At 63.0% G+C, this 55,902-nt stretch carries 56 protein-coding genes, 2 tRNA genes and 1 pseudogene (1 of these 59 only partly in view); 24 read left to right on the top strand and 35 right to left on the bottom strand.

Going from position 1 to position 55,902, the window contains the following annotated elements:
• Positions 1-194, bottom strand: partial view of a hypothetical protein gene (locus tag ABW22_RS17165; protein ID WP_157648532.1) — the beginning only. Its footprint begins 463 nt before the window's first position; only the first 194 of its 657 coding nucleotides appear in the window; it begins with the start codon at positions 192-194; its stop codon lies off the left edge, out of view.
• Positions 195-290: 96 nt separating this feature from the next.
• On the opposite strand from ABW22_RS17165, the pseudogene ABW22_RS17160 reads away from it, so the two are divergent.
• Positions 291-1,525, top strand: a pseudogene (locus ABW22_RS17160) (IS3 family transposase); the annotation flags it as partial.
• Between the two features lie 211 nt (positions 1,526-1,736).
• On the opposite strand, the gene ABW22_RS03255 reads toward ABW22_RS17160, so the two are convergent.
• Genes ABW22_RS03255 through ABW22_RS03240 form a run of 4 tightly spaced genes read right to left on the bottom strand, consistent with a single transcriptional unit; the run spans position 1,737 to position 5,182 of the window.
• Positions 1,737-2,939, bottom strand: a complete 1,203-nt coding sequence (locus tag ABW22_RS03255) for a tryptophan--tRNA ligase (protein WP_059751914.1) — start codon at positions 2,937-2,939, stop codon at positions 1,737-1,739.
• A 36-nt stretch (positions 2,940-2,975) separates the two neighbouring features.
• Positions 2,976-3,683 carry a site-2 protease family protein gene (locus ABW22_RS03250; protein WP_059751913.1) on the bottom strand — a complete coding sequence of 236 codons (708 nt, stop codon included), beginning with the start codon at positions 3,681-3,683 and terminating at the stop codon, positions 2,976-2,978.
• 5 nt (positions 3,684-3,688) lie between these two features.
• Complete coding sequence (locus ABW22_RS03245; protein WP_059751911.1) at positions 3,689-4,312, bottom strand: L-threonylcarbamoyladenylate synthase; 624 nt, start codon at positions 4,310-4,312, stop codon at positions 3,689-3,691.
• A gap of 6 nt (positions 4,313-4,318) precedes the next feature.
• Positions 4,319-5,182, bottom strand: a complete 864-nt coding sequence (locus tag ABW22_RS03240) for a 3',5'-nucleoside bisphosphate phosphatase (protein WP_059751910.1) — start codon at positions 5,180-5,182, stop codon at positions 4,319-4,321.
• A 119-nt stretch (positions 5,183-5,301) separates the two neighbouring features.
• Between ABW22_RS03240 and ABW22_RS03235 the strand changes: the two genes are divergently transcribed.
• Genes ABW22_RS03235 through hfq form a run of 5 tightly spaced genes read left to right on the top strand, consistent with a single transcriptional unit; the run spans position 5,302 to position 7,648 of the window.
• Entirely contained in the window at positions 5,302-5,949 is a 648-nt protein-coding gene (locus ABW22_RS03235) for a septation protein A (RefSeq protein WP_059751908.1), read from the top strand.
• Positions 5,949-6,251: a YciI family protein gene (locus tag ABW22_RS03230; protein WP_059751906.1), complete on the top strand. Its 303-nt coding sequence runs from the start codon at positions 5,949-5,951 to the stop codon at positions 6,249-6,251. Before ABW22_RS03235 ends, ABW22_RS03230 begins: the two co-directional genes overlap by 1 nt.
• Positions 6,248-6,511: a BolA family protein gene (locus ABW22_RS03225; protein WP_059751905.1), complete on the top strand. Its 264-nt coding sequence runs from the start codon at positions 6,248-6,250 to the stop codon at positions 6,509-6,511. The genes ABW22_RS03230 and ABW22_RS03225 overlap by 4 nt, the downstream gene beginning before the upstream one ends.
• Before the next feature lie 11 nt (positions 6,512-6,522).
• Positions 6,523-7,338, top strand: a complete 816-nt coding sequence (locus tag ABW22_RS03220; RefSeq protein WP_059751903.1) for a peptidylprolyl isomerase — start codon at positions 6,523-6,525, stop codon at positions 7,336-7,338.
• A gap of 58 nt (positions 7,339-7,396) precedes the next feature.
• The gene (gene hfq / locus ABW22_RS03215; RefSeq protein ID WP_059751901.1) at positions 7,397-7,648 is read left to right on the top strand and encodes an RNA chaperone Hfq; all 252 of its coding nucleotides are present in this window, start codon (positions 7,397-7,399) and stop codon (positions 7,646-7,648) included.
• Positions 7,649-7,654: 6 nt separating this feature from the next.
• Here the strand turns inward: hfq and ABW22_RS03210 are convergent, their stop codons facing one another.
• The 6 genes from ABW22_RS03210 to ABW22_RS03185 form a co-directional block, all read right to left on the bottom strand.
• Positions 7,655-9,259 (bottom strand): ArnT family glycosyltransferase, encoded by a 1,605-nt coding sequence (locus ABW22_RS03210; RefSeq protein ID WP_059751900.1) that lies wholly within the window; start codon positions 9,257-9,259, stop codon positions 7,655-7,657.
• A complete protein-coding gene (locus ABW22_RS03205; RefSeq protein ID WP_059751899.1) occupies positions 9,237-9,956 on the bottom strand; it encodes a TVP38/TMEM64 family protein in 720 nt (239 codons plus the stop codon). Before ABW22_RS03205 ends, ABW22_RS03210 begins: the two co-directional genes overlap by 23 nt.
• A 15-nt stretch (positions 9,957-9,971) precedes the next feature.
• A complete protein-coding gene (locus ABW22_RS03200; RefSeq protein ID WP_059751897.1) occupies positions 9,972-10,721 on the bottom strand; it encodes a glycosyltransferase family 2 protein in 750 nt (249 codons plus the stop codon).
• Between the two features lie 27 nt (positions 10,722-10,748).
• A tRNA-Ser gene (locus ABW22_RS03195) sits at positions 10,749-10,839 on the bottom strand.
• Positions 10,840-10,949: 110 nt separating this feature from the next.
• Positions 10,950-11,585, bottom strand: a complete 636-nt coding sequence (locus tag ABW22_RS03190) for a hypothetical protein (protein ID WP_157648531.1) — start codon at positions 11,583-11,585, stop codon at positions 10,950-10,952.
• Positions 11,585-12,250 carry a tetratricopeptide repeat protein gene (locus ABW22_RS03185; protein WP_059751894.1) on the bottom strand — a complete coding sequence of 222 codons (666 nt, stop codon included), beginning with the start codon at positions 12,248-12,250 and terminating at the stop codon, positions 11,585-11,587. Before ABW22_RS03185 ends, ABW22_RS03190 begins: the two co-directional genes overlap by 1 nt.
• Positions 12,251-12,546: 296 nt before the next feature.
• On the opposite strand from ABW22_RS03185, the gene grpE reads away from it, so the two are divergent.
• The 7 genes from grpE (at position 12,547) to ABW22_RS03150 (ending at position 21,426) form a co-directional block, all read left to right on the top strand.
• Entirely contained in the window at positions 12,547-13,071 is a 525-nt protein-coding gene (grpE, locus tag ABW22_RS03180; RefSeq protein WP_059751892.1) for a nucleotide exchange factor GrpE, read from the top strand.
• Between the two features lie 89 nt (positions 13,072-13,160).
• A complete protein-coding gene (gene dnaK / locus ABW22_RS03175; RefSeq protein WP_059751890.1) occupies positions 13,161-15,077 on the top strand; it encodes a molecular chaperone DnaK in 1,917 nt (638 codons plus the stop codon).
• Positions 15,078-15,201: 124 nt separating this feature from the next.
• Entirely contained in the window at positions 15,202-16,317 is a 1,116-nt protein-coding gene (gene dnaJ / locus ABW22_RS03170) for a molecular chaperone DnaJ (RefSeq protein WP_059751889.1), read from the top strand.
• Positions 16,318-16,802: 485 nt separating this feature from the next.
• Entirely contained in the window at positions 16,803-17,060 is a 258-nt protein-coding gene (locus ABW22_RS03165; RefSeq protein WP_193393274.1) for a heme-binding protein, read from the top strand.
• A 53-nt stretch (positions 17,061-17,113) separates the two neighbouring features.
• Positions 17,114-17,920: a tRNA cyclic N6-threonylcarbamoyladenosine(37) synthase TcdA gene (gene tcdA / locus ABW22_RS03160; RefSeq protein WP_059751887.1), complete on the top strand. Its 807-nt coding sequence runs from the start codon at positions 17,114-17,116 to the stop codon at positions 17,918-17,920.
• Between the two features lie 276 nt (positions 17,921-18,196).
• Positions 18,197-18,991, top strand: coding sequence for a phosphate/phosphite/phosphonate ABC transporter substrate-binding protein (locus ABW22_RS03155; RefSeq protein WP_237763213.1), 795 nt, complete (start codon positions 18,197-18,199; stop codon positions 18,989-18,991).
• On the top strand, positions 18,988-21,426 hold the full coding sequence (locus ABW22_RS03150) for an EAL domain-containing protein (protein WP_059751883.1): 2,439 nt from the start codon (positions 18,988-18,990) through the stop codon (positions 21,424-21,426). The genes ABW22_RS03155 and ABW22_RS03150 overlap by 4 nt, the downstream gene beginning before the upstream one ends.
• A 32-nt stretch (positions 21,427-21,458) precedes the next feature.
• On the opposite strand, the gene ABW22_RS03145 is transcribed toward ABW22_RS03150, so the two are convergent.
• From ABW22_RS03145 to ABW22_RS03075, 15 genes are all read right to left on the bottom strand, one after another.
• The gene (locus ABW22_RS03145; protein WP_059751882.1) at positions 21,459-22,229 is read right to left on the bottom strand and encodes a TatD family hydrolase; all 771 of its coding nucleotides are present in this window, start codon (positions 22,227-22,229) and stop codon (positions 21,459-21,461) included.
• Between the two features lie 60 nt (positions 22,230-22,289).
• Positions 22,290-22,661, bottom strand: a complete 372-nt coding sequence (locus tag ABW22_RS03140) for a PilZ domain-containing protein (protein ID WP_059751879.1) — start codon at positions 22,659-22,661, stop codon at positions 22,290-22,292.
• Positions 22,662-22,672: 11 nt separating this feature from the next.
• On the bottom strand, positions 22,673-23,659 hold the full coding sequence (holB, locus tag ABW22_RS03135; RefSeq protein ID WP_059751878.1) for a DNA polymerase III subunit delta': 987 nt from the start codon (positions 23,657-23,659) through the stop codon (positions 22,673-22,675).
• A complete protein-coding gene (gene tmk / locus ABW22_RS03130) occupies positions 23,656-24,267 on the bottom strand; it encodes a dTMP kinase (RefSeq protein ID WP_059751876.1) in 612 nt (203 codons plus the stop codon). The genes holB and tmk overlap by 4 nt, the downstream gene beginning before the upstream one ends.
• Positions 24,264-25,253, bottom strand: coding sequence for an endolytic transglycosylase MltG (gene mltG, locus ABW22_RS03125; protein ID WP_059751875.1), 990 nt, complete (start codon positions 25,251-25,253; stop codon positions 24,264-24,266). Before mltG ends, tmk begins: the two co-directional genes overlap by 4 nt.
• The gene (pabC, locus tag ABW22_RS03120) at positions 25,237-26,046 is read right to left on the bottom strand and encodes an aminodeoxychorismate lyase (protein ID WP_059751873.1); all 810 of its coding nucleotides are present in this window, start codon (positions 26,044-26,046) and stop codon (positions 25,237-25,239) included. Before pabC ends, mltG begins: the two co-directional genes overlap by 17 nt.
• Positions 26,043-27,395 carry an aminodeoxychorismate synthase component I gene (locus ABW22_RS03115; RefSeq protein ID WP_237763211.1) on the bottom strand — a complete coding sequence of 451 codons (1,353 nt, stop codon included), beginning with the start codon at positions 27,393-27,395 and terminating at the stop codon, positions 26,043-26,045. Before ABW22_RS03115 ends, pabC begins: the two co-directional genes overlap by 4 nt.
• Before the next feature lie 8 nt (positions 27,396-27,403).
• Positions 27,404-28,636, bottom strand: coding sequence for a beta-ketoacyl-ACP synthase II (fabF, locus tag ABW22_RS03110; RefSeq protein ID WP_059751871.1), 1,233 nt, complete (start codon positions 28,634-28,636; stop codon positions 27,404-27,406).
• Between the two features lie 28 nt (positions 28,637-28,664).
• Entirely contained in the window at positions 28,665-28,898 is a 234-nt protein-coding gene (acpP, locus tag ABW22_RS03105; RefSeq protein WP_018509429.1) for an acyl carrier protein, read from the bottom strand.
• An 86-nt stretch (positions 28,899-28,984) separates the two neighbouring features.
• Entirely contained in the window at positions 28,985-29,755 is a 771-nt protein-coding gene (gene fabG, locus ABW22_RS03100; RefSeq protein ID WP_059751870.1) for a 3-oxoacyl-ACP reductase FabG, read from the bottom strand.
• An 11-nt stretch (positions 29,756-29,766) separates the two neighbouring features.
• Entirely contained in the window at positions 29,767-30,690 is a 924-nt protein-coding gene (fabD, locus tag ABW22_RS03095; RefSeq protein ID WP_059751868.1) for an ACP S-malonyltransferase, read from the bottom strand.
• A gap of 186 nt (positions 30,691-30,876) precedes the next feature.
• Positions 30,877-31,836, bottom strand: a complete 960-nt coding sequence (locus ABW22_RS03090; RefSeq protein ID WP_059751866.1) for a beta-ketoacyl-ACP synthase III — start codon at positions 31,834-31,836, stop codon at positions 30,877-30,879.
• Positions 31,833-32,852, bottom strand: coding sequence for a phosphate acyltransferase PlsX (gene plsX / locus ABW22_RS03085; RefSeq protein ID WP_059751865.1), 1,020 nt, complete (start codon positions 32,850-32,852; stop codon positions 31,833-31,835). Before plsX ends, ABW22_RS03090 begins: the two co-directional genes overlap by 4 nt.
• A gap of 50 nt (positions 32,853-32,902) precedes the next feature.
• The gene (gene rpmF / locus ABW22_RS03080) at positions 32,903-33,082 is read right to left on the bottom strand and encodes a 50S ribosomal protein L32 (RefSeq protein WP_059751863.1); all 180 of its coding nucleotides are present in this window, start codon (positions 33,080-33,082) and stop codon (positions 32,903-32,905) included.
• A 46-nt stretch (positions 33,083-33,128) separates the two neighbouring features.
• Positions 33,129-33,560 (bottom strand): YceD family protein, encoded by a 432-nt coding sequence (locus ABW22_RS03075; RefSeq protein WP_059751941.1) that lies wholly within the window; start codon positions 33,558-33,560, stop codon positions 33,129-33,131.
• A 117-nt stretch (positions 33,561-33,677) separates the two neighbouring features.
• Between ABW22_RS03075 and ABW22_RS03070 the strand changes: the two genes are divergently transcribed.
• The 4 genes from ABW22_RS03070 to ABW22_RS03055 all read left to right on the top strand — a co-directional run bounded on the left by ABW22_RS03070 (position 33,678) and on the right by ABW22_RS03055 (position 38,403).
• A complete protein-coding gene (locus ABW22_RS03070) occupies positions 33,678-35,096 on the top strand; it encodes an acetyl-CoA carboxylase biotin carboxylase subunit (RefSeq protein WP_059751861.1) in 1,419 nt (472 codons plus the stop codon).
• A 2-nt stretch (positions 35,097-35,098) separates the two neighbouring features.
• Entirely contained in the window at positions 35,099-36,946 is a 1,848-nt protein-coding gene (oadA, locus tag ABW22_RS03065; protein ID WP_059751860.1) for a sodium-extruding oxaloacetate decarboxylase subunit alpha, read from the top strand.
• Between the two features lie 158 nt (positions 36,947-37,104).
• Positions 37,105-37,695 (top strand): Maf family nucleotide pyrophosphatase, encoded by a 591-nt coding sequence (locus tag ABW22_RS03060; RefSeq protein WP_059751859.1) that lies wholly within the window; start codon positions 37,105-37,107, stop codon positions 37,693-37,695.
• A 6-nt stretch (positions 37,696-37,701) separates the two neighbouring features.
• Entirely contained in the window at positions 37,702-38,403 is a 702-nt protein-coding gene (locus ABW22_RS03055; protein WP_059751857.1) for an SAM-dependent methyltransferase, read from the top strand.
• Positions 38,404-38,434: 31 nt separating this feature from the next.
• On the opposite strand, the gene dbpA is transcribed toward ABW22_RS03055, so the two are convergent.
• From dbpA to ABW22_RS03020, 7 genes are all read right to left on the bottom strand, one after another.
• Entirely contained in the window at positions 38,435-39,916 is a 1,482-nt protein-coding gene (gene dbpA / locus ABW22_RS03050; protein ID WP_059751855.1) for an ATP-dependent RNA helicase DbpA, read from the bottom strand.
• Positions 39,917-40,079: 163 nt separating this feature from the next.
• Positions 40,080-40,928 (bottom strand): PA4780 family RIO1-like protein kinase, encoded by an 849-nt coding sequence (locus ABW22_RS03045; protein ID WP_059751854.1) that lies wholly within the window; start codon positions 40,926-40,928, stop codon positions 40,080-40,082.
• A gap of 102 nt (positions 40,929-41,030) precedes the next feature.
• Positions 41,031-41,252: a transcriptional antiterminator, Rof gene (locus ABW22_RS03040; protein ID WP_059751852.1), complete on the bottom strand. Its 222-nt coding sequence runs from the start codon at positions 41,250-41,252 to the stop codon at positions 41,031-41,033.
• Positions 41,249-42,202: a S49 family peptidase gene (locus tag ABW22_RS03035; RefSeq protein ID WP_059751851.1), complete on the bottom strand. Its 954-nt coding sequence runs from the start codon at positions 42,200-42,202 to the stop codon at positions 41,249-41,251. The genes ABW22_RS03040 and ABW22_RS03035 overlap by 4 nt, the downstream gene beginning before the upstream one ends.
• 13 nt (positions 42,203-42,215) lie before the next feature.
• Positions 42,216-42,566, bottom strand: a complete 351-nt coding sequence (locus ABW22_RS03030; RefSeq protein ID WP_059751849.1) for a Rieske (2Fe-2S) protein — start codon at positions 42,564-42,566, stop codon at positions 42,216-42,218.
• Positions 42,545-43,210, bottom strand: a complete 666-nt coding sequence (locus ABW22_RS03025; protein ID WP_059751847.1) for an HAD-IA family hydrolase — start codon at positions 43,208-43,210, stop codon at positions 42,545-42,547. The genes ABW22_RS03030 and ABW22_RS03025 overlap by 22 nt, the downstream gene beginning before the upstream one ends.
• On the bottom strand, positions 43,207-44,166 hold the full coding sequence (locus ABW22_RS03020) for an RluA family pseudouridine synthase (RefSeq protein WP_059751845.1): 960 nt from the start codon (positions 44,164-44,166) through the stop codon (positions 43,207-43,209). Before ABW22_RS03020 ends, ABW22_RS03025 begins: the two co-directional genes overlap by 4 nt.
• 424 nt (positions 44,167-44,590) lie before the next feature.
• Between ABW22_RS03020 and ABW22_RS03015 the strand changes: the two genes are divergently transcribed.
• Positions 44,591-47,164 carry an Rne/Rng family ribonuclease gene (locus ABW22_RS03015; protein ID WP_059751843.1) on the top strand — a complete coding sequence of 858 codons (2,574 nt, stop codon included), beginning with the start codon at positions 44,591-44,593 and terminating at the stop codon, positions 47,162-47,164.
• Between the two features lie 68 nt (positions 47,165-47,232).
• On the opposite strand, the gene ABW22_RS03010 is transcribed toward ABW22_RS03015, so the two are convergent.
• Positions 47,233-47,727 (bottom strand): low molecular weight protein-tyrosine-phosphatase, encoded by a 495-nt coding sequence (locus ABW22_RS03010; RefSeq protein ID WP_059751842.1) that lies wholly within the window; start codon positions 47,725-47,727, stop codon positions 47,233-47,235.
• Positions 47,724-49,754 (bottom strand): excinuclease ABC subunit UvrB, encoded by a 2,031-nt coding sequence (gene uvrB, locus ABW22_RS03005; protein ID WP_059751840.1) that lies wholly within the window; start codon positions 49,752-49,754, stop codon positions 47,724-47,726. Before uvrB ends, ABW22_RS03010 begins: the two co-directional genes overlap by 4 nt.
• A 536-nt stretch (positions 49,755-50,290) precedes the next feature.
• Between uvrB and ABW22_RS03000 the strand changes: the two genes are divergently transcribed.
• From ABW22_RS03000 to ABW22_RS02975, 6 genes are all read left to right on the top strand, one after another.
• Entirely contained in the window at positions 50,291-51,484 is a 1,194-nt protein-coding gene (locus tag ABW22_RS03000) for a pyridoxal phosphate-dependent aminotransferase (RefSeq protein WP_059751839.1), read from the top strand.
• 43 nt (positions 51,485-51,527) lie between these two features.
• On the top strand, positions 51,528-52,808 hold the full coding sequence (locus ABW22_RS02995; protein ID WP_059751837.1) for a YhjD/YihY/BrkB family envelope integrity protein: 1,281 nt from the start codon (positions 51,528-51,530) through the stop codon (positions 52,806-52,808).
• Positions 52,809-52,841: 33 nt separating this feature from the next.
• Positions 52,842-54,077 carry a DNA polymerase thumb domain-containing protein gene (locus tag ABW22_RS02990; RefSeq protein ID WP_059751834.1) on the top strand — a complete coding sequence of 412 codons (1,236 nt, stop codon included), beginning with the start codon at positions 52,842-52,844 and terminating at the stop codon, positions 54,075-54,077.
• A 55-nt stretch (positions 54,078-54,132) separates the two neighbouring features.
• A tRNA-Asn gene (locus ABW22_RS02985) sits at positions 54,133-54,208 on the top strand.
• A 161-nt stretch (positions 54,209-54,369) separates the two neighbouring features.
• On the top strand, positions 54,370-55,554 hold the full coding sequence (locus ABW22_RS02980; protein WP_059751833.1) for a site-specific integrase: 1,185 nt from the start codon (positions 54,370-54,372) through the stop codon (positions 55,552-55,554).
• The gene (locus tag ABW22_RS02975; protein ID WP_059751831.1) at positions 55,551-55,898 is read left to right on the top strand and encodes a hypothetical protein; all 348 of its coding nucleotides are present in this window, start codon (positions 55,551-55,553) and stop codon (positions 55,896-55,898) included. The genes ABW22_RS02980 and ABW22_RS02975 overlap by 4 nt, the downstream gene beginning before the upstream one ends.
• The last annotated feature ends 4 nt before the right edge of the window (positions 55,899-55,902 follow it).

Genomic DNA, 55,902 nt, shown 5'->3' with positions numbered 1-55,902 from the left:
TTCTCAGCCGGTTCGTACTTGGGCGGATTATCGGTTAGTCCCTGCATAGCAGCCCAGGTTGCTTCAGCCATTTCTTTCAAGGCATCCTGCACGTCGCCATCCACAGGGATCAAACAAAACGTTCGTCCGTTCCCATCGTCACGGCCAAGGCCAAACTCAACGAGTTGTACTTGGTTGAAATCAAAATCCAGCATCAGGCATCCCCTTCGAAATAGACTGTGTCGCTAAAGTGGACCCCGATTTCCAGACAGTAAATCAAGATGGTAGCCTGCCTTAAAAAGGAGCAGGTTGTGAGTGGAACGAAGCGCAAGCATTTCAGTGGTGAGTTCAAGGCCCGTGTTGCTCTCGAAGCGATCCGTGGCATCAAGACCGTGAATGAGATTGGTCAGGAGTTTGGAGTGCATCCAACGCAAGTGGGTTTGTGGAAGCAAGCACTGCAAGCCCAGGCATCCAGCCTGTTTGATGCCAAGCGTGGCCCGAAACCGGTTGACCCATCGGCCAGCCCCGAGCGGCTGTATTCCGAGATCGGGCGATTGAAGATGGAACTGGACTGGCTCAAAAAAAAGTCCGGGATCAGCCAGTAGACGTGCGCAGGCTTTGGGTGGGTACTGCCGAACACATGCCGTTGACCCGGCAATGCGAGTTGACCGGCGTTGCGCGTTCCAGCGTGTACGCACCCCGGTTGGCCGCCACACCGGATGCTACGGACATGACCTTGCTGGAACTGATCGACGCTGAATACACCCGCCGCCCGTTTTACGGCAGCCGCAAGCTCCTGCATTACCTGCGTGGCTTGGGGCACAGCATCCTCGCGGCGCGGGTGCAGCGACTGATGCGGGTATTGGGTCTTGCGGGCATGGCGCCCGGCCCCAACACCAGCCGCCCGCACCCGCAGCACAAGCTGTATCCGTACCTGCTGCGCGGCGTGAACATTGATCGCCCCAATCAGGTGTGGAGTACCGACATCACCTACATCCGCCTGGCGCGTGGGTTTGTGTACCTGGTGGCGGTGCCCTAAAGGATACCGGGCTATGCCCATAATCGACTGGTACTCGCGCAAAGTGCTGTCATGGCGTTTGTCGAACACGCTCGATAGCGGCTTTTGTGTGGACTGTCTGGAGCAGGCATTGCAAACGTATGGCGCGCCCGAGATGTTCAACACCGATCAAGGCTGTCAGTTTATGGGCGTAGCCCGGTATCCTTTAGGGCACCAGTGCAGCGTTTCCCTAAAGGATACCGGGCTACGCCCATAACCGGCGTGCTCAAAACGCACGGCATCACAATCAGCATGGACGGGCGTGGGCGGGCATTGGACAATATCTTTGTGGAACGGCTGTGGCGCAGCGTCAAACACGAAGACGTGTATTTGAAGGGCTACGCCACACTGCCGGAGTTGCTGCTGGGACTGACGGAATACTTTGTGTTTTACAACACGGAACGAATGCACCAGTCGCTGGACTACCGCACGCCGGATGAGGTCTATCGGACAGCGAGCGGAGGCGGGGCAAGCATTGTGGATAAATTCACTGCGCGAAAAGAAAATCACCAGGAAAAAACAGAATCAAAAACCGGGGCAGCGCCGTGCAGCTGCGTGTCAAAGGCTACCCTCTTAAACTCGATGCATTAGTGTCTTGACTGAGGGGTCCACTTTAGTTGCGCTTCCATTTTTTATGGTGGGCCATGGCGCTCCCTTATATTCATCCTGATCAACGAATCCACACCCTCAATACCCCCACTCACCCGAACGTCAGCCCCATCGCCTCCCGCACATCGCGCATGGTATCCCGCGCCAGTTCCTGCGCCCTCTCGCAGCCGTCGGCGAGGATGTTGCGCACCTGGTCGGGATTGTCCTCGTAATACGCCGCGCGCGCGCGGATCGGCGCGAGCTCGGCGAGCACGGCGTCGATCACCGGCTGCTTGCATTCGAGGCAGCCGATGCCGGCGCTGGTGCAGCCGGCGGTAGCCCACTGGCGGGTCGTGTCGTCCGAATACACCAGGTGGAATTGCCACACCGGGCAGTTGGCCGGGTTGCCGGGGTCGGTGCGGCGAACGCGCGCGGGATCGGTCGGCATGGTGCGGATTTTCTTGGTGATGACTTCCGGGTCTTCGCGCAGGGCAATCGTGTTGTTGTACGACTTCGACATCTTCTGTCCGTCCAGCCCGGGCATTTTCGATGCTTCGGTCAGCAGTGCTTCGGGCTCGACGAGGATCATCTTGCCGGAACCCTCGAGATAGCCGAACAGCCTTTCGCGATCGTTCATCGACAGGTTCTGCGCGTCGTTCAGCAGTGCCTTGGCGGATTCCAGCGCCTCGTCATCACCCTTTTCCTGGTAGGCGGTGCGGCACTCCTCGTAGAGGCGCGCCTTTTTCGAGCCGAGCTTTTTGACGGCAGCGCGCGCCTTGTCCTCGAAGCCGGGTTCGCGTCCATACAGATGATTGAAGCGGCGGCATATTTCACGCGTGAATTCGATGTGCGGCACCTGGTCCGCGCCCACCGGCACCCGGTTGGCGCGGTAGATCAGGATGTCGGCGCTTTGCAGCAGCGGATAGCCGAGGAAGCCGTAGGTGGAGAGGTCCTTCTCGCTGAGCTTCTCCTGCTGGTCCTTGTAGGTGGGCACGCGCTCCAGCCAGCCGAGCGGCGTCATCATGGACAGCAAGAGATGCAGCTCGGCGTGCTCGATCACGCGCGACTGCACGAACAGCGTCGTCTGCGCCGGATCGACGCCGGCGGCGAGCCAGTCGATCACCATGTCGCGCACGTTGTCCTCGATCACCTGCGGCGTGTCGTAATGCGTGGTCAGCGCGTGCCAATCGGCGACAAAGAACAGGCACTGGTATTCGTTCTGCAGATGCAGCCAGTTCTTGAGGACGCCGTGGTAGTGGCCAAGGTGCAGGCGCCCGGTGGGGCGCATGCCGGAAAGAACGCGGTCGGAATACATGTCAGGGGTCAGGGGTCAGGGGTCAGGGGTCAGGGGTCAGGACAGCACGACCTGGATCAGGCCGACCAGCTGCGCGGGTTCAAGGCCGCTGACGAGCGCGATGAGGCCGATGAACAGGCTGATGAGCGGCCACAGGATGATGCCGAGGACGCCGGTGAACAGCAAGCCGAGCAGGATGAACAGGCCATACGGCTCCAGCCGCGAAAACTGCATGGCCAGCCTGGCCGGCAGCAGGCTCACGGCAATGCGACCACCGTCGAGCGGGGGCAGCGGAATGAGGTTCAACGCCATCAGGATGACGTTGATGAAGACGCCCGCCGCGCCCATCAGCATCAGCGGCTCACTGGCAAAGCTGCTGCCGAGCGCGTGGCCGAGCTGAATCATCAGCGCCCAGAACACGGCCATGACGAAGTTCATGCCGGGACCGGCGGCGGCGACCCACAACATGTCCTGCTTGGGGCGGCGCAGATTTCCGAAATTAACCGGAACCGGCTTGGCCCAGCCAAACAGGATCATGCCTCCGCCCAGCAGCTTGCTGGTCAGCAGGATCGCCAGCGGCACCAGGACGGTGCCGATTGGATCGATGTGCTTGAGCGGGTTGAGCGTGATGCGGCCCTGCGCGGCGGCGGTCATGTCGCCGAAGTAGCGCGCAACGTAACCGTGCGCGGCTTCGTGCAGGGTGATGGCAAAGATCACCGGCAAGGCGAAGATGGCGATTTTCCCGATCAGCGTGAGTTCTTCCATTCGTCTCAGCCTTCGAAATCGGACGTGTCGCCCTTGCCAAAGCGCACCACGGAGGGCGTATCGGTGGTCAGATCGACCACGGTGGTCGGGGTGAGGCCGCAGGCGCCGCCGTCGATGACCAGATCGACCAGATGCTCGAGGCGTTCACGGATTTCCCACGGCTCGGTCAGCGGCACGTCCTCGCCGTACAGCAGCAGCGTGGACGACAGGATGGGCTCGCCCAGTTCGGCCAGCAGCGCCTGCACGATGGGATGATCAGGCACCCGCAGACCAATGGTGTCGTGCTTCTTGTGCAGCAGCCGCTTCGGCACTTCGCGGGTGCCGCGCAGGATGAAGGTGTAGGCGCCCGGGGTGTGCGCCTTCAGAAAGCGGAACTGGGTGTTGTCCACCTGGGCATAGCGGCCGAGTTCAGACAGGTCGCTGCAGATCAGCGTGAGGTCGTGCCCGCCGTCGAGCCCGCGCACCGACAGCAGCCGCATGGCCGCTTCCTTGTCGCCGATGTGGCAACCCAGCGCGTAGCACGAGTCGGTAGGATAGACGATCACGCCGCCGCGCTTGAGAACCTCGACCGCCTGCTGGATCAGCCGCGGCTGCGGATTGTCGGCATGGATATTGAAGAATTGCGCCATAAAGCCTCAAGCAATGGAAGGAGAAAGATGGGCCGCCAGTTCCGGCCAGCCCTGCCAAACCGGCTGGCAGTAGTGCGGCAGCGCGGGCAGGCGGCCGATGTCGATGCCCTCGCCCGGCGCGTGGAAATCTGCCCCGCGCGAGGCCTTGAGGCCGAATGCGCGCGCCAGGTCGGCAAATTTGCCGTACTCGGAAGGATGATGGCTGCCGGTGATAACCTCGATGCCCTCGCCGCCGAGCGCACGGAAGGCGTCCAGCAGCAGGTGTAGCTCGCGGGCGTTGAACGCATAGCGCCCGGGATGCGCGATCACCGCCACGCCGCCGCTGGCGCGGATCCAGCCGACGGCGTTTTCCAGCGAAGTCCATTGGTGCTCGACATAGCCGGGCTTGCCGTGCGTGAGATAGCGCCTGAACGTGCTGCGCATGTCGGGCGCGTGGCCCTGCGCCACCAACCAGCGCGCGAAATGCGTGCGCCCCACCATCTCCTTGTTGACGGCATAGTCGAACGCGCCCTCATACGCGCCGGCAATGCCGGCCCGCGCCAGATCGTCGCCCATGCGGCGGGCGCGCTCGATGCGGCCGAGGCGGATGTCGGCGAGGCCCGCGGCCAGTTCGGGGTACGCGGGATCGATGCGCAGGCCGACGATATGCACCGTCTGCCCGCCCCAGGTCACCGAGATTTCGACGCCGGGGATCAGCGTCAGCCCGGTCGCGTCCGCCGCCGCCTGTGCAGCAGCGATCCCCGCCACACCGTCGTGGTCGGTCAGGGCGAGCGCGTGCACGCCGTTGGCCGCGGCCCGCGCGACGACTTCAGCGGGCAGCAACACACCATCAGACACGTTGGAATGGCAATGCAGATCGATATTGAGCATCGATGATCGGGATCGGGCGACCAGGGCAAAAGCGCTTGGTCAGGAGGGGGAATCATAGCAAAATAAGCGGTCGCCCGAATTTCAGTGGGCCGAAACGCCATCCGAATGAAAAAAGCACCATGAAAAAACTGCTGTTCGACCTGTTTCCCGTCATCATTTTTTTCATCGCCTACAAAATAGGCGATGCCAACGCCGAAGCCGCGCGCGCCTTCATGGCCAGCGTGGGCCTGCCGCAGCCCGCGGGCGCCGGCGAAAAACCCGGCATCTATCTCGCCACCCTGGTCGCCATCGTCGCCAGCTTCGGACAGATCGGCTGGGTCAAGCTGCGCGGCCACAAGGTCGAAACCATGCTTTGGGTCACGCTGGGCATCATCGTGGTGTTCGGCGGCGCCACCCTATGGCTGCACGACGAGAGCTTCATCAAGTGGAAGCCGACCGTGCTGTACTGGATTTTCGCGGCCATCATTTTTGGCGCCGCGGCCTTGGGCCGCAACGTCATCAAAAGCCTGATGGGCAAGCAGATGGAACTTCCTGCCTCCGCCTGGAGTCGACTGAATGCGAGTTGGGGCGGTTTTTTTGCCGTCATGGGGCTTGCAAATCTGATTGTCGCCTTCAACTTCTCGACTGACGCCTGGGTCAACTTCAAGCTGTTCGGCAGCCTGGGGCTGATGCTGGTGTTTGTGATCGGTCAGAGCATGATGCTGACCAAATATCTGGATCAAGCCGATCTGGATCAAGCCACACTGGACAAGGAAGAAAAGCAATAATGCTCTATGCCATCGTCGGACAGGATGTGCCCGACAGCCTGAATCTGCGGCTTGCCACCCGCCCCGCTCACGTCGATCGTCTGCACGCCCTGCAACAGGCCGGACGTCTGCTGCTGGCCGGCCCCTTCCCCGCGATCGACGGCAACGACCCCGGCAGCGCCGGCTTTTCCGGCAGCCTGATCGTCGCCGAATTCGACACGCTGGCCAACGCGCAGGCGTGGGCCGATGCCGATCCCTACGCGGCGGCGGGCGTCTATGCCAACGTCAGCGTGAAACCGTTCAAGAAAGTGTTCCCTCAATGAGCACGACCGATCTGATCCGCCAGCGCCTCGCCGCGCTGGAACCCGAGACCTACACGCTGGAAGACGAAAGTGCCCAGCACAAGGGTCATGCCGGTGCCGCCTCGGGCGGCGGGCATTTCCGTCTCACCCTGGTGTCACCCAAGTTCGATAACCTCTCCACGCTCGCCCGCCACCGGCTGGTGTATGAAGCCATGGGCGAGTTGATGCAGCGCGAAATTCATGCGCTATCGATTACCGCCCTAACCCCGGAAGAACTTTAAAAGGAATCCCCATGCGTCTCGCCCTTCTCCCCGCTCTGGTCCTGCTGGCTCTCACCCCGCTGGCGCAAGCACAGACCCCTGCCCCGGCTGCTGCCACCCCTGCAGTTGACGCCAGCAAGCCGCTGGCCGTGGTCAACGGCAAGGAGATCCCTGCCTTGTACGGCGAACTGGTCAAACGTGAAATGGCCCAGGGCCAGCCCGATTCCCCGGAACTCGCTACTCGCGTGCGCGAGTCGCTGATCAACCTGGAACTGCTGTCGCGCGCCGCCCAGGACAAGGGGCTCGACAAGGACCCGCAGCTGGCCGCCGCGCTGGATATCCGCCGCAAGGATCAACTGGCCAAGGCCTATCTGGAAGACTACGTCAAAGCCCACCCGATCACCGACGCAGAAATCCAGGCCACCTATGACAAGGCCAAAGCGGGACCGGTTGAACCGGAATACCGCGCACACCACATCCTGGTGAAAACCGAAGCCGAAGCGAAAAAGATCATTGCCGACCTCGGCAAGAAGGCCAAATTCGAGGATCTCGCCAAGAAACAATCGAAAGACCCCGGCTCCGCCAAGAACGGCGGCGCACTCGACTGGTCCGACCGCCGCGCGTTCGTGCCGGAATTCTCCGACGCCCTGGCCGGCCTGAAAAAGGGCGAAACCACCCAAACGCCGGTGAAGACGCAGTTCGGCTACCACGTCATTCGTCTCGACGACACGCGCCAGCCGACGATTCCGCCGCTGGATGCGGTGCGCGGTGAAATCGTCAAGCAGTTGCAGCAATTGCGTGTCCGCGACGCCATCACGGCAGCACGCACCGGTGCAAAAATCGAATAATCAGCTAATAATGACTAAGCGGGGCATCGCCCCGACTTCACCTGACAGGGAGCCAAACATGGCCAAAGAACATAATCAACTGCAAGACGTTTTTCTCAACACCCTGCGCAAGGAACGTATCCCCGTGTCGGTGTTTCTCGTCAACGGCATCAAGCTGATGGGGCGGATCGAATCGTTCGACCAGTTCGTGGTGCTGCTGAAAGGCCAGGATCAGGCCGCGCAAATGATTTTCAAGCACGCCATCTCGACCATTTCGCCCTCGCGCGAAGTGGTACTGCCGCCGCGCGATACCGCCGTCACCGAAGCTTAAGCGCTTCTATTCAACGTGAGCGGGTAGCAGTCTGACCGCTGCCTGCGCGGTCACCAAAACGGCTGCCCCCCCGCGATACGCCTGCTTGTGGCGGGCTGAAATCGCGTCCAGGTTCTGCGTGTCTTTCAGATAGATCACCACATAAGCTTCAGGATGCGCGGCCAGCCAGCGCGTCAGTTCGGCACCCTGTAGCTCGACCAGCGGGGCCTCCAGACGGCCGAGGAACTGGTATTGCGCGTGGTATCTCGCGGCATTCGCCACCGGTCTGCCTTCTGCCTGTACCTGTCTGATCGCCTGCGCCATCGGCTTGATGTCGTAGATGGGATCGATTGAGCGTGTGGCGGCCAGCTGCACCAACACCAGTGTGGCCACCCCCAGCAGCGCAAGATTCAGCACTGGCGCGAAACCCCGCCGCCCGGCCACCCAGGCCGCCAGCGCCAGCAGTACCAGCAGCGCGCCTGGCCAGACCGGCGGTAACGCCGCAACCTGATCGTGTAGTGCAGCAATCTGCCCGCTGGCCGCCAGCATCAGGGCCACCCCCAACGCCATTGCCAGCAGCGCCGGCAAACCCACGCGGGAACTCGAGCGGTCTGCCAGCACGCGCGCCGTCAGCAGTGCAAACGCTGGGAACAAAGGCACCAGATAGTGCGGCTGTTTGCCGCTGATGAAGGAAAACGCAACGAACACCGGCAGCATCCAGGCCAGACAAAAGCGCGTGCCGCGATCCAGCCCGGCACGCCGATGGTGCGCCAGCGCCTTCCACAATCCGGGCCAGACAAACCACGGAAACAGCAGCAGCGGCAACAGCGGCAGATACCACCAGAACGGCCGCCGGTGGGCGAAAGACTCGACCATGCGGTCGGCGGTCTGGCCCCAGAAAATCGCATTGCGATAGGCCTCGCCGCCCGCCATGCCGGCTGGAATTGCCCACATCAAGGCGATGGCCGCGCCCAGCAGCACTGCCAGCAGCACGCCGCCGAACCAGCGACGCCAACGCAAGCCCGGATTCCACCACGGCGCCAGCACGGTGATCGGCAGCAGATTCAGCAGGATGACTGGGCCCTTGGTCAGCACGCCCATGCCGATCGCGATCCCCAGCAGGACGAAGCCGCGCCGTTTTCCGTCGCTGGCGGCAAGCACGCCGTGCATGCCGACCAGCACCCAGAATGCCAGCATCACGTCGAACATGACCGTGGTGGAAAACAGGATCCACAGCAACGCGCTCGCCAGAATCAGTGCAGCCTGTCCGCCGAGGCCGGCATGCTGCGGCCACAGGCGACGGGCGAGCAGAAAGGTCAGGACCAGCGCGCCGGCGGAAAACAGCGGCAGCACCAGGCGCGGCCACCAGTCGTTGACGCCGAACAGCGCCCAACCCGCATGGAACATCCAGAACATGAAAGGCGGCTTGTGGCTGTAGGGTTCGCCGTTCTTGAACGGCACCAGGAAATCGCCGCGCAGCCACATTTCCCAGGCCGCACTGACGTAGCGCGTTTCGTCGACCGGCGTCAGCGGCCGCGTCAGCAGCGCCACCGCGGTCAGCAACGCCAGCAGCAGCAGGCTCAGCAGCAACAGGCCACGCCCGGAGGAATCAGGACTTTGTTGTAGGTTCATGGGGTGAAGGTTCTGTTTCGTCCAGCGCGGCATCGATCTGCGGATCGAGGCTCTGGCCGTGTCGGAAACGGTGATAAAGATAAGCGCCGAGTGCGCCGGAGATCACAAACAGGCCGATGGCCAGCGCGATTTTGAGCATCGGCGCGATGTGAACGCCGCTGCCGACCAGGGCGAACACCAGCGCCTGCGGCAGATAGCCTAGCAGCGTGCCGGAAAAGAAATGGACTGACCGGATGCTGGAAATGCCGGCGGCCAGATTGGTCAGCAGATTGCTGCCTACCGGCAGCAGCCGGATCAGCACCGTCATGGGAAAAGGATGATCGTGAATGAAACGGTCGAAGCGCCCGGCGCGTTCGCCCAGCCGCGCGCGCAAGAGGCCCTGGCCGAAGAAGCGCGCGTAGGCAAAGCTCAGCATGCAGCCCAGCAACGCCGCCAGTGCACCGAGCAGCGTACCCAGCCCGACGCTGAAGGCATAACCGCCGAGAAACGCGATGATCTGGCGCGGCAGGCCGATGGCGGTAAACAGCCCGCCCATCAGCAGAAACAGCAAGGCGCCGTTGACGCCGTGGCCACGCACCCGCGCATCGATCCAGGCCTCGTTGACGCTGCTGCCCAGATCGCTTGCATTGAACAGATAGCCCAGCAGCGTCAGGCTCAACATCAGCGCCAAGCCTTTGAGGATGACGCGCGCTTTCATCCAGACCGCATTCGTTTAGAGGTCGGAATCGGGCTCGATCAGCGGCAGGCGCACTCGCCGCTGCAACCAGGCGACGCCGAACAGGTCGACAATTCCAACCCACAACCGGTTGTGCACACCGTATTTGGAGGTGCCGCGTTCGCGCGCGCGGTGGTGCACCGGAACCGACACCACGGCGCCGCCGTTACGCATCACCAGCGCCGGCAGGAAGCGATGCATGTGATCGAAGTTGGGCAGCCGCAGGAAGGTTTCGCAGGCGAATAGCTTGAGGCCGCAGCCGGTGTCCGGGGTGTTGTCACGCAGCATGCGCGAGCGCACGCCGTTGGCGATTTTGGACGACAGGCGGCGCAGAAAGGTGTCGTTGCGCCGGGCACGCCAGCCCCCCAGCAATTCGAGGTTGGCGGGCTGCGCCGGGTTGGTCAGTTGGGCCAGCAGCGCCGGGATGTCGGCCGGGTCGTTCTGGCCGTCGCCGTCGAGGGTGGCGATCCACTCGTAGCGCGCCGCGCTCACCCCGGTCGTTACCGCGCGGCTCTGCCCGCACGATTCGCGGTGGCGGATCACCCGCAGCATCGGGAATTCGGCCTTCAGCGCCTGCAACCGTGCCTGGGTGGCATCGGTGCTGCCGTCGTTGATGTAGATAATTTCGAACGTGGTGTTGCCGGACAGCGCTGCGGCGATTTCGCGCACCAGCGGCTCGACGTTGTCCTGCTCGTTCTTGACGGGGACAACCACGGACAGCCTGCCGTGGTAGGCATATTTTGGCATTGCGCGTTGTGCGGTCGGTAGTGTGTTTGGCGGAGAGGGCGGGATTCGAACCCGCGTTAGGATATTATCCTAAACACGCTTTCCAGGCGTGCGACTTAAGCCGCTCATCCACCTCTCCGGGAGCGCCGCATTCTAATCGAGAGGTGGGTTTAAGGCAAATTGAACGACCGCCGCAAACCAGGAATTGCGGCGCCCAAGGCGCTTATGAAGCATCTTTCCATGGCAGCATTAGTGCGGTGCAATGTACTGGGCCCAATCCTTGCTCATGCCGTCAAAACACGCCCGGTATTCGGGTGAAGCATTGGCTTTCCCATTTATGCTGTCCCAGTCCAGCGCAATGCGGACAGGTCTGCCTTCCTGTACACCCTCACAAAACTCGTAATTCACCTCCCCATCAAGCTCATGCTGGCGAAAGCTGTGCAGGCGGCCATTGTAGTGATGCAGGTTGATGTACGCGTGCGACGGGTGGATCGGTTTCCACGGCGGCGCGCTGGAAAAGAAATCCCGTACCAGCCTGCCATGAGCGTCGTAAACATTCACCTCGGCGATATGAATCGCCTCGGGCACCATGGCATCCCGCTGTATCCGCGACAGCAGCCGCCCCGTTTCCGCTTCGTAATAGCTTGTAATGCGGTAGCGATAGCCGGCAGCGGCGACGCCCAGGTATTCCCCGGTCGTTTCCTCGGTCCGGACCGTATGCTGGGCGATCTGCTGCGCATGCAGGGCGTACACCGCGCGATGAAATTCCGGACGAGACGGCGCCGCATGCGCCGCCAGGGCAAGGCATAGGCCCAACACGGTCAACCAGCACTTCATTGCGATGCCTCCAGCATGGCGCGCGACAAACGGAAAAACCCGCATCATCATCGTTCTCCCTGTTTTGAAGCGACGCCGATTTCGCTCCGCTCGGACCAGTTGCTCTCGGGCAGGAATTCGGCATGTTCGGCGATGGCGCTTGCCTCATCCTTCCGCCCCAGCGCATGCAGGACGGTCGATTTCAGCAACAGCGAATCCCGGCTGTCGGGGTCGAGCTGGAGGCCTGCATCGACGATCTCCAGCGCTTCCATGGGCTGGCCCCTCAGGTGAAAGCAGATGGCCAGGTTGTGGTAGGCCTTCTGGTAGCTGGGGTCGATGCGGATTGCCGTGGCAAAGTGCCTGGCCGCCAGGGTGATGCGATTGTGCTTGGCATATACGACCCCCAGGTCATCGTGGGCTTCCGCATTGTCCGGGTCCAGTTCGATCGCACGGGTGAGGTCACGCTCGGCCTCTGCCAGATTGTTGCGCCAGATGTTGCGCACGCCCCGCTTGGTATGGGCCACGGAACTGTCCGGATGGCGCTGGACATAGACGTCAAGGTCGGCAATGCCCTCATCCACCCGGCCCAGACGGCCCAGGGCCATGCCCCGCCCGAAATAGGCATCGTCCTGACGATCGTCCAGCCGGATGGCGGCCGTGTAGTTTTCCACGGCCCCGTGCAAATCGCTCAGGGCATAGCAGGCATCCCCGCGCCGCGTGTAGAACACGGCCACGCCAGGTGCCGCGGCGATCAGGTGGTCATATTGCGCCAGTGCGGTGAGCGCCTCCTCCCGGGTCTGAAACGCTGCCTAGGCGAGGGACGCACAAAGCATCGCCATGGCAGCCAGAACCAGGCCTGATGCCCTTGATACGGATCGTTCCACGGTTTTTCCCTCCTGTATGGAAGCATGACGGCCATGCGCGCCGCTTTATTCCGTCTTTCTGGATGGCCTATCCCCTTATTTGATTCGGGGGCTTGAAAACCCGCCTCCCGCCCCAAAGTTTTCGCGAGAGCCAATTGGGAGCACATATGCAGGACGAACTCAAAACCGACACGAACACGGCCGAAACCCACGCCGAGAAGGAAACCATGCCGAGCCTGGAAGCGCTGCTGAAAGCAGCCGAGCTCCAGGCGGCCGAGCATCACGACGCTTGGCTGCGCGCCAAGGCGGAAACCGAGAACATGCGCCGTCGCGCGGCGGAAGACGTCGACCGCGCGCGCAAGTTCGCAGTGGATAACTTCGCCAGCGAGCTGCTGGCGGTGAAGGACAGCCTGGAGGCGGCGCTGGCGGCCGAGTCGCCGAGCGTGGAGAACATGAAGGACGGCGCCGAGCTGACCCTGAAGCAGCTGGCGGCCGCCTTCGCCAAGTTCAACCTGAACGACATCGATCCGCTGGGTGAGAAGTTCGATCCGCACCAGCATCAGGCGATCCAGGTGGTCGAGTCCGACCAGCCGGCCAACACGGTGGTGACGGTGCTGCAAAAAGGCTACCGCCTCAACGAGCGCACGCTGCGGCCGGCGCTGGTGATGGTCGCCAAGGGCAAGGACGCTTGAGCGCACTGTCTTGAGTAAAGCCCGACCTTGAATTAAGCCCGACCTCCCCCACATTTCAATCAATTCAATCTTTTTAGAAGGAACGCATCATGGGACGCATTATTGGCATTGACCTGGGTACCACCAACTCCTGCGTGGCGGTGATGGAAAACGGCAAGCCGAAGGTGATCGAGAATGCCGAGGGCACCCGCACCACGCCGTCCGTCGTCGCCTATACCGAGGACGGCGAAATCCTGGTCGGCGCGCCCGCCAAACGCCAGGCCGTCACCAACGCGAAGAACACCCTGTATGCGGTAAAGCGCCTGATCGGCCGCCGCTTCGATGAGAAGGAAGTGCAAAAGGACATCAGCCTGATGCCCTACAAGATCGTCAAGGCCGACAACGGCGATGCCTGGGTGGAAGTGCGCGGCCAGAAAATGGCTGCGCAGCAGGTGTCGGCCGAAACCCTGCGCAAGATGAAGAAAACCGCTGAGGACTACCTCGGCGAGGAAGTGACCGAAGCGGTCATCACGGTACCGGCCTACTTCAACGACAGCCAGCGCCAGGCCACCAAGGACGCTGGCCGCATCGCCGGGCTGGAAGTCAAGCGCATCATCAACGAGCCGACCGCGGCCGCGCTGGCCTTCGGCATGGACAAGAAAGAAGGCGACCGCAAGATTGCCGTGTATGACCTCGGCGGCGGCACCTTCGATATTTCCATCATCGAGATTACCGAGATGGACGGAGAGCACCAGTTCGAAGTGTTGTCGACCAACGGCGACACCTTCCTCGGCGGCGAAGACTTCGACCAGCGTCTGATCGACTACATCGCCGAAGAATTCAAGAAGGAACAGGGCGTCGACCTGAAGAAGGACGTACTCGCGCTGCAGCGCCTGAAGGAAGCCGCCGAGAAGGCCAAGATCGAGCTGTCGTCTGCGCAGCAGACCGAAGTCAACCTGCCCTACATCACGGCGGATGCCTCCGGGCCCAAGCACCTGGCGGTCAAGATCACCCGCGCCAAGTTCGAAAGCCTGGTTGAGGAGTTGATCACCCGCACCATCGAGCCGTGCAAGATAGCGCTGAAGGATGCCGGCCTCACCACCTCGCAGATCGACGATGTCATCCTGGTCGGCGGCCAGACCCGCATGCCCAAGGTGATGGACGCGGTGAAGGACTTCTTCGGCAAGGATCCGCGCCGTGACGTCAACCCGGACGAAGCGGTGGCGGTTGGCGCCGCGATCCAGGGCGGCGTGCTGCAGGGCGAAGTGAAGGACGTGCTGCTGCTCGACGTCACGCCACTCTCCCTGGGCATCGAAACCCTGGGCGGCGTGATGACCAAGCTGATCCCGAAGAACACCACGATCCCGACCAAGGCTTCGCAGGTGTTCTCAACCGCCGACGATAACCAGAGCGCGGTGACGGTGCATGTGCTGCAGGGCGAGCGCGAAATCGCATCCGGTAACAAGAGCCTGGGGCAGTTCAACCTGTCCGAGATTCCGCCGGCGCCGCGCGGCATGCCGCAGATCGAGGTCACCTTCGACATCGACGCCAACGGCATCCTGCATGTGTCGGCCAAGGACAAGGCTTCTGGCAAGGAAAACAAGATCCGCATCCAGGCCAGCTCCGGTCTGAGCGAGGAAGAAATCCAGCGCATGGTGAAAGACGCCGAAGCCAACGCAGTCGAGGACCACAAGGCCGTCGAGCTCGCGACTGCGCGCAACGCAGCCGACAGCATGATTCACTCGGTGAAGAAATCGCTGGCCGAATACGGCGACAAGGTCTCGGCCGAGGAAAAGGCTGCGATCGAAACCGCGTTGAAAGAAACGGAAGACGCTGTGCACGAAGGTGACAAGGACACCATCGAGGCGAAGACCAATGCGCTCGCCACCGCCAGCCACAAGCTCGCCGAGCAGATGTATAAAACCGAGCAAGCCCAGGCGCAGCCGGGTGCGTCGGCAGACACAGGCAGCCAGGCGGCGGACGACAACGTGGTGGATGCCGAGTTTGAAGAGGTGAAGGACAAGTAAAGGCAGCCGAGAGTGGAGAGTGAAGAGCCGAGAGTGGTGAAAGCCCTCTCGGCTTCTTCGCTCTAACGCTCGCGCTCCCTCACCCCGCTCTCGACTCACCGCTCTCGACTCTCGACTCATTCACATGTCCAAACGCGACTATTACGAAGTCCTCGGCGTCGCCAAAAACGCCTCGGACGAAGAAATCAAGAAGGCCTACCGCAAGCAGGCCATGAAGCACCATCCTGACCGCAACCCGGACGACAAGGGCGCGGAGGAGAAATTCAAGGAAGCCAAGCAGGCCTACGAAATCCTGTCCGACTCGGACAAGCGCGCCGCCTACGACCAGTTCGGCCACGCCGGCATCGACCAGCAGGCCGGCATGGGCGGCGGCCACAGCGGCGCTGGCTTTTCCGATGCCTTTTCGGACATCTTCGGCGATATTTTCGGTGGGGGCGGTGGCGGTCGCCGCGACCGTGTGTATCGCGGTGCCGACCTGCGCTACAACCTGGAAATCGGGCTGGAAGAAGCCGCGCGCGGCACCGAAACCAAGATCCGCATCCCCTCGCTGGAAGAATGCGGCGTGTGCCACGGCAGCGGCGCCAAGCCCGGCACCTCGCCGACGATCTGCACCACCTGCGGTGGACATGGCCAGGTGCGCATCCAGCAAGGCTTTTTCTCGGTGCAGCAGACCTGCCCGCGCTGCAGCGGCACCGGCAAGATGGTGGCCGATCCCTGCACTGCCTGCCACGGCGAAGGCCGCGTCAAGAAGCACAAGACCCTGTCGGTCAAGATTCCCGCCGGGGTCGACAGCGGCGATCGAATCCGCCTCGCCGGTGAAGGCGAAGCCGGGATTAACGGCGGCCCGTCGGGTGACCTTTTTGTGGTGATCCACCTCAAAGAGCACCCGGTGTTCAAGCGCGACGGCGACGACCTGCATTGCGAAATGCCGGTCAGCTTTGCCACCGTCGCGCTCGGCGGCGAGGTCGAAATTCCAACCCTGGACGGCCACGCCAAGATCAAGATTCCGGCCGAAACGCAGTCTGGCAAGGTATTCCGTCTGCGCGGCAAGGGCATCAAGGGCGTGCGCAGCCATGCGCCCGGCGATCTGCTGTGCCACATGCTGGTTGAAACGCCGGTCAACCTCTCCGAGCGTCAGCGCGAACTGTTGCGTGAACTCGAAGCGCTGAGCCCGGGACGAAACAACAATCCGCGTGCGCAGTCGTTCATGGACAAGGTCAAAGCGTTTTTCGTGCAGTAAGTCTCAGGACTCGCGCCTTTTAAAACCGGCGCCGGTGGGGGAAAGTCGTGTCGTGCACGGACTGTCTGTTCGCGGCTGGGCCGCGATTTTTTTAAGGCTATGTCACTGTTAGTTGTTGAAGTCATGTCTTGTCCCCTCTGATGAGGCGCCTATCCTTCGGCCTCCCGTAGGCGCCGCCGTAGGAGCGGCTTCAGCCGCGATGCGCCGCAAGGCGCAAAGGGCAATGCTCGCCAAGGCCTCGCCACGCTACCTTTGCGGGCTACCGCCCGCATCGCGGCTGAAGCCGCTCCCACAGGGGTCTGCTGTTGTAGCCGATGCCGTGGAGGTTGCGACGGCGCGCAAATCGGGGCGAGGGCGCCCCTCCCACAGCGCTGGCCAATACCAACAAACAACGATGAAAGAGCCTTTTTTAACCTGGGGCTTGAAACCGCCCTGCACTATGCTGGATGGCATCACCAAAACCAAACCAACAGGAGGATAGATCCATGCACAAACCTACACTGATCGCGGCAAGCTGCGCCACCTTGCTTGCCTTTCCCGCGATTGCCGCAGAGGTGCCCGTCATCGTCAAAATCCCCCGACTCACCGTCGAAGCATCGGAAAAAATCGCCCGTGCGGCGATGGAAGCCTGTCGCAAGGATGGCATCCAGATCGGCGTAACCGTGGTCGATCGCAGCGGCGACGCCATGGCAGTGCTGCGCGACACCCTGGCGCCGCGCATCACCCTCTCCCTATCCGCCTGAAGCCCAACTGTCGCCTGCCCCCTTGACGACAATCCTTCTTCCAGGCCCCACCCATGACTGACCTCTTCCCCAGCGAACACGCGATCGATTTCGAGCGGCGTTTTGGCGGTGTGCGCCGGCTTTACGGCACAGCGGCTTTCGAGCGTTTTCAGCAGTCACATGTCTGCGTCATCGGCATCGGCGGCGTCGGCGCCTGGACCGCAGAGGCACTGGCGCGCACGGCCATCGGCCAACTTACCCTGATCGACCCTGACCATCTGGCCGAGTCCAACATCAACCGCCAGGTTCATGCGCTGACCCACGAGCTCGGAAAATCCAAGACGCTGGCCATGACGCAGCGCATCCATGCCATCAACCCGCAGTGCCGGATGACCGGTGTGGAAGAATTTCTCACCCCCGAGAATCTCGCCGCGCTGCTGGCGGACCGTTTCGATTACGTGGTGGATGCCATCGACAGCGCCCGCGCCAAGGCCGCACTGATCGCCCACTGCCGCCGGAACAGGATAAGGCTGGTCTGCGTCGGCGCCGCCGGCGGCCAGACCGACCCCGGCCGGGTTCAACTGGCCGACCTCGCCCGCACCACCGAAGATCCCCTGCTGTCCAAGGTGCGCGCGCGCCTGCGCCGCGAACATGGCTTCCCGCGCGATCCCGGAAAGAAATTTGGTGTCGACTGCGTGTACTCCACCGAGCCGCTCACCTATCCGAATGCCGAAGGCGGCGTATGCTACGAACGTCCGGAGGACGCCCATCTGCACGGACTTAACTGCGCCGGTTTCGGTTCGTCCGTGTGCGTCACCGCGACCTTCGGCCTGCGGGCGGCGGCGCACGTGCTCAACAGGCTGGCTGCGCAATCGAAATAGGCTGGTGCTTCCTGCCTGACTTGCTGCACTTTCGGGAACTGACGGTGCACCTCGCCCCCTGATGATTAAAGGACTCCCTGCATCCGTCCGTAAAACAGAGACAATTCATCTGGCATGAATGCAGGATGGCGACAAGGCTCGGGCCATTCAGGATATTTCAGCCAGCAAAGTCCGACCGGATGCCGGGATCGTCCCATGGCATCGAAGGCTGGCATTTCTAAGGGGATAGGTCGAATGGCAGGATTGATGCGTGGTATTTCGTTTGCGTTCCTCCTTGTGCTGGGCCCTTCCGCGTTGGCAAACGAGAAAACTGCGCTCACCCTGGGCGTGTTTCCCTACGTCACCCCGGTCCAGCTGTCGGTATTTCACACGCCGCTCAAGGATTACCTGGCCAAGAGTCTGGGGCGCCCGGTTACCCTGGTCACAGCACCGGATCTCAACAGCTTTGTCGATCGCACCCGCGAGGGCCAGTACGACATCATCATCACCGCCCCCCATCTTGGCCGCCTGGCGGAAACCCGCGATGGCTACAAGCGCGTGGTCCAGACCAGCCATACTGTCCAAGGCTTTTTTCTTGCCCGCAAGGATTCGGGTATCCACAAGATCGGGGACCTGAATGGCAAAACGGTGATGATCGCGCAAAAGGTCTCAATCGTTTATCAGATGGCGGAGCACACGCTGCGGGAAAATGGCCTGGTGCCCGGCGAGTCGGTGACGATCATCGAGACGCGCACCCATAACAACGCCATGCTCGCGCCCTTGCGCGGCGAAGCCGATGCCTCGGTGACGGGCAAGCTGCTGTGGTATGTGCTGGACGATGAGCGGAAGGATCAGATGCGGGTCATCGGCACCACCGAGGAAGCACCGGGCTTCCTGCTGATGGCGCACCCGCGACTGGCTGCGCAGGACATCGAAAAGATCAAAAAACTGCTGCTGGATTTCCACCGGGAGCCGGGCAGCGAATCCTACTTCACCACCAATGGCTACGAGAAATTTCAACCCGTCGACGACCGGGCCATGAAAGGGCTTGATCCCTATACCCAGATATTCCTTAAACCGGCCGGCCCGTGACCGAAAACAGAACCCCATTTTTCCATTCCATCCGCACCCGGCTGGTCATCGTCAGCATTGTCATTGAAGTGACGATGCTGGGGCTGCTGATTGCCAACAGCCTGCGCCTGATGACCGACGTGATGGAAGAGCGCACCGAGGCGCGGCTGCAAACCGTCAACCCGCTGCTCAATGCCGCGCTCGGCGCGCGTCTGTTCGAACGCGATCATGTATCGATCAAGGAAATCCTGAAGCAACTGGTCAACAGTTCGACCGCCGAGCTGGACTATATCGTCATCCTCGATGACAAGAAAAACCTGTACGCCCAGGCCGGCAAGGTCGATGCGGCCAATCTGCCCGCGATCGATCAGGACATCCTGCAAAGCCTGGGCGATCTGGTGTATGACACGGCCATCCCCCTCACGCTTGGGGGCGAGACCATCGGCTACGCGCAGTACGGGCTATCGATGGCCTCCTTTGTGGCTTCGAGGGAAAGCATTCTGCGCCAGAGCCTTATGATTGCCGGGGTTGAAATTCTGTTCACCCTGCTTGCCCTGGGCATCGCCGGTTACCTGTTGACCCGGCATATCAAGTCCCTGCTGACGGCCACCCAAAAAATCAGTGGGGGCGATTACGATCTCCATATCCCGGTGGCAAGCCGTGACGAAATCGGCCTGCTCGCCCGCAATTTCAATTCCATGGCCGAAGCGATCCGCAACCGCATTGGTGCGCTACACCAGTCGGAACACGCGCTGCACGAAGAAAAGGAACGCGCCGAAGTGACGCTGCATTCGATCGGCGACGGCGTCATCACCACCGACCTGATGGGCCGGGTGCGCTATCTGAATCCAGTGGCAGAAACCCTGACCGGTTGCGCCCAGGCGGCGGCGGTGGGCAAATCCATTGAAACCGTCTACCGGGTACAGGATCAATCCACCGGGAGCCCGCTGGCCAACCCCGCGCGCCTGTGCCTGGCAGAGGACACCGTCATCAGCGGCGTCAACCTCGCCCAGCTGGTCAGGGCCGATGGCCGCTCGTATGCCGTCGAGGAAACCGCCGCCCCGATCCGCGGCAAGGCGGGCAAAACCATCGGCGCCGTGCTGGTGTTCCACGATGTGACCGAGGCCAGGGAGGCTTCCCGCAAGCTGGGCTACCAGGCCACCCATGACGCCCTGACTGGCCTGATCAATCGCCGCGAATTCGAGCGACAGGTCGATGATGCCCTGCGGGATGCCAAGGAAAACGACACAAACCATGCGTTCTGCTACATGGATCTGGACCAGTTCAAGGTGGTCAACGACACCTGTGGGCACATTGCCGGCGATGGCTTGCTGATCGAACTCGCGACGATGCTGCGCCACCGGGTACGCGAAACCGATACGGTCGCCCGCCTGGGGGGCGACGAATTCGGCATACTGATGCGCAACCTCCCCTTGAATGAGGCTCGCGCCCTGGCTGAAGATATCCGCAATCGGGTCCGCGATTACCGTTATCTGTGGGAAGGGCAAACCTTCGAGATCGGAATCAGCATCGGCGTGGTGCCCATCCGCCCGGACACCGCCGCAGCCGTGGATATCTTCAGCAACGCCGACATTGCCTGCTTCGTGGCCAAGGACAAGGGACGCAACCAGATTCATGTCTCCAGCATGGACGATGTGGAACAGGCGCGGCGGCACCTGGAAATGCAATGGTCGGTGCGCATTCCCAGCGCGCTGGAAAATGACCGCTTTGTCCTGCACTACCAGAAAATCTATCCGCTTGATGCGGCCAGCGGTGAAGCCCCCCGCTGCGAACTGCTGGTCCGCATGCTGGAGGAGGACGGTTCGCTGATCCTGCCGGGGCGGCTGATTCCTGCCGCCGAGCGCTTCCGCCACATGCCGGAAATCGACCGTTGGGTTATCCGCAATGCGCTGCAACTCATTGCCCGTCATGGCACCATGCTGGGGTTGGCTGCCTATGCCATCAATCTGTCCGGACAATCACTGGGGCAGGAAGACCTGCTCGATTTCGTCAAACGGGAAATTCTGCGCAGCGGCGTCAAGCCCAGTCTGATCACCTTCGAGATCACCGAAACCGCAGCCATTCGAAACGTGTCGCATGCTGCCCGCTTCATGACGGAGCTGAAGAAAATGGGCTGCCAGTTCGCCCTCGACGATTTCGGCAGTGGTCTGAGTTCCTTCGGCTATCTCAAAATGCTGCCGGTGGACTACCTGAAAATTGATGGCAGCTTCGTGCGCAACATGGTGCATGACGAGCACGACCACTCCATCGTGGTCGCCATCACCCAGATCGCCAAAACCCTGAAAATCGGCTGCGTGGCAGAGTTCATCGAGGACGAGGCGACCCTGCTGGCGCTGAAGGAAATCGGCGTGGATTACGGGCAGGGCTATTTCCTTCATCGCCCCGAAGCCATTGCCAGCCAACTCGCCGCGGAGACGCAGCTGCTCCGGGGCTGACTACGCGGGACTCAGCCACACGCTGTGCCGACTCAGGGCCGTGCAGCGGCAAACAGACGGAAGAAATTCTGCGTCGTAATTTCGCCCACCGCTTCGGCAGTCATCCCGCGCACCCGCGCAATTTCTTCCGCCACGTGCTTCACAAATCCCGGCTGATTGGTCTGCCCGCGATGCGGCACCGGCGCCAGATACGGCGAATCGGTCTCGATCAGCAGACGCTCCAGCGGGATGGCCGCCGCCACCTCGCGCAGCGCCTTGGCATTCTTGAAGGTGACGATACCGGAAAACGAGATGTAGAAGCCCAGTTCTACAGCGGCTTCGGCTACCGCCAGGCTTTCGGTAAAGCAGTGCATCACCCCGCCCGCCTCGCCCGCCTGCTCCTCGCGCATGATGCGCAGGGTATCGTCGGCCGCGGAACGGGTGTGAATCACCAGCGGTTTTTGACAGGCACGGGCGGCCCGGATATGCGTGCGGAAGCGCTCACGCTGCCACTCGAGGTCGCCGGTCAGCCGGAAGTAATCCAGCCCGGTCTCGCCGATCGCCACCACCTTGGGGTGATCGGCCAGCGCGACCAGCGCCTCCACTGTCGGCTCGGTGCAGTCTTCATGGTCCGGATGCACGCCGACCGAGGCGTAGACGTTCGGATGCGTCTCGGCCAGTGCGCGAATTTCAGGGAATTTTTCCAGCTCCACGCTGATGCACAGCGCATGACTCACCTGGTTGGCTGCCATGAGGTCGAACACCTCTGGTAGCTTGCTGGCGAGATCGGGGAAATTGATGTGGCAGTGGGAATCGATGTACATGCGGTGCGTGCGCGAACAAGCGCGGTTTCATCAGAGAAAGCCAGGCGCACCGCGGGGGTGCTACATGGTGTGTGTGGGACGCACCGATTTTAACGAACCACCGAGCAAACCTTCAATCTTGTTTTGTGCCGCCTTGCCACTTTCGTTGAAAGCGAACTGCACGCCCACGCCCTGGTTGCGACCGCCATGCGCGCCGGCGGGCGTTACCCACACCACCTTGCCTGATACCGGCAGCTTGGCGGGGTCATCCATCAGGGTCAGCAGCATGAACACTTCCTCGCCCATCTTGTAGCTCTTGTTGGTGGGAATGAACAGTCCGCCCCCCTTGATGAAAGGCATGTAGGCCGCAAACAGCGCAGATCTTTCCTTGATCGACAGGGAGAGCACGCCGGGGCGGACTTGCGAGGTGACATCATTGACTGCTGCTTTCATATTCAACTCTCTCAATCAAACAGGTGCCGGTACTGAATCAGCCAGGCTTCCAGCTGCAGGCTGCGGTTGAGCGGATGGGACAGCGTCCTGCCTTCGTTCGCCTGCGTCCTGGCGAGCGCCAGCAGCTTCGCCAGATCCGCCTCTTTCCCCAAGCGCGCCAGCACTTCAGCAAAATCGCGGTTAAATCGCACATTGCCTTGCAGCTTGACTGCCAGCAAATCGCCCAACCACTTGTAAGCCACGTTGTGCCAGGTCCGTGTCCCGACCGTTTTCCAGCGTTCGCCCAGCGTCACCGGATCGAGCTGGTCGGGGCGCGCCAGGCCTTCCAGCACGTTGCGCCGTTCATCCAGTTCGCCACTGTCGGCCCAGCGCAGCGCGTCGAGCGGCGTGCCGCCGGAGAGTGCCAGCAGGTTGATTGCATCATCCACGCCCTGCCCGGCCAGCCACGCTGCCGCCGTCTCGGCAGCCGGCAGCCCGATGTCGAGGCGGGTGCAGCGGCTGCGGGTGGTCGGCAGCAGCCGGCGCGGCTGATCCGAGACCAGCACGAACACCGTATTTAACGGCGGTTCCTCAAGTACCTTTAGCAGGGCGTTGGCGGCCGCCGGATTGAGACTGTCCGCCGGATCGACCAGCACCACCCGAAAGCCCGCCCGGTAGGTGGAAAGCTGGACAAAATCGACCGTTTCGCGCGCCTGGTCGACCTCGATGGCGGTGGCCATCCGGGTTTCACCTTCCTTGCCGGTTTTCTCCTGTAGGGTGACGAGCCGAAAATCCGGATGCCCGCCGGTGTCGAACCAGTGGCAGGCCGGACATTGGCCGCAGGCAGCGCCGTCGGTGAGCGGCGCTTCGCACAGCAGGGCCTGCGCCCACGCCCGCGCCAGCTCGCTCTTGCCCACCCCGCGCGGCCCCGCCAGCAGCAAGGCCTGCGCCGGGCGGGCGCGGGTCGCCAGCAAGCGCTGCCACGCCGATTCCAGCCAGGGATAGGGCGCGCTGCTCATGTCAGTGCCTGCAACAGCTGGCCGATTTCGGCCTGCAGTTCGGCGATGCTGTGGCGCGCATCCAGCACACGGATGCGGCCGGGTTCGGCATGCGCACGATCGAGATAGGCATTGCGCACGCGGCTGAAGAAGCTGTCGGCCTCGCGCTCGAAACGGTCAGCCACACGCGCGGCCGAGCGGCGCGCTTCCGCCACCTCCGGCGGTACGTCGAACAGCAGGGTGAGGTCGGGCTGAAAGCCGCGCTGCACCCAGGCTTCCAGCGCGGCGATGCGTTCCGAGGCGATGCCGCGCCCGCCGCACTGGTAGGCATAGCTGGCATCGGTGAAGCGGTCGGACAGCACCCACGCGCCGCGCGCCAGCGCAGGCAGAATCAGACGCGCCAGGTGTTCCTGGCGCGCGGCGAACATCAGCAGCAGTTCGGTGTCGGCGTCCATCTCTTGATGCAGCAATAATTCACGCAGGGTTTCGCCAAGCGGGGTGCCACCAGGCTCGCGGGTGACGATAAGCTCCCTGCCATGCTGGCGCAGCCAGTCGGCGACGAATTCAAGATGCGTGCTTTTGCCGGCGCCGTCGACGCCTTCGAGGGTGATGAATTTGCCGGGTGTCATCGTTGGTAACGGTTGACGGCGCGGTTGTGCGCGTCGAGGTTGCTGGAAAACACATGGGTGCCGTCATTGCGCGACACAAAGTACAGCGCATCGGTTTTGGCCGGGTTGAGCGCGGCCTGGATCGCGGCTTCGCTGGGCATCGCGATCGGTGTCGACGGCAGCCCGGCACGGGTGTAGGTGTTGTACGGCGTGTCGGTTTGCAGGTCGATGCGGCGCAGGTTGCCGCCGAAGCGCTCGCCCATCCCGTAAATCACGGTAGGATCGGTTTGCAGACGCATCCCCAACCTGAGCCGGTTCATGAACACCGCGGCGATCTGCGGGCGCTCGAACGCCGCGCCGGTCTCCTTTTCGACGATCGACGCCATGATGAGGGCTTCGTACGGGGTGCGATAGGGCAGCCCCGGCGCGCGGGTTGCCCAGGCAGCCATGAGCTTTTCCTGCTGCAGGCGATAGGCGCGGCGCAGCACGTTGAGGTCGGACGAATGCGGCGCGTAAAAGTAGGTGTCGGGAAACAGCAGGCCTTCGGGGTGGCTTTCTTCGGCACCGATCGCCTGCAGCAGCTCAGCATCGCTCATGCCGGCGCTGTCGTGCTTCAGCAGGGGTAGCGCGGCAAGGGCTGCGCGCACCTCGCGCCAGTTCCAGCCTTCGATGAACTGGACGACCGCCTGCGAGACCTCGCCGCGCTCGATCATGCCATAGAGCGCCAGCGGCGTGAGCGGCTTGTCCAGCGTATACACGCCGGCCTTGAGTGCAGCGCCCTTGCCGAGCACACGCCCGAGCAGCCAGAACACGGGCGCGTTGCCGATCACGCCTTCGCGTTCCAGCATCACGCTCAAGCTCCGCAAATGGGTGCCGGGCATCACGTTGAAGGTTTTCGGCTGGAGCTCGATGTGCAAGGGCTGGTTGCCATACCAGGCTAACCCGCCGGCCAGCATCAGCGCAGCCAGCACGGCTAGTACGAACAATCGCTTAATCAACTTCATCATCCAGGGCCGTTTTCAAAGTATCGGTCCAGCCCGCAGGCGACCAGGTCACGTCATCCAGCCGGGCCACGCGGCGCACCCCGATGACGCTGTTGCAAATCACCACTTCGTCGGCAGCGAGTATAGCGTCTGGCGGCAAACGGCCGACATGGGTGCGGATGCCATGACGCAGCGCAGCGCGCAGCAGGCGCGTTCTCGCCACGCCGGCCACCCCACACTGACTCAAATCCGGGGTGAACAGTTCACCCCGCTTGACCCAGAACAGATTACTCATCACGCCGCCGATCACCGCGCCGCTGTCGTCGCACAGCAGCCCCTCGAAGATTTCCGGGTCGTCCCATTCCGACCGCGCCAGCACGTTCTCCAGCCGGTTCAGGTGCTTGATCCCGGCCAGCCGGGGCTGCCGCGCCAGGCGCAGCGTGCACCAGCGCGCCATGATATCGACCGCTGCGTCGGGCTGGGCATGCGGCGGCAGCGGCGCGGCCAGCACGATACGGGTGCAAGCCTGGGCGGCAGGCGGCGCATAGCCGCGTGCACCGGCGCCCCGCGTGAGCACGATCTTGACGACACCCTGTCCTGCTTCGGCCACCCGGCAGACTTCGGCGAGCAATCCCGCTTCGTCGGGACACGCCAGCGCCAGCGCCGCGCAGTCTGCGGCGAGTTTGGCGTACTGATCGCGCCACCACATCGGCTGGCCGGCCTGCGTACGCAGGGTGCGGAACACGCCGTCACCGTAGGCCAGACCGCGATCCAGTGCGCTCACGGTGTCAGAACCTTGGCCGTTGACGAGGATCATGGTTCAAGCGCGCGCAACAGGCCGCGGGCCTTGGCGCGGGTTTCGTCGAGTTCGCGCGTGGCGACGGAATCGGCGACGATGCCGGCCCCGGCGCGAAAACTCAACTCGCGTCCGCGCAGCAGGAAACTGCGGATCAGGATGTTGAAATCGAAACTGCCGTCGCGGTTAATATAGCCGACGCTGCCGGTGTAGCTGCGGCGTGGCGCCTGCTCCAGCTCATGGATGATCTGCATGGTGCGCACCTTGGGACACCCTGTGATGGTGCCGCCCGGAAACACCGCGCGCAAGGCGTCGAGCACGCACATGCCGCTACGCAGCTTGCCGCGGACAGTGGATTCGATGTGATGCACGTGACGATAACTGGCGATTTCCATCAGCGCGTCCACCTTCACGCTGCCCGGCTCGCACACCCGCCCGAGGTCGTTGCGTTCCAGGTCGACCAGCATGACGTGCTCGGCGCGCTCCTTGGGATGCGCCTGCAGACGGGCGCGCAGCGCGGCATCCTCTGCCGCATCGTCACTGCGCGGATGGGTGCCGGCAATCGGCCGGGTTTCCAGCATCCCGTCCTGGCCAAGGCGAACCAGCCGCTCGGGCGACGAGCTCACGATCGCCCATTCATCCAGTTGCAGCAGCGCAGAAAACGGCGCCGGGTTATGCTGCATCAGTTGCGCCAGCAATGACGCCGCGGGAACCGGCGCGGCGAATTCGGCCTGCCAGCCGCGCGACAGATTGACCTGGAACACATCGCCCGCGCGAATGTAATCCTGGATGCGCGCAACCCCGGCGAGAAACGCGGCAGGGTCGTCTTCACGCAGGTCACGCGGTGCCGGAACGGCCGGCAGCGGCGGCGGCATGGCATCCAGATCGCGCTGCATGGCGTCGAGCAGTCCGGCCTGTCCGGCTTCGGCCATCAGCACGCAGCGCCGGTTCGCGCGATCGAACAGGATCGCCGCGGGGATGCGCGCCAGCCAGGCAAGGGGGAAATCAGGGTCGGCCGCCAGACCGACGCTGGGCTCGAACAGGCCGCCCAGCTCGTACGCGAAGGCGCACAGCCAGCCGCCGCTGAAGGGGAGTTCGTGGCCGGATTGCGGCGAAGCGGGCTGCAGTTGCATCGCCGGGTGCGACTGCAATCCGTCCAGGCCATCGACGGCGGCAATCCGCACGACATCCTGCGGAAATGCAAACAGCACGTCCCAGCCGGTATCGCCGCTGCTGAGAAAAAGGCCGGGGTAACGCTGCGGATCGGCGGCCTGAAGCCGGACCAGATCAGGCCGCAGTTGGTTGGACTGCAGCGGCCACTCCTTGATTTCGGGCGTGCCAGGTTGGTCCGGAGCGATGGGGCGATCCACCGCGTGGGTCAAATGCGTTTGAAAATCAGCGAGCCGTTGGTGCCGCCAAACCCGAAGTTGTTCTTGAGCGCAAAGTCGATCTTCATGTCACGCGCGGTGTTGGCGCAGAAATCGAGATCGCATTCCGGGTCTTGCGAGAAGATGTTGATGGTCGGCGGCGACACCTGATGATGCAGCGCCAGCACGGTAAATACCGACTCCACGCCGCCGGCGCCGCCCAGCAGGTGACCGGTCATCGACTTGGTCGAGTTGACGACCGTCTTGTAGGCCGCATCGCCCATGGCGAGCTTGATCGCGTCGGTTTCGTTCTTGTCGCCCATCGGCGTCGAGGTGCCATGCGCGTTGATGTAATTGATCTGATCGGCATTGACGCCGGCATCGCGCATCGCGTTCAGCATCGAACGCCTGGGGCCGTCGGTGCTCGGCGACGTCACGTGGTAAGCGTCGCCGCTCATGCCCAAGCCCACCACCTCGGCGTAGATTTTTGCGCCACGTGCCTTGGCGTGCTCGTACTCTTCCAGCACCAGCACGCCGGCGCCCTCGCCCAGCACAAAGCCGTCGCGATCCTTGTCCCACGGACGGCTGGCGGTGGCTGGGTCGTCGTTGCGGGTGGACAGCGCGCGTGCAGCGGCGAACCCACCCAGACCCAGTGGCGAAGTTGCGCATTCGGCGCCGCCGGCGACCATCACGTCGGCATCGCCATGCTCGATCATGCGGGCGGACAGGCCTATCGCGTGCAGGCCGGTGGTGCAGGCGGTCACAACCGCCAGGTTGGGCCCTTTCAATCCGAACTGGATGGAAAGGTTGCCGGAAATCATGTTGATGATGGAACCCGGAATAAAGAAGGGGGAAATCTTCCTCGGGCCGGATTCCATCAACAGGGTGTGAGTTTCCTCGATCAGCGGCAGGCCGCCGATCCCGGAACCGATATTGACGCCAATGCGCTCGGCATTGGCTTCGGTGACTTCAATACCCGAGTCGCGGAACGCCTGAATGCCGGCGGCCATGCCGAACTGGATGAAAACATCCATGCGGCGCGCCTCCTTCGGATTGAGGTATTGACCAACGTCAAAATCCTTCACCTCGCCCCCAATCTGCGAGGTGAAAGACGAAGGATCGAAACGGGTAATCCGGGCGATTCCGCTACGACCGGCAACCAGGTTGTCCCAGGCTTCCGGTATGGTGTTGCCGACCGGGGAGACAATCCCCAGGCCGGTTACGACGACACGACGTTTGGACAAGACTCAGTCCTCTTAACTGGGGTGGAGATCAGCTCGAATGGCTGTTGACGTAGTCAATCGCCTGCTGGACGGTGGTGATTTTTTCTGCGTCTTCGTCGGGGATTTCACAGCCGAATTCTTCTTCCAGCGCCATCACCAGCTCGACCGTATCGAGCGAATCGGCGCCCAGGTCACCGACGAAGGAAGACTCGTTCTTGATGTCTGCCTCGTTGACGCCCAACTGCTCGGCGACGACTTTAATTACACGCTGTACGTTTTCCATTACTCATCCTCTCTTGAAATTAGGCTCCAACAAAATCGAAGCCCGGAAAATAAAACTTTGCGATTCTACCAAACTTTGCAGGGCGGTTACGCCATGTACATGCCACCGTTGACATGCAGGGTGGTGCCGGAAATATAGCCGGCGGCGGGCGACGCCAGAAACGCGACAGCCTGCGCAATGTCTTCGGCGGCGCCGAGCCGGCCCAACGGGATGTGCGCAAGCAAGGCCTGGCGTTGCGCATCCGGCAACGCGCGCGTCATGTCGGTATCAATGAAGCCCGGCGCCACGCAGTTGACCGTGATGTTGCGGCTGCCGACCTCGCGCGCCAGCGACTTGGTGAAGCCCATGATGCCGGCCTTGGCCGCGCTGTAATTGGTCTGCCCGGCATTGCCCATCGCGCCCACCACCGAGGCAATGGAAATGATGCGTCCCGTACGCGCCTTCATCATCGCGCGCAGCACCGCGCGCGACAGGCGGAACACCGACGTCAGATTGGTCGCCAGGATGTCGTCCCACTCGTCGTCCTTCATCCGCATCAGCAAATTGTCGCGGGTGATGCCGGCATTGTTGACCAGAATGCCGATGTCGCCGAATTGCGCGCTAATCGAAGCGATGACGGCATCGACTTCGGCTGCGTCGGTGACATTGAGTTTCATCCCGCTGCCCTTGATGTTGGCCGCGGCGAGGTAATCGCTGATTGCCTGCGCACCGGTGTCGCGGGTGGCGGTGCCGACCACGGTGGCGCCCGCCTGGCCGAGTGCCAGCGCGATCGCCTGGCCAATCCCGCGGCTGGCGCCGGTGACCAGCGCCACCTGCCCTTCAAGATTCGCGCTATGCGCGAGGCGTCCTTGCAGCATCTTGTCTCCTGTCAGTTGTTCAATGCAGCCTGCAAGCTGGCCTCATCCACCAGCACCAATGCCGGCAGGCTGGCGTCGATACGCTTGGCGAGTCCCGCCAGCACCTTGCCGGGGCCGCACTCGATCACGCGCTCGATGCCGGCGGCCTTCAGCGCCTGCATGGTCTCAACCCAGCGCACCGGGGTGTGCAATTGTTTCGCCAGCGCCGCACGAATCGCGTCTGGCTCGGTATGGCTTTGCACGTCGGTGTTGTGCAGCACGGGGATGTTCGGCGTCGCGATCGTCACGCCCTGCAGGTGCGCCAGCAGCTTTTCGGCGGCCGGCAGCATCAGCGAGGAGTGTGACGGCACGCTAACCGGCAGCGGCAGCGCGCGCTTGGCGCCTTTTTCCTTCGCCAGTGCCATCGCGCGCTCGACTGCAGCCTTGTTGCCGGCAATCACCACCTGGCCGGGCGAGTTGAGGTTCACCGCCTCGACCACTTCGCCTGCTGCCGCCTCGCTGCAGACCGCGAGCACGGCATCGTCGTCCAGTCCCAGGATTGCCGCCATGGCGCCAACGCCTTCGGGCACCGCGGCTTGCATCGCCTCGGCACGAAAGCGCACCAGCCTGATCGCATCGGCAAACCCCAGCGCCCCGGCAGCCACCAGCGCGGCGTATTCGCCCAGGCTGTGGCCGGCCAGCAGCGCAGGCGTCGCGCCGCCTGCGGCCTGCCACACGCGCCAGACGGCGACATCGGCGGCCAGCATCGCGGGCTGGGTGTTGACGGTCTGGTTGAGCAGATCAGCCGGGCCATCGGTGACCAGCGCCCACAGATCCTGACCCAGCGCATCGGAGGCTTCGGCAAAGGTGGCGCGCACTTCAGCGCGCTCGCCCCAGCCCTGCATCATGCCGACCGATTGCGAACCCTGTCCGGGGAAAACGAATGCCAGTTTCATGTGCATATACCTTTAAACCAATGCGTTTCACCACAGAGGCACAGAGACACAGAAAAACCCATTAAATTTTTTGGCCACATTGGATTTGCCATTCAATCAGAGTTTGAACGCGCAACACACCACACAATCTGGCTTTTTCTCTGTGTCTCTGTGTCTCTGTGTCTCTGTGGTTCAAATGTTTTCAAATTAATACTTGAGGAGCGCGGAGCCCCAGGTGAAGCCGCCACCGAAGGCTTCCATCAGCACCGTCTGGCCGCGCTGGATGCGGCCGTCGCGCACCGCCACGTCGAATGCCAGCGGCACCGAGGCCGCCGAGGTATTGCCATGTTCCGCGACCGTGGTGACGACATGATCCATGCTCATGCCGAGCTTTTTCGCGGTGGCAGAAATGATGCGGATATTCGCCTGATGCGGCACCAGCCAGTCAATATCAGACTTCTGCAGGCCGTTGGCTTCCAGCGTCTCGTCGACGATGCGGTCGAGCGTGTTAACCGCCATCTTGAACACGGCGTTGCCTTCCATCCGCATCAGCGCGGGTTCCTGCATGCCGGTCGACGGGCCGGTGGTGGTGCGCAGCAATTCCTTGTGGCGGCCGTCGGCATGGATATGGGTGGCGATGATGCCCGGCTCGTCGGAGGCCCCCACCACCACGGCACCTGCGCCGTCGCCCCACAGAATGCAGTTGCCGCGGTCGTTCCAGTCGGTGATGCGCGACAGCGTCTCGGCGCCGATCACCAGCACGTGTTTGGCCGCACCGGTCTTGATGAACTGGTCGGCCACGCTCAATGCATAGACAAAGCCGCTGCACACCGCCTGCAGGTCGAACGCAGGGCGGCCGTTGGTCATGCCGAGCTTGGACTGCACGATGCAGGCGGTGCTGGGGAACACCAGGTCGGGCGTGGTGGTGGCGACCAGCAGCAGATCGATATCGTCTATCGCCAAACCGGCCGCATCGAGTGCAGCGCGCGCCGCATGCACCGCCAGATCGCTGGTGAATTCGCCCTCGGCGGCAATGTGCCGTTCGCGAATGCCGGTGCGATCGACGATCCACTGATCGTTCGTATCGATCAGTTTTTCGAGATCGGCGTTGGTGAGGATGCGGGCCGGCAGATAGCTGCCGGTACCGAGGATGCGGGAATAGGTCAAGCGGCCACCCGTTGCAGAAGTTGGATCTGGTCAGTGATGCGTTTCAGCACATTGTTGCGGACTTCATCACTGGCGGTTTCGATCGCGTGTTCGAACGCGAAGCGGTCGGCCGAGCCATGGCTTTTTACCACCACGCCTTTCAGCCCCAGCAGCGTAGCGCCGTTGTAGCGGCGCGGATCGAGCCGTCGCTTGAAGGCATTCAGCACCGGCAAAGCGATCAAACCCGCGATGCGGGTCAGCCAGTTGCGCTTGAACTCGGCCCGCAGCGTGGTGGCAATCATCTTGGCCAGCCCTTCGGAAGCTTTCAGCGTGACATTGCCGACAAAACCGTCGCACACCACCACGTCGGTGGTGCCGAGGAAAATGTCGTTGCCTTCGACGTTGCCATAGAAATTCAGGTGGCTCGCGCGCAGCAATTCGGCAGCTTGCTTCACCATTTCATTGCCCTTGATGGCTTCCTCGCCGATATTCAGCAGCCCGACGCTCGGATTCGGGATGTGCTCCACCGCCGACACCAGCATCGCGCCCATGATACCGAACTGCAGCAGCTGCTCGGCCGTGCAGTCGACGTTCGCACCCATATCCAGCACCAGCGCGTGCCCCTTGATCGTCGGCATCACGGCGGCAATGGCGGGGCGGTCGATACCGGGAAGGGTTTTCAGGACGAAGCGCGCAGTTGCCATCAGGGCGCCGGTGTTGCCGGCCGACACGCAGGCATCCGCCTCGCCGGACTTGACGAGATCGATGGCCACCCGCATGGAGGAATCCTTTTTGCCGCGCAGTGCCAGTGCGGGCGCCTCGTCCATCGCCACCACCTGGCTGGCGTGACGCACAATGAGGCGTGGCCCGGAGTTGGCGCGACGCGCCTTGAGTTCAGCCGCGATGATGTCCTGCGGCCCGACCAGAATCACATTCAGGTCAGGGTGACGCGCAAGACAACGGATCGCCGCCGGAACCGTGACATGGGGGCCGTGATCGCCCCCCATGACGTCAATGGCGACTGTGATATTTCTCATGCAGCCGGAATCATTAGCCAAAACACGCCAAACTGCAGCGCGTCAGGAAATTATTCGTCTTTGGTCTTGACGACTTTGCGGCCACGATAAAAGCCGTTAGGGCTGATATGGTGACGCATATGCACTTCACCCGTGGTCGGCTCGATGGCCAGCTGCGGGCTTGTCAGGAAGTCGTGCGAGCGGTGCATACCGCGCTTGGACGGGGATTTTTTATTCTGCTGGACTGCCATTTCTTGCTCCTTTAAATCCGTTACACCCAATCGGATGCATTAAAAATCACTGCGCCCCAGGAACGGGGCATTCACCTTCCGCGTGCATCACTGCCAGCGGCAAGCTCAACAACACTTCATCCTCAACCAGATCGACCAGGTTCAGGGTCTCACCGGCCTGGATTGCATCACTGTCAGGCAACGCATCCAGTCGTTCCATCTCGGCTTCGTTGCGCGCCAGATACAGCGTGCGCCCGACTTCAATCCCATACGGCATGCTGCCCAGACAACGCTGGCAGGGCAGTTCCACCTTGCCGCTGACCGTCAGTTGCAGGGACAGGCTGCCCCGCTGATCCACTCGCCCAACAACTCGACAGATCAGCGTGCCTTGCGTAAATTCATGGGTAAGACGCGGAAACGCAGCCACGTCCGACCGGGTTTCCCACGACTGCCCATCCCTGCAAAAACGCCATGGATCGACTTCGATTGGCTGAAGCATGGCAGATTCAATCATGGGGCACCCAGTAGATATGGCCAGCAACATTAGCCAGCAATGATATGATTTCGCGTTCTTTTTGTCAAAGAAACCCCAGCCTTCTCAACGTCAGGCGAGTCCATGCTTAAGAAAATACTGGTCGCCAACCGAGGCGAGATCGCCGTCCGCATCGTTCGAGCCTGTGCCGAACTGGGCATCAAGTCGGTCGCCATCTACACCGACGCCGACCGCCACGCCCTCCACGTGAAGAAAGCCGACGAGGCCTACCACATCGGCAAGGACCCGATCCTCGGCTATCTGAACGCGCACACGCTGGTCAACCTGGCGGCCGCCTCAGGCTGCGATGCGCTGCATCCGGGCTATGGCTTCCTCTCCGAAAACCCCGATCTGGCGTCCATTTGCGCGCGCCGCGGCATCCGCTTCATCGGCCCCTCGCCCGAGGTGATCCGCCGCATGGGCGACAAGATCCAGGCGCGCAATGCGATGATCGCCGCCGGCATTCCGGTGATACCCGGCTCCGACCACAATCTGGAAAATGTCGAGGAAGCCCGTGTGCTGGCCGGCAAGTTCGGCTATCCAGTGATGCTCAAGGCGACCAACGGCGGCGGCGGGCGCGGCATCCGCCGCTGCGACAGCGAAGAAGATCTACTGAAAAACTACGACCGCGTGGTGTCGGAGGCCAGCAAGGCCTTCGGCAAGCCCGAGGTCTTCGTCGAAAAATGCGTGGTGCGCCCCAAGCACATCGAGGTGCAGGTCCTGGGCGACACCCAGGGCAACGTGATTCACCTGTTCGAACGCGACTGCTCGATCCAGCGGCGCAACCAGAAACTAATCGAGATCGCACCCTCGCCCCAACTCACCGAGGCGCAGCGGCAATACATCGGCAAGCTGGCGGTGCGTGCCGCCAAATCGGTGGGCTACGTCAATGCCGGCACGGTGGAGTTCCTGCTTGACCAGGACAACCAGTTCTATTTCATGGAAATGAACACCCGGCTGCAGGTCGAGCACCCGATCACCGAGACCATCACCGGCGTCGACATCGTGCAGGAGCAGATCCGCATTGCGTCCGGCCTGCCGCTGCAATACAAGCAGGACGAAATCAAGCATCGCGGCTATGCCATCGAATTCCGCATCAACGCCGAAGACCCGAAAAACGAGTTCCTGCCCAGTCTCGGACGCATCACCCGCTACTATTCGCCGGGCGGCCCCGGTGTGCGCGTCGACGCAGCGATTTACACCGACTATGTCATTCCGCCCTACTTCGATTCGATGTGTGCCAAGCTCACGGTGTGGAATCTGAACTGGGAAGCGACCATCGCACGCGGCCGCCGCGCGCTCGACGACATGCTGGTGTATGGCGTGAAGACGACGATTCCCTACTATCAGGAAATTCTCAAGAACCCCGAGTTCCGCAGCGGGCGCTTCAACACCAGCTTTGTCGACGAGCACCCGGAACTCACCCAGTACACTGAAAAGAAACCGCCGGAAGTGATCGCGGCCGCCATTGCGGCCGCCATTGCCGCGCACCAGGGATTGTAATCATGGCCAAAGTACACATCACCGACCTCGTCCTGCGCGACGGCCACCAGTCGCTCATCGCCACCCGCATGCAGACCGCCGACATGCTGCCGATCTGCAGCAAGCTCGATGCGGTCGGCTTCTGGTCGCTGGAAGCCTGGGGCGGCGCCACCTTCGACGCCTGCGTGCGCTTTTTGCGCGAAGACCCGTGGGAACGCCTGCGCAAGCTCAGAAAGGCACTGCCCAACACGCCCATCCAGATGCTGCTGCGCGGACAAAATCTGCTCGGTTATCGCAACTATTCCGATGATGTGGTGCGCGCGTTCGTGCAGAAATCCGCGGACAACGGCGTCGACGTGTTCCGCGTGTTCGACGCGATGAACGACCTGCGCAACCTGCGCGTGTCGATCGAGGCAGTGAAAGCCGCCGGCAAGCACGCCGAAGGCACGGTCAGCTACACCACCAGCCCGGTACACAACATCCCGCATTTCGTCGAACTTGCCAAAGGCCTGGCGGAAATGGGCTGCGACACCATCGCGATCAAGGACATGGCGGGTCTGCTCACGCCCTACACCGCGTTCGAACTGGTGCACGAGATTCGCGCGGCCACCGATCTGCCGATCCATACCCACAGCCATGCCACCTCCGGCCTGGCGCACATGACGCATCTGAAGGCGGTGGAAGCGGGTGCGACCATCATCGACACCTGCGTCGGCGCATTCGCCGAGGGGGCCAGCCACCCCACCACGCAGAGCATGGTCGCCGCACTCGCCGGCACCGAATACGACACCGGGCTGTCGCTGCCGCTGATCGAGGAAATTTCGGCCTACTTCAAGGAAGTACGCAAGAAATACTGGCAGTTCGAATCGGCCTTCGCCGGCACCGACACCCGCGTGCTGATCAATCAGGTGCCGGGCGGCATGATTTCCAACCTCGCCAACCAGCTGAAGGAGCAAGGCGCGCTCGACAGCATGGACGCCGTGCTCGAGGAAATCCCGCGGGTGCGCGAAGACCTCGGCTACCCGCCGCTGGTGACCCCTACCTCGCAGATCGTCGGCACCCAGGCGGCGCTAAACGTGCTCACCGGCGCGCGCTACAAGTCGGTCACCAACGAGGTGAAGCTCTACCTGCAGGGGCGCTACGGCCAGGCGCCGGGGCACATCAACGAGGAAGTGCGCAAGATTGCGATCGGCGATCTCGAGGTCACCACCTGTCGCCCGGCCGACCTGCTGGGCGACGAACTCGACAAGCTGCGCGGCGAGATCGAGGGCCTGGCCAAGTCCGACGAGGACGTGCTGACCTACGCCATGTTCCCCGAAATCGGCAAGACCTGGCTGCAGGAACGCGCAGCCGGCAGCCTCAAGCCCGAACAGCTGCTGCCGCCTGCGGCGGCGCAGCAGGACAACGGTCCGCGCTACGCCGCCGACGAATTCAAGATCACGCTGCACGGCGAGACCTACCACATCAAGCTGTCGGGCAGCGGCCGCAGCGATTCCACCCAGCGGCCCTATTTCGTGTCGGTCGACGGCGTCACGGAAGAAGTCCTGGTCGAATCGCTGAACGAGGTCGCCATCGAAACGGGCGGCGACAGCGCCCCACGCAAGGCCGCTGCGGCACCCACCGCGCCCGGCCAGAAGCCGCGCGCCAGCCATCCCGGCCACGTCACCGCCGCCATGCCCGGCACCGTCGTCGACGTGCTGGTGAGCATCGGCCAGACGGTCAAGGCCGGCGACGGTGTGCTGGTGATCGAGGCGATGAAAATGGAGAACGAAGTGCAGGCATCGATCGCCGGTGTCGTCATCAGCATCTTCGCCATGAAAGGCGACGCGGTGACGCCCGACATGGCGCTGGTCGAGATCCAGCCGGAGTGAATCTAAACCCCTCACCACAGAGGCACAGAGAAAGGCAAGGGATCAATGGCTTGTCGATCCGATGGTGATCACCCGGTAGATAAGGCACAGAAACCAATCGACTGCCTGTTTTTCCTCTGTGTTCTCTGTGCCTCTGTGGTGAAATCAAGGTATTCAGAATGAAACTTATCCTGGCTTCCACCTCGCGCTACCGGCGCGAGGTGCTGTCGCGCCTGCATATCCCCTTCGAGGTGCTGTCGCCCGACGTCGACGAAACCCCGCTGCCGGGCGAGACGCCTTCGGCCACCGCGTTGCGCCTGTCGGTGCTGAAGGCGCAGGCCGCCGCGGCGACCCATCCCGACGCGCTGATCATCGGCTCCGATCAGGTGCTGATGCTCGACAACGAGCAACTCGGCAAACCCGGCAATTTTGACAATGCCTTTGCGCAGCTGAAGAAAATGCAGGGCCGCGCCATGGTGTTCCACACCGCGCTGACGCTCTTGAACAGCCGCAGCGGCCACACGCAGACGCGCGACGTGCCGACGGTGGTGCACATCCGTCCGCTCACCGATGCACAGATCGCCGCCTACCTCGAAAAGGAAACGCCCTACGACTGCGCCGGCTCGGCCAAGAGCGAGTCGCTCGGCATCGCCCTGATGGAACGCATGGACAGCCCCGACCCCACCGCGCTGATCGGCCTGCCGCTGATGGCGCTGACCGAGATGCTCATGAACGAAGGCATCGACGTGCTGACATGGCACGCGGTGTAATTTAACGTGGCCACCCTCTACCTAATCCCGGTTCCGTTGGGGCCGGTCAGCCCCGAAGCCTGCCTGCCGCCCGACACCCTCGCGGTCGCACACCGGCTCGAATACTTCGTCGTCGAACGCGCCAAGACCGCACGCGCGCACCTGAAAGCGATGGGCCATCCGCAACCGATCCAGACACTGCAGATCGAGGAACTCAACGAACACACCCCGGCCCCTGCCATCCCGGCGCTGCTGGCGCCGCTCAAGGCCGGGCACGACGTCGGCCTGCTGTCCGAAGCCGGCTGCCCCGCCGTGGCCGACCCCGGCGCGGCGCTGGTGATGGCCGCGCATCGCGAAAATATTTCAGTGGTCCCGCTGATCGGCCCGTCGTCGATTCTGCTGGCGCTGATGGCCTCGGGCCTGGGCGGCCAGCGCTTCGCCTTCCACGGCTATCTTCCGGCGAAGGAACCCGAACGCAGCCAGGCCATCCGCGATCTGGAAAAAACCGCGCGCCGCGACCGCGCCACCCAACTCTTCATCGAAACCCCCTACCGCAGCGCAGCCCTGCTGGACGCACTGGCCACCACGCTGTCGCCCGACACCTTCATCAGCGTCGGCGCCGACCTCAGCCTGCCGAACCAATTGATCCAGACCCGCCGCGCAAAAAAATGGCGCGGGCAGAGCGAAGCGGTCAAGGACCGGCTGGTGGTGTTCGGGGTCGGAATCTAAGCGTCCGCAATCAGCGGTCGCCGAACTGCGGTCACTGATTACGCCGGGGCGCGCTCTCGCGGGGCACGGAATCGGCGGAGACGTCCAGGATCCGCACCTTGACGCTTTTCCCCTTCAGCTTGCCCGCAGCCAGCCTGCGCTGAACTTCGTGCGCGATACCCCGCTCGACCGCGACATAGGTGGTGGATTCGGTGACGGTGATCTTGCCCACCTGCGCGCTGGTGAAACCCGCCTCACCGGTGAGCGCGCCCAGCACGTCGCCGGGACGGATCTTCTCCTTGCGGCCGCCAAGAATTTGCAAGGTCGCCATCGGCGGCAGCAGCGGTTCGTCGCTGGTGGCTTGCAGCTCGGCGAGGGGATGCCATTCAGGCTCCGCGCCGAGTTCCTTGACGATATTGGCGACGCGCCGCATCTGGCTGGGGCTGGCCAGACTCAGCGCCCAGCCGTCCTGGTCGGCGCGCCCGGTGCGGCCGATGCGGTGGATGTAGACCTCGGGGTCGGGCGTGACATCGACGTTGATCACCGCTTCGAGCTGGGCGATGTCGAGGCCGCGCGCGGCCACGTCGGTCGCCACCAGCACCGAACAACTGCGGTTGGCGAACTGGATCAGCACCTGGTCGCGCTCGCGCTGCTCCAGTTCGCCGTGCAAAGCCAGCGCGTGGAAGCCCTGGTCGCGCAAGACCTGCAGCAGGTCGCGGCATTGCTGGCGGGTGTTGCAGAAGGCCAGCGTGCTGACCGGACGATAGTGCTTGAGCAGCAGCGTCACCGCCTGCAGGCGTTCGTCGTGGCTCACTTCATAGAAGCGCTGGCGGATCTTGTCGTTCTCGTGCTGTTCCAGCAGTTTCACCTCGTGCGGCTGCCGCATGAAGCGCCGGCTCAGTTCCGCGATGCCCTCGGGATAAGTAGCGGAAAACAGCAGGGTCTGGCGCTTGCCGGGGCACTGCCTGGCGATGGCGGCGATGTCGTCGTAGAACCCCATGTCCAGCATGCGGTCGGCTTCGTCGAGCACCAGCGTATTGAGCGCTTCCAGGTTGAGGCTGCCGCGCTGCAGGTGATCCAGGATGCGGCCCGGCGTGCCGACGACGATGTGTGCGCCATGCTCCAGGCTGGCCATTTGCGGACGCAGGGTGGAGCCGCCGACCAGGGCAAGAATCTTGATGTTGTCCTCGCTGCGCGCGAGCCGGCGGATCTCCTGCGTCACCTGGTCGGCCAGCTCGCGCGTCGGGCACAGCACCAGCGCCTGCACGGCGAAGCGACGCGGGTTCAGCCTCGCCAGCAGGGCGAGGGCAAATGCCGCCGTCTTGCCGCTGCCGGTCTTGGCCTGCGCAATCAGATCGTGGCCTGCCAGCGCAATCGGCAGGCTGGCCGCCTGGATCGGCGTCATGTGGAGGTAACCGAGCTGCCGCAGATTGGCCAGCACGGTGGGCGCCAGCGGCAGTTGGTCGAAGGGCGCGCCGGCCGTTGGGGTGTCGGCGGGCGGCGCGCCAGATGGGGTATTCGGGTGATCGGTCATGCCGGATTATACGGGACGCACCGGGCTGGCTGAAGAGGCGACCTACCCCAATACTGTTCGTTTAAGCAAAATTCCGTTCGTCCTGAGCCTGTCGAAGGGCTCTTGGTGAGTAGCTGGTGGTTCGACAAGCTCACCACGAAGGTTAACCGAACAGCATTGCGACCTACCCCGCTTCCAGCATCCGCAACTGCCGCGCCTCGTCTTCGGCGCGGGCATCGTCTATTTCCCTGATGACACCCTCCAAGTCCACCGGCTTCGTGCTGTGCGCAAAATGGCCGGTCAGCGGCACCTCCGGATGCAACGCGCCGTGTTCGTATAACGCCCAGATTTCCTTGCCGTACTCGGTCTTCAGCAGTTCCGGCGCAAAGCGCCCGAAATAGCCGGTCAGATTGCCGACATCGCGTTCCAGCATATCGGGAGCGTGATTGTTGCCGGCGGCATCCACCGCCTGCGGCAGGTCGATAATCACCGGTCCCTCGCTGCCGAGCAGGATGTTGTATTCCGACAAATCGCCGTGGATGACCCCGGCGCACAGCATCAGCACGACTTGCCTGAGCAGCGTCTGAAAATGCAGCCGCGCCTGCTCCGGCGTGAAATCCACGTCATTCAGACGCGGCGCGGCGTTGCCGTCCTCGCCGGTCACCAATTCCATCAACAACACGCCGGAATGAAAGTTGTAAGGTGTCGGCACGCGCACGCCGGCGGCGGCGAGGCGATACAGGGCGTCGACTTCGGCGTTCTGCCAGGCTTCTTCCTGGGCTTCCCGCCCATAGCGTGTGCCTTTTGCCATGGCGCGCGCCTGGCGGCTGTTCTTCACCTTGCGGTTTTCCGTGTAATCGACGCTCTGGCGGAAGCTGCGCTTGTTGGCTTCCTTGTAGACCTTGGCGCAACGCACCTCGTCGCCGCAGCGGACGACGAAGACCATCGCCTCCTTGCCGCTCATAAGCTGACGAGTCACGTCATCGATCAGGCCGTCTTCAAGCAGCGGTTCAAGTCTCTTCGGGGTTTTCATGGGTGTCTTTTACTTGGGATGCATTCTGTTTATGGGCAGCTCCGGCGCGCGCCAAGTTGGACAATGTTGAAACCACCGCGTTCGGCGCCGGAATCCAAGGGCTTAGAACTGCAACCAGTCGAGCCGCAGGGTCAGCTTCTCGCCGGATTCGGTTTCAGCAAGCAGCCACTCCGCGCCGTCACGGGTGTATACGTCCAGCGGCATTAAGCGCTGACGCCCAGCCCGATCGCCTGTCGTCAGGTTCACGTCCAGCCATTGCCGCTTGAGTGCGGCGAATTCCAGGCGTTCGTGATCCGAACAGGCGATCGAGCGGTAATCGCTCACCGCAAGGTCGCCCCTGCCTGTTCGAACGGCGTCCACGCCTTCGCCATCGACGTGCCCAGACGACTGGCAAGGCGCTCGGCCAGACCGGGGCGCTGGGTATAGTCGACGATATCCTTGGCCTTGATGACGTCGCGCGCGACCGATTCGACACTGCCGTATGCGTCGGCGAGACCAAGCTGGATGCTCTTTTCGCCGCTCCAGACCAGGCCGCTGAAGGTCTCCGGCGTTTCCTTCAGGCGTTTGCCGCGGCCTTCGCGCACCACGGCGATGAACTGGCCGTGGATTTCTTCGAGCATCTGCCTGGCGAAGGCCTGCTGCTCGGGATCGACCGGCGAGAACGGATCGAGAAAGCCCTTGTTTTCGCCGGCGGTGAGCAGGCGGCGTTCGACACCCAGCTTCTGCATGGTTTCGGTGAAGCCGAAGCCATCCATCAGCACGCCGATCGAACCGACGATGCTGGCCTTGTCGACGAAAATCTTGTCGGCGCCGACGGCGACGTAATAGCCGCCGGAGGCGCAGATATCGTCGACCACCGCGTAGAGGGGGGTCTTCGGATGCAGCGCCCGCAGGCGCTTGATCTCGTCGTAGATCTGCCCGGCCTGCACCGGGCTGCCGCCGGGGCTGTTGATGCGCAGGATCACGCCACGAGTTTGCTTGTCCTCAAACGCGCCCTGCAGGCTGCCGATCACCGAATCGGAGCTGGTCTGGTCGGCGGAGATGACGCCGCGAATGTCGATCAGCGCCGTATGCGCCTTGGGCAGGGAGACCCCATCCGAGCGGAACCAGCCGGCCACCATAAACAGCACGATAAAGAGATACAAAAAGCCCAGCGTCTTGAACAGGATGCTCCAGTGACGGCTGCGGCGCTGTTCCTGGACCGCCGACAGCGCCAGCTTTTCCAGGACGTCACGTTCCCAGTTTGCCGGGGCAGATTTTTCTGGTTCACTCATTGTTGTTCTTCCATCAGGCTGTTTCTAATAGGTACACATGGCCGTCGCGCTCGACGACCGGGACAGGGATCAGGCCGCGCCCGGCGCAACGTCCGCCAACACATTGCCCGCTTGCGGGATGGTAGAGCGCGCCATGGGTGGAGCAGACCAAGTATAGCCGCGAGTCGTCGAAGAACTCGCCTGCCTGCCAGTCGAGTTCAACCGGCACATGGCCGCACTGGTTGAGGAAAGCATGCGGCTGGCCGTCGAAGCGCACCACGAACGCCGGTTGCGGCTTGCCGCCACGGCTCAGTTCAAAACGCACGCCACGGCCCTGCTCGGCAAGGTCGGCTGCGGCGCAGATCAGGCGTTCGCGTTCAGCCATGCGTGCACCTCGGCAAAACTGTTCATCAGGGCCAGCGGCGCATGCGGATGCAGGTCACCCGCCTCGTGCGCGCCATAGGTCACGCCCAGACTGGCGACGCCGGCATTCGACGCCATCAGGAGATCGTGGCTGGTGTCGCCGATCACCAGGGTGCGGGCCGGGTCGGCATCGAGTTCGTCGATCAGCTCCAGCACCATTGCCGGATGCGGCTTGGAATGCGTCTGGTCGGCGCAGCGGGTGGCGGCAAACCAGGCACCCAGACCGCTGGTTTCAAGCGCGCGGGACAGGCCGGCGCGGCTTTTGCCGGTGGCCACGGCAAGCTGAAAGCCGCTGGCGTGCAACTGGCCGATCCCGCTGGCCACGCCGTCGAACAGCGGAATCTGCGCGTCACGACCAAAGTAATGGTGGCGGTAACGCTCGACCAGCCGCGGATAGTCGTCGGCCGGCAAATCCGGCAACAGGGCTTGCAGCGCCTGGATCAGCCCCAGACCGATGATCTGGCGCGATGCGCGCTCGCCCGGTGCCGGCAGGCCGATGTCCTCGCAGGCACGCTGGATCGAGTCGACGATCACCCCGGCGGAATCTATCAGGGTGCCGTCCCAGTCGAAAATCAGCAGGTCAAATTGGCGGGGGGTTCTAATCATGACGCATGAAGGGTTTCCAGAAATTTAGCCAGGGCATCAGGCAGCGGCGCCTCGATCTGCAGGCGCTCGCCGCTGATGGGATGATCGAACACAAGCTTGGCGGCGTGCAGGAACATGCGCTTCAGCCCCTGTTTGGCCAGCCGTTTATTCAGTTCGAAATCCCCGTATTTGTCGTCTCCGGCAATCGGAAACCCCAGATGCGAGGTGTGCACGCGGATCTGATGGGTGCGCCCGGTCTTCAGTTCCGCTTCCAGCAGGGTGAAATCGGCATAGCTTTGCAGGCGGCGGAAGATGGTGTGCGCGGTCTGCCCCTCGTCGCGCACCGTGACGCGCTTTTCACCGTCGTCGGTGACTCTTTTATGTAAAGTCAGCTTCACGTGCTGGACCGGGTTCGGCCAGCGCCCAGCCACCAGCGTCAGGTAGCGTTTTTCGATCCTGCCCTCGCGCATTGCGGCGTGCAGCCCGACCAGCGCGCGCCGCTTCAGCGCAATCAGCAGCACGCCCGAGGTTTCGCGGTCGAGTCGGTGCACCAGTTCCATGTAGCGGCATTCCGGCAGTTCCAGCCGCATCTGCTCGATCACCCCGCGCGAGATGCCGCTGCCGCCATGCACCGCCATGCCGGACGGCTTGTTCAGCGCAATCAGGGCGTCGTCGCGATACAGAATGTGCGGCAGCAGCCGGATTCCGCCTTGCGGCAGATGGGTGGCGGGCGTGATGACCGGAACGGCCACGCGCACGGGCGGAATGCGCACCTCGTCGCCCAGCTGCAGCCGATAGCTGACTTCGACGCGGCCGCCATTGATGCGCACCTCGCCGCCGCGCACCAGCTTGTAGATGCGGCTTTTCGGCACACCCTTGAGCCGCGCCATCAAAAAGTTGTCCAGACGCTGGCCATCCGCGCTGTCGTCGATCTTCAACCGTCGGACCGAATCTTTCTCTAAGTCATTCTTTTTCATATACACTATCTTCGGTTCAGGGCGAGTTTTGCCTGACCAATTGCCCGGCAAGATTGCCGGACAAATTTAAAGAACACGCCGGTTACAACGCTCACCGGCTGCCGCCTGCGCGGCCCGTCTGGATTCCTGCCGCCCAGCTAACATTTAGGTTGACGCGGATAGTCGAAACCACTCGCCCCGCGCTAGTCGGCAAAGCAGCGATGTTATCAATGACGCGACCACAAGCATACGAAATCAGTATTCACGCCCGGATTTATCCCGGCGGGAATCGGAAAGACCGCACTGGCTTTGCCGGCGACACTCTCCAGGAACAGGACACCTTTTACTCCATGCCATTTCACCTAATCCACCACGTGATCGCATGAGCCGCCCGCTCTAGGCGGCAGTCTGGCCTGTCCCGTATGCACGCGCGCGGGAGTAAACAATGAAGCGCATGCTTTTCAACGCAACCCAGGCGGAAGAACTCCGGGTTGCCATCGTCGACGGACAGAAGCTCGTTGACCTTGACATCGAGTCCGCCAGCAAGGAACAACGCAAGGGCAACATCTACAAGGGTGTCATCACCCGCGTCGAGCCCAGCCTGGAAGCCGCATTCGTCGATTACGGCTGCGAGCGCCACGGCTTTCTGCCGTTCAAGGAAATTTCCCGTGCCTGCCTGCCCGGTGGCGGACGCGTCCCCGAAAACCTGAAAGAAGGCCAGGAACTGCTGGTCCAGGTGGAAAAGGACGAACGCGGCAACAAGGGCGCCGCCCTCACCACCTACGTCTCGCTGGCCGGCCGCTACGTCGTGCTGATGCCGACCAACCCGCGCGGTGGCGGCGTCTCGCGCCGCATCGAGGGCGAGGAGCGCAACGAACTGCGCGACACCCTGGCGCAACTCGACATCCCCGAAGGCATGAGCCTGATTGCCCGCACCGCCGGCATCGGCCGCACCGCCGAGGAATTCCAGTGGGACCTGAACTACCTCTTGAGCCTATGGAAAGCCATCGACGGCGCCTCCGGCACGCAAAAAGGCGCCTTCCTGATCTACCAGGAAGGCAGCCTGGTGATCCGCGCCATCCGCGACTACTTCTCGGCTGACATCGGCGAGATCCTGATCGATACCGAAGACATCTACGAGCAGGCGCAGCAATTCATGGCGCACGTGATGCCGGACAACGTCGACAAGGTCAAGCTCTACCACGACGACGTGCCGCTGTTCTCGCGCTTCCAGATCGAACACCAGATCGAATCGGCGTATTCGCGCCAGGTCAACCTGCCTGCCGGCGGCGCGATCGTGATCGACCACACCGAAGCGCTGGTGTCGGTCGACGTCAACTCGGCGCGCGCCACCAAGGGCAGCGACGTCGAGCAGACCGCCTACAACACCAACCTCGAAGCGGCCGACGAAATCGCCCGCCAGATGCGCCTCAGGGACCTCGGCGGCCTGATCGTGATCGATTTCATCGACATGGAAGAAGCCAAGCATCAGCGCGAAGTCGAAAACCGCCTGCGCGATGCCCTGCATCACGACCGCGCCCGCGTGCAGACCGGCAAGATCTCGCGCTTCGGCCTGCTGGAAATGTCGCGTCAGCGGCTGCAGCCCTCGCTCGGCGAGACCAGCTACACCCCCTGCCCGCGCTGCCACGGCACCGGCCACATCCGCGGCGCCGAGTCGTCCGCGCTGCACATCCTGCGCATCCTGCAGGAAGAGGCGATGAAGGAAAACACCGGCGCGTTGCACGTGCAATTGCCGGTCGACGTCGCCACTTTCTTGCTCAACGAGAAACGCGTCGATATTCACACCATCGAATCGCGCCTCAAGGTGAATGTGGTGTTGATTCCAAACATCCATCTGGAAACCCCGCACTACACCATTACCCGCCTGCGCCACGACGAGCTCAACCTGCGCGATGCGGCCGAACCAAGCTACAAGCTGGTGGCCCTGCCGGAACCCGAGTCCATCTATCAGACCGCGCAAGAAGCCGCCCCGGCCCGCCAGGTCGCCGCGGTCAAATCGATTGCGCCACCGCCGCAACCGGCACCCGCCGCGCGGCCGGCCGTTGCGGCCGCACCCCAGCCGCAGTCCGGCCTGTTCGGGCGCATTTTCGGCTGGTTCAAAAAGCAGGGCGAAGAAGCGCCCGCAGCCAAAGCCGCACCCGCAACCGAACCGGTTCCCGCCCTCACCCGCGGCGAACGGCCAAGCGAGCGTCGTGACCGCAAGCCCGGTCAGCGTCGCGGACGTGGCGAAGGACGTAGCGAAGGCCAGAGCCGTGGTGAAGGGCGCGAAGCACGCCCGAATGAGCCGCGTCAGGCTGCACCGCGCCCGAGCGAAGGTCGCGCCGAAGCCCGTGGCGGCGAATCAGCCAAGCCTGCGCGCCCGCCGCGTCAGCCCAAACCGCGTCCCGAAGCCGAAATCGCACCGCAGGTCGCGGAGCCGGTCGAAGCGCTGCGTGAACCCATCGGCGAGGAAAAACGCGAACCGCGCAGCCGCCGTGGACGCGGCAATCGCCGTCCGCGCGAAGCCCGTCCGGAAACCGAAGCCGGCGCGGCCGAAGGCACGACGCAGGCCGGGATCGACCTCACCTCGGCACCTGCCCGCTTCCACGCAGTCATCGAAATTGCGGGCGCGCCGAAGGCGACCCGCGCGCCGGCTGCGCCCAAGCAGCAGGCCTTTGAACTGGAAACGACGGCTGCGGTCACCACCTCGCCCGCCGTCATCCTGGCCGATCTGGCGACCTCCACGGCCAGCCTGCAGCAAGTGGAAACTGCGGCCGCCGCGGCGGCCGCGGCTGAAACCCACGAAGCCGGGCGCCCGCGGCGCCGCCGGCGCCCCGTGGTCAAAGCCGAGGCCGAGCCGGTCAGCCTGATGCAGGTGGAGACAACCAGCGCGCCTGTTGCAAGTGCTGGCGAGCCGGCAGCGCCGGCCGCCCCCCACCCCAGCCGCCGGCGGGCACGCCCGCAAGTGAGCGAGGTGCAGGAACCGCTGGTTCAGGTGGAAACCCAGGCGGCGAAGTAAAACCTGCGCTGCAAAAAAACAAGGGCCGCTAAAAGCGGCCCTTGTTTTTGCTGCGAACAGCAGCGCGGTCAGCGGCCTGAACGCATTTTCACCTGGTTGTCGCCGCTGATGTCCCGGATCAGGCCCTGCACCGCATCCTCGATCATGTCGAGGTTTTCCTCGAATCCCCGGGCGCCGCCGTAATACGGGTCGACCACGTCAAGATTGGGATACTTGCGGCTGAACGACAGCAGCCGCCGGATCTTGCCGTGATGGTGTGCCGGCGCGCGCTGGATCAGCTTGCTGTAATTGTCGCCATCCATCGCCAGGATGTAATCGAAATGCTCGAAATCCTCGTCCGCCACCTTGCGCCCTCGCAACTGGCTGATATCCGCCCCGCGCCGGGAAATCGCCTGCTGCGCGCGAGGATCGGGCGGCGAGCCGACGTGGTAGGCATGGGTACCGGCGGAATCCGCCTCCACATGCCGGTCCAGCCCGGCGTCACGAATGGCCTTGCGGAACATGCCTTCCGCCATCGGCGAACGACAAATATTTCCCATGCAGACAAAAAGTACTTTCGTCATGAATCGTGTTCTTCCACTCCAAATAACACCCGTTTGAGGTCCTTCAAATGGTCGCGAAGTTCCGCGGCCTTTTCGAATTCCAGGTTCCTCGCCGCATCCAGCATGTCTTTTTCCAGTTTCTTGATCTTTTTGGTCAGCGATTTCTCATCGAGTAACTTGTATTCGGCCACCGTCTGCGCGGCCTTGAGCTCCTGGCGCGTAGCGTCGGCATCGTAGACACCGTCGATGATGTCCTTGATCCGCTTGACCACGCCGCGTGGGGTGATGCCGTGCTCGGTATTGAAGGCGATCTGCTTGTTGCGGCGGCGCTCGGTCTCGTCCATCGCGCGGCGCATCGAGTCGGTGATGCGGTCGGCATACAAAATCGCGGTGCCGTGCAGATGGCGCGCGGCGCGGCCGATGGTCTGGATCAGCGCGCGCTCGGAGCGCAGGAAGCCTTCCTTGTCGGCGTCGAGAATCGCCACCAGCGACACTTCGGGAATGTCGAGGCCTTCGCGCAGCAGGTTGATGCCGACCAGTACGTCGAATTCGCCCAGGCGCAAGTCACGGATGATCTCGACGCGCTCGACGGTGTCGATGTCGGAGTGCAGATAACGCACCTTGATGCCATGCTCGGCCAGGTAATCGGTCAGGTCTTCGGACATGCGCTTGGTCAGCGTCGTCACCAGCACACGCTCGCCGACGGCGATGCGCTTTCTCGCTTCGGACATCAAGTCATCGACCTGAGCCAACGCCGGGCGCACCTCGATCAGCGGGTCGACCAGACCGGTCGGGCGCACCAGCTGCTCGACCACCTGGCCCGCGTGCTCGGCCTCGTACTTGGCCGGGGTGGCGGAGACGAACACGGTCTGCGGCATCAGCGCCTCGAATTCCTCGAATTTGAGCGGACGGTTATCGAGCGCCGACAGCAGGCGGAAGCCGTAATCGACCAGGTTTTCCTTGCGCGAGCGGTCGCCCTTGTACATCCCGCCGACCTGGGTCACGGTGACGTGCGACTCGTCGATGAACATCAGCGCATCCTTCGCCAGATAGTCGATCAGCGTCGGCGGCGGCTCGCCGGGCTGGCGCCCCGACAGATGCCGCGAGTAGTTCTCGATGCCCTTACAGAACCCCAGCTCAACCATCATTTCGAGGTCGAAGCGGGTGCGCTGCTCCAGCCGCTGCGCCTCGACCAGCTTGCCGTTGGCGTAATACCACTCGAGCCGCTCGCGCAGCTCGACCTTGATCTGCTCGATAGCCCTTAAAATCGTCTCGCGCGGCGTGACGTAATGGCTGGACGGGAACACGGTGAAGCGCGCCACCTTCGACAATATCTGCCCGGTGAGCGGGTCGAACAGGTGCAGGGCTTCCACCACGTCGTCGAACAGCTCGACGCGGATCGCGGTTTCGGCGTGTTCCGCCGGGAAGATGTCGATGACGTCGCCGCGCACGCGGAACACGCCGCGCTTGAATTCGATGTCGTTGCGGTCGTACTGCATCTGCGTCAGCCGCGTGATGACCTCGCGCTGGCTCATCTTCTCGTTCTCGCGCAGCAGCAGGATCATGCTGTGGTAGTCGGACGGGTCGCCAATGCCGTAAATCGCCGACACGGTGCAGACGATCACGGTGTCGCGCCGCTCCAGCAGCGACTTGGTCGCCGAGAGCCGCATCTGCTCGATGTGCTCGTTGATGCTGGAGTCTTTCTCGATGAACATGTCGCGCGACGGCACATAGGCCTCGGGCTGGTAGTAGTCGTAGTAGGAAACGAAATATTCGACCGCGTTTTCCGGGAAGAACTCGCGCATTTCGGAATACAGCTGCGCTGCCAGGGTCTTGTTCGGCGCCATGATCAGCGCCGGCCGCCCCAGCCGGGCGATCACATTGGCCATGGTGTACGTCTTGCCCGAGCCGGTCACCCCCAGCAGGGTCTGGTACGCCAGCCCATCTTCGATACCCTCGGTCAGTTTTTCGATGGCCTGCGGCTGGTCGCCAGCGGGCTCAAACGGTTTGAAGAGACGGAACGGGCTATTGGGGAAGGTGACGAACATAGTTAACCCGAATGTTTCATAAATACGCAGGCCCTCGCTGGTCAGCGGAGTCGTTGCGCTTTAGGGAAGCGCTGATTTATTCCGTCATCGCGAGGCCCGCAGGGCCGTGGCGATCCAGAGTTCGTTGATTCCGCTGACTTTCTGGATTGCTTCGCTGCGCTCGCAATGACAAAAAATGAATTGTTCAGCGTCCCCTTAGCGTTTACGAATCCGGCGTACCCCTTGCGGGTGCTTTTGTTTCGTATGGAAATTTTGTTCCACCCGCAGGGGGTAGGCCGTGGTTGTAAAGCCGATAAATCGGCAACAACCACGCACAGTCGGGCGTATGAATCACTACGCCGCCCCTTCACAAAAGCCCCCTACAAAATAGCGGAGCCGTTAGCGCTTTAGCGCTTACAGATGCGGCATCCCCCCTTGAGGGGACAAAATCCTGCGCGATCATCACGCGAATTCATGAAACATTCGGGTTAAAATCGCGCGGCCAAAAACTCGTTGATAGTAGCACTCCGCCACCGCGGGTGCATGAAGGAACCACTGTGGAACTCTCCCGCCGCGTACAGGCCATCAAGCCCTCCCCCACTCTGGCCGTCACCGCCCGTGCCGCCACGCTCAAGGCGAGCGGCCGCGACATCATCGGCCTCGGCGCCGGCGAACCCGATTTCGACACGCCGCAGCATATCAAGGACGCGGCGATCGCGGCGATCAACGCGGGTTTCACCAAATACACAGCGGTCGACGGCACCCCCAGCCTGAAGGCGGCGGTCATTGCCAAGTTCAAGCGCGACAACGGGCTCGACTACTCGCCCAAGCAGATCCTGGTGTCGTGCGGCGGCAAGCAGAGCTTCTTCAACCTGGCGCAGGCGGTGATCAACGCCGGCGACGAGGTCATCATCCCGGCGCCCTACTGGGTGTCGTATCCCGACATCGTCATCCTCGCCGACGGCAAGCCGGTGATCGTCGAGGCGGGCATCGAGCAGGGCTTCAAGATCACCCCGGTGCAGCTGGAGGCGGCGATCACGCCGAAGACTCGCCTGTTCGTCATCAACAGCCCGTCCAACCCCACCGGCGCGATCTACACCGGCGCCGAGCTGGCGGCACTCGGCGAAGTGCTGCGCCGCCACCCGCGCGTGCTGATCGCATCCGACGACATGTACGAGCACATCCGGCTGAACGATGTGCCCTTCGTCAACATCCTCAACGTCTGCCCCGACCTGTACGACCGCACCCTGGTGCTGAACGGCGTGTCGAAAGCCTATTCGATGACCGGCTGGCGCATCGGCTACGCGGCCGGCCCCGAAGCCATCCTGCGCGCGATGACCAACGTGCAGTCGCAGTCCACTTCCAACGCTGCCTCGATCTCGCAGATGGCCGCCGAAGCCGCGTTGAACGGCGACCAGGGCTGCATCACCCCCATGCTCGACGCCTTCAAGACGCGCCACCGCTATGTCGTCGACGCGCTGAATGCCATCCCCGGCTTTCACTGCGTCGACAGCGGCGGCGCCTTTTACGCCTTCCCCGACGTGCGCCCCGCCATCATGACCCTGCTGGCGCGCGACATCATCGAGGAACCGACCGACATCGCGTTTTCCGAATACCTGCTTGAATCCGCCGACGTCGCCGTCGTTCCCGGCTCAGCCTTCGGCGCCGAAGGCCACATCCGCCTGTCGTTCGCCACCTCGCAGGCCAATCTGGAAAAAGCCATCGCCCGCATCACCGCCGCGCTGGCCTGAGGCGGATCTCACCGCCCGGGCGCAGGTAGGGTAGGCTAGCGCCATGTTTCGAAATCTCGCCCTGCCCCCCACGCGCGGCACGCTCGGCTGGCTGCTTCAGCTTGCCTACACCACCCTGCGTCTGTTCGGCCAGAACGGCCTGCAAAACCATGCCGCCGCGACGGCGTTTTATTTCCTGCTATCGGCCACCCCGCTGCTGCTGCTGCTGAGCTACGCCCTGCAGCTGCTGGGCAGCATCGCCGCAGACTCGGTGCCCGCCACCATCCTGATGGCCGCGCTCTACGACCAGATGCAGCTGGAAAACCTCGCCGCGCTGGGCTTCATCGCGCGCCAGACCCAGCTGGCCGCAAGCGGCGTCGGCCTGCTTACCCTGGTGCTGTCGTCGCGCTGGCTGGTCAACGCGGTACAGGGTGCGTTCGGCATCATCTTTCCCAGCCCGAGCAAACGCAATCTGGTGGTGTCGTGGGTATTGCCGCTGATCATCCTGCCAGTGCTGTTTCTGTTGATGGGGATAGCCGCACTGGCGCAGGTGACGCTGAGCTTTCTGGCGCAGAACAACTTCATCGGCACCGGCAATGCCCAGGTGTTGCAGGCGCTCAACTCGCTGTTCGCCTTTGCCATGGTGTGGACGCTGCTGTTCGCCGCCTACTGGCGGCTGCCACGGCGACGTGCGAGCGCACGCGTCGCCGCGGCGTTTGCACTCGGCGCCAGCATGAGTCTGGGATTGCTGCTCATGCTCTTCAGCACATTTTTCAAGCTGGAGAATTACAACAGCCTGTACGGCGCGCTTGGCGGCGTGGTCTTCGTGCTGATCGGCGCCTATTTTTCCTTTCTTCTGCTGTATCTGTGGGCCCAGGCCTTGTATTCCTACGGCAAGGCCGACATCACCGCGCTGGAAAAGCTGTTTCTCGCCGGCAGCGGCAAAGGCACCGGCAAAGTCGAGGCCTATATCTTCGGCGACATCCAGCGCCTGCTGGAAATATACGGCCAGGTCCTCCCCGCCGGCCATACGCTGATCGAGGAAGGCGACGACTCGCGAACCGCTTATTTCCTCCACGCCGGCCGCGCCAGGGTCTACAAGAACACCCCCGACGGCCCGCGTCACCTGGGCGAACTCAACGAAGGCCAGCTGTTCGGCGAAATGGCCTATCTGCTGAACGAGAAACGCACCGCCACGGTGGTGGCCGAGACCGAAATCACCGTGCTGGCGCTGCCGCCGCAGATCATGGAAGAGCTAATGCGCCATTCCGCCCCGCTGTCGCGCCGCATCATCGACACCCTGTGCCAGCGGCTGGAACGGATGAATCTGGCGAACCCGGGCTGAATCTCACAGTCTGAGCAGTATCCGGGGAACGCCATGTCATTGCATTCACTTTACGTCGATCTCAATTCCTACTTCGCGTCGGTCGAGCAGCAGCTGCGCCCCGAACTGCGCGGCAAGCCGGTCGGCGTGTTGCCGGTGATGGCCGACACCACCTGCTGCATCGCCGCCAGCATCGACGCCAAGCGCTTCGGTGTCCGTACCGGCACCCCAGTGTGGCAAGCCCGCAAACTGTGCAAGGACATCGTCTTCGTCCAGGCGCGCCCTGCCGCCTACGTGGAAATCCACCATCGCATCGTCGCCGCGGTCGAATCGTGCACCCCCGTCGGCGCCGTGCTGTCGATCGACGAAATGGCCTGCGAGTTGATGGGAAGCGACCGCGGTGAAACCAACGCCATCGCCCTGGGGCAACAGATCAAGCGGGCGATCTACGACCAGGTGGGCGAGGTGCTGCACAGCTCGGTCGGCATTGCGCCCAACCGCTTCCTCGCCAAAACCGCGTCGAACATGCAGAAGCCGGACGGGCTGGTCGTGATCCGCCAGAACGAGTTGCCGCAGCGCCTGTACGGCCTCAAGCTCGGCGCCCTCACCGGCATCGGCCGCGCCATGGAACCGCGCCTCAACCGGCTTGGCATTCACAGCGTCGAACAACTCTGCGCCGCCAGCAAAAACACCCTGCGCCAGGCCTGGGGCGGCATCGAAGGCGAGCGCTTCTACGCCAAGCTGCGCGGCGAAGGGGTGGAATCCGCTCCCACCCAGCGTGCCAGCGTCGGCCATTCGCACGTGCTCGCGCCCGACCTGCGCGACCCCGGATCTGCCCTGGCGGTGCTTTACCGCCTGCTCCACAAGGCCGCGATGCGGCTGCGCCATTACGGCTACTGCGCCGGCGGACTGAGCCTGCACCTCACCTATCTGCAACGCGGCAACGGACCCGCCCACTGGTCCGACCAGGCCCGCTTCTCGCCACACGCCGACACCTTCAAGTTCAACCCGGTGCTGGCCCAACTGTGGCAGCGCCGCCCACCCGACCCCGCCCCCATCCTCAAGGTCGGCGTCACCCTGCTCCACCTCGCCGAGCACAGCCAGATCACGCGCGACCTGTTCGACCCCGACGACCAGCACGAAGGTCTCAACAGCGTGCTTGACCAGATCAACCAGCGCTACGGCCCCAATTCCCTGTACTTCGGCGGCGCCCACAGCGGCCGCGGTTCGGCGCCGATGCGCATCGCCTTCAGCCACGTCCCCGAATTGCAGGTAGAAAGCGACGGTTAACCGCTATAAGGCTTGACCGAAAAGGCCGCCGACTCTAGAATGCGCGCTCTCCTATTCCCCGATAGCTCAGTTGGTAGAGCGACGGACTGTTAATCCGCAGGTCCCTGGTTCGAGCCCAGGTCGGGGAGCCACAAATTCAAGGAGTTAGCCCAGGCTGGCTCCGTTTCACCCTCGCCTTTGGCCAATTCCTGGCCAACTCGCTCCAGAGATGCTGGCCAACCCGGCCGGATCCCTGCGTGGATAACAGATAAATTCACTGCCTACACCCTGACTCCAACCACTAGGAGTCACCATGGCTATTACTACCCCAAAAAATCGCAGCGTCGATAACGTCCGCAAACACGGCACAGGCTGGCAGGCGCGTACCTGCGTCGACGGCGTCAAGCTGTCGAAAACCTTTCCGACCAAAACAGAAGCCAAAATTTGGCTCACCCTCAAGCGCGGCGAGTTGATCGCCGACAGCGTCGGCGGCTACGAAAAGGCCCGGCGCATGAGCGTGGCCGACCTTTTCCGCGAGTACGCGGAAAACGGCATGTCAGAGATGCTCGGCGTGCGCCAGGAAAGCTCCCGTCAGCTGCGGCTGGCGGGACTGCCCTGGTCGCAAAAACCCCTGCTCGAAGTGCTTCCCGACGACGTCGATCAACTGATGACGGCGTTCAAGGTCGCCGGCCCTACCGGCAAGCCGTTGACGGACGACACGCGCCGGTTGTACTTCGCCTCGATCGCCGGCGCATTCAACTACGCCATCCGCAAGCTGCGGTGGCACTTCCTGGCCAACCCGACCGTCGCCGCGGCAAAGCCCCAGCCCGGCCCGCACCGTAAACGCGTTCCCACCCCTGAGGAAGAGGCGAAGCTGGTCGCGGGCCTGCGCGCCGCGCCTTCGCCGCATTACCTCAACGCGTTTCTGCTTTTGATCGCGACCACCATGCGCATGGGCGAGTTGTTCCGGGTGTGCTGGTCCGATGTCGACCTCGATGCCCGGGTCATCTATCTCGACCGCGACAAGGCCGGCGGCGGGCGCGAGGTGCCGCTGTCGCTCGACACGCTGGTCCTCCTCGAACAATGCCCGCGCGAAGGCGAAATGCTGATACCGGTCAAGCGGGCGGCGTATGAATCTTTCTGGAAAGGTTTGGTCGAGCGTCTCGGCATCAAGAATCTGCGTCTGCACGACCTCCGGCGCCACGGGGCGACGCGCTGGGCGAAGCTGCTGGCCAACCCGCACCTCCTGCAAAAAGTGACCGGTCACCGCACTCTCGTGATGGTCAGCCGCTACATCAGCACGACGACCGGGGACGCGCTGTCAGCGATGGACGACGCAACATCGGGCGACCCGTTGTTTGACAGGTTGAAGCGCAGCGCGCGCAAGCCCGTCCGCCCCCTGTCACGTTATCTGCTGTCCGACGACCCCGAGGCAGCCACGCCGGCCTGCGATGCCAGCGCGCAGGGCCAGCAGCCTGCTGCGAGGAGTGCGCCATGAGCCAGCACAGCGCTGCGTCCGCCATGGAACTCGACGTCGGCACCACAGTCGATCCCTGGTACCTGGTCGAACTCGCCGAGCCCAGGGAGGGAGGCCGCTGGCGTGCCGATGCATCGATCCGGGCCATCGTCCTCGATGCTGCAGCCGGCAAGCTCGGCCCCCACCTCTACATCACGGCAGTACTCGCGGCGGAATGCGAGCCCCAGAGCAGAAGCGAATTCCTGCGCGTGAAAAGTATCTACAGGCTCGCGGACACGCTTTACCTGGCACGAACCGTGGAGCAGTCATTGCTGCTGGACGACGGCCAGACGGTGCAGCTCATACACCCCTGGGGCAGCAGCTAAAGCC

Source organism: Thiobacillus denitrificans (genome assembly GCF_001530125.1).
GTDB classification, from domain to species: domain Bacteria; phylum Pseudomonadota; class Gammaproteobacteria; order Burkholderiales; family Thiobacillaceae; genus Thiobacillus; species Thiobacillus denitrificans_C.
This window is presented reverse-complemented; position numbering and strand designations above follow the sequence as displayed.

What these genes read in the sequence shown, in the direction of transcription:
- ABW22_RS03255 (WP_059751914.1), bottom strand. Translation starts at nt 2,939, where the DNA reads ATGTATTCCGACCGCGTTCTTTCCGGCATGCGCCCCACCGGGCGCCTG.
- ABW22_RS03250 (WP_059751913.1), bottom strand. Translation starts at nt 3,683, where the DNA reads ATGGAAGAACTCACGCTGATCGGGAAAATCGCCATCTTCGCCTTGCCG.
- ABW22_RS03245 (WP_059751911.1), bottom strand. Translation starts at nt 4,312, where the DNA reads ATGGCGCAATTCTTCAATATCCATGCCGACAATCCGCAGCCGCGGCTG.
- ABW22_RS03240 (WP_059751910.1), bottom strand. Translation starts at nt 5,182, where the DNA reads ATGCTCAATATCGATCTGCATTGCCATTCCAACGTGTCTGATGGTGTG.
- ABW22_RS03235 (WP_059751908.1), top strand. Translation starts at nt 5,302, where the DNA reads ATGAAAAAACTGCTGTTCGACCTGTTTCCCGTCATCATTTTTTTCATC.
- ABW22_RS03230 (WP_059751906.1), top strand. Translation starts at nt 5,949, where the DNA reads ATGCTCTATGCCATCGTCGGACAGGATGTGCCCGACAGCCTGAATCTG.
- ABW22_RS03225 (WP_059751905.1), top strand. Translation starts at nt 6,248, where the DNA reads ATGAGCACGACCGATCTGATCCGCCAGCGCCTCGCCGCGCTGGAACCC.
- ABW22_RS03220 (WP_059751903.1), top strand. Translation starts at nt 6,523, where the DNA reads ATGCGTCTCGCCCTTCTCCCCGCTCTGGTCCTGCTGGCTCTCACCCCG.
- hfq (WP_059751901.1), top strand. Translation starts at nt 7,397, where the DNA reads ATGGCCAAAGAACATAATCAACTGCAAGACGTTTTTCTCAACACCCTG.
- ABW22_RS03210 (WP_059751900.1), bottom strand. Translation starts at nt 9,259, where the DNA reads ATGAACCTACAACAAAGTCCTGATTCCTCCGGGCGTGGCCTGTTGCTG.
- ABW22_RS03205 (WP_059751899.1), bottom strand. Translation starts at nt 9,956, where the DNA reads ATGAAAGCGCGCGTCATCCTCAAAGGCTTGGCGCTGATGTTGAGCCTG.
- ABW22_RS03200 (WP_059751897.1), bottom strand. Translation starts at nt 10,721, where the DNA reads ATGCCAAAATATGCCTACCACGGCAGGCTGTCCGTGGTTGTCCCCGTC.
- ABW22_RS03190 (WP_157648531.1), bottom strand. Translation starts at nt 11,585, where the DNA reads ATGATGCGGGTTTTTCCGTTTGTCGCGCGCCATGCTGGAGGCATCGCA.
- grpE (WP_059751892.1), top strand. Translation starts at nt 12,547, where the DNA reads ATGCAGGACGAACTCAAAACCGACACGAACACGGCCGAAACCCACGCC.
- dnaK (WP_059751890.1), top strand. Translation starts at nt 13,161, where the DNA reads ATGGGACGCATTATTGGCATTGACCTGGGTACCACCAACTCCTGCGTG.
- dnaJ (WP_059751889.1), top strand. Translation starts at nt 15,202, where the DNA reads ATGTCCAAACGCGACTATTACGAAGTCCTCGGCGTCGCCAAAAACGCC.
- ABW22_RS03165 (WP_193393274.1), top strand. Translation starts at nt 16,803, where the DNA reads ATGCACAAACCTACACTGATCGCGGCAAGCTGCGCCACCTTGCTTGCC.
- tcdA (WP_059751887.1), top strand. Translation starts at nt 17,114, where the DNA reads ATGACTGACCTCTTCCCCAGCGAACACGCGATCGATTTCGAGCGGCGT.
- ABW22_RS03145 (WP_059751882.1), bottom strand. Translation starts at nt 22,229, where the DNA reads ATGTACATCGATTCCCACTGCCACATCAATTTCCCCGATCTCGCCAGC.
- ABW22_RS03140 (WP_059751879.1), bottom strand. Translation starts at nt 22,661, where the DNA reads ATGAAAGCAGCAGTCAATGATGTCACCTCGCAAGTCCGCCCCGGCGTG.
- holB (WP_059751878.1), bottom strand. Translation starts at nt 23,659, where the DNA reads ATGAGCAGCGCGCCCTATCCCTGGCTGGAATCGGCGTGGCAGCGCTTG.
- tmk (WP_059751876.1), bottom strand. Translation starts at nt 24,267, where the DNA reads ATGACACCCGGCAAATTCATCACCCTCGAAGGCGTCGACGGCGCCGGC.
- mltG (WP_059751875.1), bottom strand. Translation starts at nt 25,253, where the DNA reads ATGATGAAGTTGATTAAGCGATTGTTCGTACTAGCCGTGCTGGCTGCG.
- pabC (WP_059751873.1), bottom strand. Translation starts at nt 26,046, where the DNA reads ATGATCCTCGTCAACGGCCAAGGTTCTGACACCGTGAGCGCACTGGAT.
- acpP (WP_018509429.1), bottom strand. Translation starts at nt 28,898, where the DNA reads ATGGAAAACGTACAGCGTGTAATTAAAGTCGTCGCCGAGCAGTTGGGC.
- fabG (WP_059751870.1), bottom strand. Translation starts at nt 29,755, where the DNA reads ATGCTGCAAGGACGCCTCGCGCATAGCGCGAATCTTGAAGGGCAGGTG.
- fabD (WP_059751868.1), bottom strand. Translation starts at nt 30,690, where the DNA reads ATGAAACTGGCATTCGTTTTCCCCGGACAGGGTTCGCAATCGGTCGGC.
- plsX (WP_059751865.1), bottom strand. Translation starts at nt 32,852, where the DNA reads ATGAGAAATATCACAGTCGCCATTGACGTCATGGGGGGCGATCACGGC.
- rpmF (WP_059751863.1), bottom strand. Translation starts at nt 33,082, where the DNA reads ATGGCAGTCCAGCAGAATAAAAAATCCCCGTCCAAGCGCGGTATGCAC.
- ABW22_RS03075 (WP_059751941.1), bottom strand. Translation starts at nt 33,560, where the DNA reads ATGCTTCAGCCAATCGAAGTCGATCCATGGCGTTTTTGCAGGGATGGG.
- ABW22_RS03070 (WP_059751861.1), top strand. Translation starts at nt 33,678, where the DNA reads ATGCTTAAGAAAATACTGGTCGCCAACCGAGGCGAGATCGCCGTCCGC.
- oadA (WP_059751860.1), top strand. Translation starts at nt 35,099, where the DNA reads ATGGCCAAAGTACACATCACCGACCTCGTCCTGCGCGACGGCCACCAG.
- ABW22_RS03060 (WP_059751859.1), top strand. Translation starts at nt 37,105, where the DNA reads ATGAAACTTATCCTGGCTTCCACCTCGCGCTACCGGCGCGAGGTGCTG.
- dbpA (WP_059751855.1), bottom strand. Translation starts at nt 39,916, where the DNA reads ATGACCGATCACCCGAATACCCCATCTGGCGCGCCGCCCGCCGACACC.
- ABW22_RS03045 (WP_059751854.1), bottom strand. Translation starts at nt 40,928, where the DNA reads ATGAAAACCCCGAAGAGACTTGAACCGCTGCTTGAAGACGGCCTGATC.
- ABW22_RS03035 (WP_059751851.1), bottom strand. Translation starts at nt 42,202, where the DNA reads ATGAGTGAACCAGAAAAATCTGCCCCGGCAAACTGGGAACGTGACGTC.
- ABW22_RS03030 (WP_059751849.1), bottom strand. Translation starts at nt 42,566, where the DNA reads ATGGCTGAACGCGAACGCCTGATCTGCGCCGCAGCCGACCTTGCCGAG.
- ABW22_RS03025 (WP_059751847.1), bottom strand. Translation starts at nt 43,210, where the DNA reads ATGATTAGAACCCCCCGCCAATTTGACCTGCTGATTTTCGACTGGGAC.
- ABW22_RS03020 (WP_059751845.1), bottom strand. Translation starts at nt 44,166, where the DNA reads ATGAAAAAGAATGACTTAGAGAAAGATTCGGTCCGACGGTTGAAGATC.
- ABW22_RS03015 (WP_059751843.1), top strand. Translation starts at nt 44,591, where the DNA reads ATGAAGCGCATGCTTTTCAACGCAACCCAGGCGGAAGAACTCCGGGTT.
- ABW22_RS03010 (WP_059751842.1), bottom strand. Translation starts at nt 47,727, where the DNA reads ATGACGAAAGTACTTTTTGTCTGCATGGGAAATATTTGTCGTTCGCCG.
- uvrB (WP_059751840.1), bottom strand. Translation starts at nt 49,754, where the DNA reads ATGTTCGTCACCTTCCCCAATAGCCCGTTCCGTCTCTTCAAACCGTTT.
- ABW22_RS02995 (WP_059751837.1), top strand. Translation starts at nt 51,528, where the DNA reads ATGTTTCGAAATCTCGCCCTGCCCCCCACGCGCGGCACGCTCGGCTGG.
- ABW22_RS02990 (WP_059751834.1), top strand. Translation starts at nt 52,842, where the DNA reads ATGTCATTGCATTCACTTTACGTCGATCTCAATTCCTACTTCGCGTCG.
- ABW22_RS02980 (WP_059751833.1), top strand. Translation starts at nt 54,370, where the DNA reads ATGGCTATTACTACCCCAAAAAATCGCAGCGTCGATAACGTCCGCAAA.
- ABW22_RS02975 (WP_059751831.1), top strand. Translation starts at nt 55,551, where the DNA reads ATGAGCCAGCACAGCGCTGCGTCCGCCATGGAACTCGACGTCGGCACC.